The sequence below is a fragment of the Mycobacterium sp. 23 genome (genome assembly GCF_048287075.1).
In the GTDB taxonomy this organism is placed as follows: Bacteria; Actinomycetota; Actinomycetes; order Mycobacteriales; family Mycobacteriaceae; genus Mycobacterium; species Mycobacterium gordonae_B.
The window spans coordinates 507,251-564,921 of record NZ_JBLVUX010000005.1 but is presented as its reverse complement, the minus strand read 5'-3'; the positions used below and the strand labels follow the sequence as shown (position 1 = coordinate 564,921).

The following is a 57,671-nucleotide window of genomic DNA, read 5'->3' as shown; positions in this document are numbered from 1 at the left end:
AACGGTGTCGGCAAGCGCTACCGGATCGGGAAACCTCGTCTCGCTCGCTACCGCCATCGGAGACCAGAACACAGCCACCGTCGAGGTGACCGGGCTGGGCAACGTGCCGGTTGCCTCGACGGTGATCGGCGACGGCAACTCGATGAAGGTCAGCGCCTTCGGCGTGGAGAACATCGCCACCCTGGGCACGGTGTGCGGCGACGGCAACTCCGGCGGCATGGTCGAATCTGGTGGGGCGGGCGGGAATATCGCAACGCTAGCCACCGTATTCGGTGACAACAACACCGCGGCGGTGGCGCGGGCGGTGGGCATCGGCGGGAACATCGCCACCCTCGCCACCGCCATCACCGACGGCAACGCCGTCTCGGCGACCGCCAACGGCGCCGGCAACATCGCGACGGCTGCGACCGCGTTCATCGGTGGTGGTAACACGGCCACCGCGTCAGCGACAGGTGTGCAGAACTACGCGACTCTGGCCACCGCGGCCGGAGCGGGCAACGAAACCTCAGCCACCGCATCGGGTGTCGGCGCGAACATCGGCACCTTCGGCACGGCGATCGGGGACGGCAACACGGAGGTCGCGGCCACGGCAGGCGGTGCGGGCGGCAACATCGCCGTTGCCGCCACGGCGGTCGGTAACGACAACACGGTCGCGGCCAGCGTTGCCGGGCTGAGCGTTGGTGGTGTCGCCACCGCCGTCGGCGACGGAAACACCGGTGTCACAGTCCGTGGGCATCAGCCGGCCAATTTCGGGATACTGTCCACCGTTGTCGGCTCAGGCAATCAGCTGGTCGAGGCCAGCGGCCACGGCCCAGTGAACTTTGCCAACATCGCCACCGTCGTGGGCGACGGCAACCATGACGTCTGGGCCGGTGGCGCCGGCGTTCTGAACATCGCGGTGACCGCCGGCGGTAACAACTTCGCGCTGGCCGGCGATCAGTCGGGGGGCCTGGCGGGCGGCAACTTTGCCATAGTCACCGCCAACGGCGCCGGCGCGAAGGCGTTCAACGGCGTCATCAACCTCGCGGTCGCCGCCGGGGACCAACTGTTCGCGATCGCGGGCCCCGGCAGCTTCCATGTGAACATCCGGCCGTTGCTGGGGTAGCTAGGCTTATCGACCTCGCCGGCGAGCTGGGTGTCCAGCTTCACGTCGGCGTCGCCGGGTCCCTTCGACCCACAGCCGCTGACGTCGATCACGACATTGCTGCGCACGGTCAGGGCCCGCTGGCAGGCCTCGACCGACGCGGGTGCCATTACCCGGCGTGCTCAACGAGATCGTGGTGGTCACGCCGGTCACGCAAGCGGCGCCCTGAGCATACTGCCGGTTCGCGCCGGGGGAACAGGCTGGCTAACGCCCGCTACTCTTCGCGCTGGGTCTGCTCCAGCAACACCACCGCGCGTCCCTCGACCGTGATCTTGCCCTGTGGTGGCAGCGCGTCAGCGTTCTCGACCTGTCCGGTGCCGGCTGCGGTGTCCAGCACCGGCAGCCAGCCGGGCCCGAATTCGTCTGGGGGAAGTACGAATTCGATCGGCTCGTGGTGAGCGTTGAAGCACAGCACGAACGAGTCATCGGTGATGCGCTGACCCCGGGTATCCGTGCCCGGAATGCCCAGACCGTTCAAAAAGACCGCTACCGACTTGCCGAAGCCGGAATCCCAGTCCTCGTCGCTCATCTCCGAACCGTCGGGCCGGAACCACGAGATGTCGGGTAAGCCCTCCGAACCCCGGATGCGCACCGGGGCCCCGGTGAAGAAGCGGCGCCGACGGAAGACGGGGTGTGCGGCCCGGACGGCCGCCACCGCCCGGGTGAACTCGATGAGGTCGCTGTCGGCGTTGTCCCAGTTGATCCAGGTGAGCTCGCTGTCCTGGCAGAAACCGTTGTTGTTGCCGTTCTGGGTGCGGCCCAGTTCATCGCCATGACAGATCATCGGAACTCCCTGCGACAAAATGGTTGTCGCCAGGAAGTTGCGCTCTGCCGGGCGCGCAGCGCATTGATCTCCGGGTCGTCCGTGGGGCCCTCGGCGCCGCAGTTCCAGGATCGGTTGTGCGACTCGCCGTCGTTGTTGTCTTCGCCGTTGGCTTCGTTGTGCTTCTCGTTGTAGGACACCAGGTCCCGCAACGTGAATCCGTCATGGGCGGTGACGAAGTTGATGGACGCCACCGGCCGGCGCGCGGTGTGCTCGTAGAGGTCCGCAGATCCGCTGATGCGCGAGGCGAATTCGCTGAGGATGGCGTCCTCGCCGCGCCAGAAGTCGCGGATGGAGTCGCGGTATTTCCCGTTCCACTCGGTCCACTGCGGGGGGAAATTGCCCACCTGGTACCCACCCGGCCCGACGTCCCACGGTTCGGCGATCAGCTTCACCTGGCTGACGATCGGATCCTGTTGCACCAGTTCGAAAAACGCCGAGAGCCGATCGACGTCGTAGAACTCGCGCGCCAGGGTGGATGCCAGGTCGAAGCGAAATCCGTCGACGTGCATCTCGGTGACCCAGTACCGCAGCGAATCCATGATCAGCTGCAGGGTGTGCGGGTGGCCGACGTTGAGGCTGTTGCCGGTGCCGGTGTAGTCCATGTAGTACTGCTTGTCGTCGTCGACCAACCGGTAGTAGGCGGCGTTGTCGATGCCGCGCATCGACAGCGTCGGGCCCATGTGGTTCCCCTCGGCGGTGTGGTTGTAGACGACGTCGAGGATCACCTCGATGTTGGCCTCGTGCAGCGCGCGCACCATGGCCTTGAACTCCTGGACCTGACCACCAGGGGTGTTGCTGGCGGTGTACTTGAAATCGGGTGCGAAGAACCCGATGGTGTTGTAACCCCAGTAGTTTGACAACCCCTTCTCGATCAGCGTCGAGTCGTTGGCGAAGTGGTGCACCGGCATCAGCTCGATCGCCGTCACGCCCAGGGTGGTCAAGTGGTCGATGATCGCCGGGTGCGCGATCGCCGAATAGGTGCCGCGGATCCGCTCGGGGATCGCGGGATGGGTCTGGGTGAGACCTTTGACGTGCGCCTCGTAGATGACGCTGTCGGCGTATTCGTGGCCGGGCGGGCGGTCCACACCCCAGTCGAAGTAGGGGTTGATGACCACCGACTTGGGCATATTGGCCGCGGAGTCCTCGTCATTGCGGCTGTCCGGGTCGCCGAAGTTGTAGCTGAACAACGACTGATCCCACTGAAACGAACCGTCGATCGCTTTCGAGTACGGGTCCACCAGCAACTTGTTCGGGTTGCACCGGTGGCCGTTGGCGGGGTCGTAGGGTCCGTGTACCCGAAAGCCGTAACGCTGACCGGGCTGGACGCTGGGCAGGAACGCATGCCAGACGAATCCGTCCACTTCCGGCAGCGCGATCCTGGTCTCCGTGCCGTCGTCGTCGAACAGGCACAGCTCGACCCGCTCGGCCACCTCGCTGAAAACGGCGAAGTTCGTGCCGGACCCGTCGTAGCTCGATCCCAGCGGATAGGCCTTGCCCGGCCACACCTCCGGCCGGTCCTCGGGGTGGCCCGATCCGGCCGCGACCCCCGGCGTCGCGCTCTGCTCCGCGCTGACATTAACCACCGTGCCTCCTGACGTTGACGGATTGACCGAACTGGAACACCGGCGGTCGGCCTCTGTATATCCGTTGCCGGGCCGGGCTAAGCATGAGATCGCTCTCAGTCTGGGCAGTGTGCGGCGATGGGCCGAAAAAGGCTCCGTGAAAGTTGGTTTCGCAGTTCGGGGAAGGGTTGCGACACGGTCACGGACACATACCTATTGACTGCTCAGCGGTCACAACAACCTCATTGCTCACTATCGTCACATCAACCCATGCGGACGTCAATTCGCGTCCGGCCAATGGAAAGGTGTGAAATGTCGGCGATTCCTCGCTTCGTTTCGGTATCGCTGGCAGCGACGGCCGCTGTCGGACTTATCCTTCCGATCGGCCTGGTGCCCGGCGCCGCCCCGCAGGCGCATGCGTTGCCCTGTAGCGCGCCCGAAGCGAACGTCCCACCGCCGGCGAACGCGGTGGTGACCAATCCCGGCGGCAAGGTACTGGGCCCGATGAACAAGCGCCCCCGGGGCGCCAACGACCGCGCCCCGCTGCCGCGGCTGGGTCCGCTGCAGCGCACGCAACAACCGGGACAGCGCTACTCCGCGCCGATGCAACAGCAGGCGCTGGTCCCGGGCGCCAACCCCGCGCCCCCGGTTCCCGCTCCACCCGCCGCGGGGCAGCAGCCCGCGGCGGACCAGTTGGCGCCCGCTCCGGAGGGGGCCGTTCCGCCTAACCCGGCTCCGGCGCCGGCGCCGGCGCCGCCGGCCGGGGCGCCGGAAGCCGACGGCGCCCTCGGCGGCTCCAACACCTCGCTGGTCGAATGGGTGACCGGCCCGGACGGCCCTAACAAGACCCTCGAACGGTTCGGCATCTCCGGAACCGACCTCGGAATCCTCTGGGACAACGGCGATCCCGCCAATCACCAGGTACTCATGGCCTTCGGTGACACGTTCGGCTACTGCGCCGTCAAGGGTGACCAGTGGCGCTACAACGTGTTGTTCCGCAGCAACGACCAAGACCTGTCGCACGGCCTGCACGTGGCCGCCGGCGACCCCAGCAACAGGTACGCCGGTTCGCCCACCCAGCAGCCGGGCTTCTCCCGCCAGGTCATCAACAGCATCAAGTACGCCAGGAAGAAACCGGGATCATCCCGACCGCCGCCATCTCGGTCGGCAAGACCCAGTACATCAACTTCATGTCCATCAAGGACTGGGGTCGTGACGGCGAATGGTGGACGAACTACTCCGGCGTCGCGATGTCCACCGACAACGGCCAGACCTGGTCGGTATACCCGGGCACGATCCGCGCCAACGGGCCCGATGCCGCGCGGGTTCCGTACGTCGAGGGCAACGAGAACTTCCAGATGGGGGCCTATCTGAAGGGAAGCGACGGCTACCTTTACTCGTTCGGAACCCCGAACGGGCGGGGCGGCGCCGCCCACCTGTCGCGTGTGCAGCCGCGGTTCATCCCGGACCTCACCAAATACGAGTATTGGAACGGCGATTCGAATTCCTGGGTGCCGAACAAGCCGTCGGCGGCGACTCCGGTCATCCCGGGCCCGGTCGCGGAGATGTCGGCCCAGTACAACACCTATCTCAAGCAGTACCTGGTGATGTACACCAACGGCGCCAACGACGTGGTCGCCAGGACAGCGCCTACCCCGCAGGGCCCGTACGGCCCGGAGCACCTGCTGGTGTCGAATTTCCAGATGCCGGGCGGCGTCTACGCGCCGATGATGCACCCGTGGACGACGGGCAAGGACGTGTACTTCAACCTGTCGCTGTGGTCGGCATACGACGTGATGCTGATGCACACCTCTCTTGGTTAGAGGTCTTGGTTAGAGGTCTTGGTTAGAGGGCTCGATCAGGGGTCGACAGGGCGGTTGGTCCAGTCTCGGCCGGCGCGCCGGGTGGACCGGAACCATCCGCCCGCGGCGCCGGTCCCGCCGTCGGTCGGGATGGTGTGGCCGGTGACAAAGGACGAGAGGTCCGAGGCCAGGAACAGGATGACCCGGGCCTGGTCCTCCGGCAGACCCATCCGCCCGACCGGCACCCATTGCGGCCACTGGCTCTGCTCGTCGGGGGAGAGCCACTGCGAGTAGGGCACCTGCAGGGATTCGGTGACGTCGGGACCGATCGCGTTGACCCGCACACCGTCCCGTCCGACCTGCACCGCCAGGCTGCGGGTGAACGCGATGACGGCCGCCTTGAACGCGGCATAGACCGGGTCCTCCGGGTAGCCGCGCAGGCCCTCCACGGACGAGACGTTGACGATCGCCCCGGTCTGCCGGTCGACCATCATCGGCAGAAAAGCACGGGTCACCAGAAAGACGTGGTGCAGGTTCACCCGGTAGAGCTCGTCCCACATCTCGGGGCCGGTGCCGGCGAAGTTACCGGGATGCCGCACCCAGTGCCCGACATTGTTCACCAGCACGTCGATCCCGCCGTACCCATCTCGCACCGTCGCCGCCAGCGCCGCGACCTGATCGGACTCCCGCACGTCGGTCACCACCGCCAGAGCCGGGTCGCCGATCTGGGCCGCCGTCCGCTGCGCGCGCTCACCGTCGATGTCGGCGATGATCACCCGAGCGCCGTGCGCGGCGAACAGCCGCGACGTCGCCGCGCCGATGCCGCCTGCCCCACCGGTGACCACCGCGACACGACCGGTCAGCAATCCACTTCCGTGCGCCATGGTTCTATCTTCTGCCGGAGCTGACAGGATGCTCCAGGTGACCCGACCCAACTTTCTGGTGATTGTGGCCGACGACCTCGGCTTCTCCGACATCGGCGCTTTCGGCGGTGAGATCAAGACGCCGAATCTGGACCGGCTGGCCTATCAGGGCGTCCGGTTCACCGACTTCCACTCGGCGCCGGCCTGCTCGCCGACCCGGGCAATGCTGCTCACCGGGACCGACCATCACGTCGCGGGCATCGGCACCATGCTGGAGGTGTCCGTTCCCGGCTTCCAGGGCGCGCCGGGCTATGAAGGCTACTTGAACGACCGCGTGGTCGCGCTACCCGAACTGCTGCGTGACGCCGGCTATCTGACGCTGATGTCGGGCAAGTGGCATCTCGGTGCCACCATCGAAAGATCGCCGTGGGCCCGCGGTTTTGAGCGTTCGTTCGCGCTGTTGCCGGCAGGCGCCAGCCATTACGGAGGTGGCGGAGGCGGATTCCTCTCTGTACCAACGCTATACACCGAGGACGACCACTTCGTCTCCGTTGGTGAGGACTTCTACTCGTCGGACTACTACACCGACACGCTGCTGCGCTATCTGCGTGAACGTTCCCCCGAAGACGAGCGACCGTTCTTCGCCTATCTGCCGTTCCAGGCCCCGCACTGGCCGCTGCAGGCACCCGACGAATCCATCGCGGCCTACCGCGGCCGCTATGACGCCGGCCCGGACGTGCTGCGCGAGCAGCGGCTGGACGCACTGAAGCGCTTGGGCCTGTGCCCACCCGATGTCGAGGCGCATCCCGTGGTTGCCGACGGAGCCCCGGAGTGGGACGACATGACCGACGACGAACGGGCGCGCTCGGCGCGCAGCATGGAGGTCTATGCCGGGATGGTGGACCGGATGGACTGGAACATCGGCCGCGTCGTCGACTACCTTTCCGAGACCGGTGAATTGGATAACACCGTGGTGATCTTCCTGTCGGACAACGGTGCTGAGGGCGCCATCGTCGAGGCGATGCCGCTGCGCGGCCCGCAGATCGCCGCGCAGATCGAAAAGTACTGCGACAACAGCCTGGACAACCTCGGCCGCCCCAGCTCGTACATTTGGTACGGCCCGCGCTGGGCCCAAGCCGCCACCGCGCCGTCGCGGCTGCACAAGGCGTTCACCACCGAGGGCGGCATCCGGGTGGTCGGCTTCGCCACCTGGCCAGGCTTCGAGCGGCAAGCCGAGATCGGCACCGCGTTCACGACCGCGATGGACATCGCACCGACCGTGCTGGAACTGGCCGGCATCGAACACCCCGGCAGCAGCTATCGTGGCCGCGAAATCGAGCCGATGCGGGGCCGCTCACTGGTGGAATATCTGTCGGGCGCCGTGGACAGTGTGCACGACGCCGAGACCGGCACCGGGTGGGAGCTGTTCGGCCGCCGCGCCATTCGGCAGGGCGACTGGAAGGCGTTGCACCTGCCCGCGCCGTATGGCCCCGGAGCCTGGCAGCTCTACGACCTGTCGGCGGACCCGGGCGAGATCCATGACCTGGCCGCCGCTCATCCGGACAAGCTCGCCGAACTGGTCGAACTGTGGGATCGCTACGTCGAGGACAACGGCGTCATCGTCGAGCCGATATCGGTTTTCGACGCCGATCCGTCGCTGTTCGGGTGACGACTCAGTCCTTGCCGCGTGGCGGCGGCTGCACCTCCACGCCGCTGGAGGCGTGCTCGGGCCCAGCGTCGGGGTGTTCGGCAGGAACCCGATCGCGATATTTCGTCGCCTCGCTGGATCTGGTGTCAGGGCCCGTCGCCTTCGCGCTACGGTACGGACCGGGCTTCGGCCGCGGCTTTCCTCCGGGGAACGCCAATCGGAAGATGGTGCGGTGCACCATGAACCACTGCTTTGAAAACCGCCCGGTGTTGTAGGGCAGCTCGTAGCGCTCGCAGATGTCCTTGATCTTGGGTGCGATCTCGGAGTACCGGCTGGCCGGCATATCGGGATACAGGTGGTGTTCTACCTGATAGCCGAGGTTCCCGCTGATCACATGAAACAGCGGGCTGCCGTCGATGTTGGCAGCGCCGACCAACTGACGCAGGTACCATTCCCCGCGCGTCTCGTCCTCGACTTCTTCCTGACTGAACGTGTAGGTCTGGTCCGGGAAATGGCCGCAGAAGATGATGGCGTGCGCCCACACATTGCGGATCACGTTGGCCAGCGCGTCGGCGGCCAGAGTGCGCAGATAAGTGCTCTCCGCGCCGGGCAGCACTTTATCGAAAAATGTTGCCGTGGCACCGATTCGGCCCTTATCCGAAACCCGGCGAAGCCGCCGGCCGAGGCGGGATCTGGCCGGCTGTTCGAGGCGGCCACCTGAGGCCAGTTGCACCAGCGTAAACGCCCCGGCGCTGATCAGCGGCCAGCCGATGTAGTCCTTGATGATCTGCGAGCGCGCCTTGACGCCGATCCCCTTCAGGTCCTTCCACACCTCTGACCAGGGCTTCTCGCGGGCCCGGATGGCGTCGATGTCCATGTCGTGCACAGCCACGCCCCACTCGAACAGCACCGTGAGCAGTGCGTTGTAGAAAAATTGCCCCAGATACCGCGGGTGCCAGGTCTGGTTCGGGTCGATCCGCATGATCTCGTAGCCGAGGTCTTTGTCTTTTCCGCGGATGTTCGTATAGGTGTGATGAATGAAATTGTGCGAGTGTCGCCACGACTCGGCGGTTGAGGCGGTGTCCCAATCCCACTTCGAAGAATGGATATCGGGATCGTTCATCCAATCCCACTGACCGTGCATCACATTGTGGCCGATCTCCATGTTTTCCAGGATCTTGGCCATACCCAGGCACGCGGTACCCAGGACCCACGAGGTCCTCGATCGAGAGGCCAGCAGCAGCACCCGGCCGACGACCACGATCTGCCGCTGCGCCGCAATGACCGCTTTGATGTAGTGGCGGTCCCGCTCGCCGAGATCGGCGAACACCTCGTCGTGAATGGCGTCGAGTTCTTTTCCGATTTTCTCCCGTTCCTGCTCGCCCAAGTGGGCGAACGGGCTTTCCTGGCGTTGCATGGTAGAAGTCATTGCTTTCCTTCCGGTCAAAGCTCTAGTTCGACGTCGCCTTCGGCGGCGTTGATGCAGATCCGGACCTCTTGTCCAGTCGGCTCGGTCACGTCCCCGGAGCGCAGATCGCGGAGCTTGCCGGATTTGAGCGTCCCCGTGCAGGTGTGGCAGATACCGATCCGGCACCCGAACGCGAGTTCCAGCCCGGCGTTCTCGCCTGCCTCCAGAATCGATGTGCCGCCGTCACATTCGGCTGTCTTGTCACTCTTGAGGAAGCGGACTTCGCCGCCCTCGCCGTCCCCGGCGTCACCACCGATCTTCGGCTGAAACCGTTCATAGTGCAGACGATCGGGGTCGCCGTTGTTCTCCCAATGCTCGATCAGCGCGTCGAGCATTTCCTCTGGTCCCGAGCAGAACGCTTCACGATCACGCCAATCCGGACACACTTCGTCGAGATCGCTCGGCTTGAGCCGGCCGCGATCTCCCGTGAGCCGCAGGTCCAGCTTCATTCCCTCGTGACGTTTGTCGAGCCCTTCGAGGACATCCAAGAACATGACCTGCTCGCGGGTACGAGCCGAGTGAATGTGCAGGACGTCTCGCATCTCGTTGCGACGATCGAGACTGCGCAGCATGCTCATGATCGGGGTGATGCCACTGCCGGCGCTGATGAACAGCATTTTGTCGGGCAACGGCTCCGGCAGTGTGAAGACGCCTTCGATCTCGCCGAGCCGGACCAACTCCCCGGGCTGGATTTTCTCGACCAGGTACGGCGAGACGACGCCGCTGTCGACTTTTTTGGGCGTCACGCTGATCAGGCCGTCCGCGGGTTCCGGGTCCGAGGTCAGTGAGTAGGCGCGCCAGTGATACACGCCGTCGATCACCAGACCCAGCCGCACGTACTGCCCGGGCTTGTGACCCGGCCACTCGTAACCGGGGCGAATCAGGACACTCGATGCTTCGGATCCCTGCGCCTCGACCCGCTCGACCTTCCCCCGGAGCTCTTTGGTCGTCCAGAGCGGGTTGATCATCTCGAGGTAGTCGTCGGGTTCCAGCGGCTTGAACAGATTCCGGATAGCTCGCAGAAAGAGTCTGCGGCCGCGGGGGACTTGGGGCTGAGCGCCGCGTTCTGCCATGCACAAAAAGTACACACTCGTACACTGAAATAAACCTGCAGACCCAAAATTGCTGTAAGCAATCCGCTGAGTACTGGGCAGCCACCTAAAGTTAGTTGAACAGATGTTCACCGAGCCGCTGGGTGGGCGGACGGTCCGAGCCGTTTGTGACGAGGATTACCCCTTGAAACCGGTTTAAACGTCGCACCAGCGAAAAGGGCCGAATGTGGAGCCGCCGACGCCCGACCCGCGTGTCGCGTCGTCAGATCCACAGTCGACCGCTAAGAAATGGCCATGACGCCGATTCGGCTCGCCGGGGCCGCCGTGGCCATCACGGGGGGCGCGCGCGGCATCGGCAGGGCCACCGCACAGGCGTTTGCGGCCAGGGGGTCCCGGGTGTTCATCGGCGATCTCGACGCCGACCTGGCTGCCGCAACCGCCGCCGAAATCGGCGGGCACGGTCTGGGACTGGACGTGCGGTCCCGGGAGTCCTTCGCCGCGTTCCTTGATGCGGTCGAGAAAGCAGGCGCCCCGCTGGCGGTATTGGTGAACAACGCGGGCATCATGCCCGCAGGGCGATTCGCCGACGAGGACGACGCGATCACCGACGCGATCCTCGACATCAACACCGGGGGAGTCCTGATCGGCACCAAGCTTGCGTTACCCGGCATGCTCGCGCGGGGCGCCGGTCATATCGTCAACGTCAGTTCGTATCTGGGCAAGGTGCCCGCAGCCGGACTGGCGACCTACTGTGCAAGCAAGTATGCGGTCGTCGGATTCAGCGAAGCGTTGCGCGACGAGCTCGCCGGGTCCGGAGTGACGGTCTCGGTCGTCCTGCCCTGCGCCGTGCGCACAGAACTGACCGCCGGAGTCAGGCTCGGCGGAGTGCTGCCTACCGTCAACCCCGAAGACATTGCGGATGCCGTGGTGACGGCGTGCGCCCACCGTCGCGCCGTCGTCGCGGTGCCGGCATGGATGCGGGCCTATGAGGCCACCGCCGCCGCGCTGCCGGACCGCCTGGTTGCCGCCGTTCGTGGCCGTCTCACCCGCAACCGGGTATTGCGGACGCTGGATACGGTCGCGCGTGCCGGCTACGAGGGCCGGGTGCGCGACACCACCCGCTAGAGGTCATCAACCATTCTGCGGTGCAACAGTTTTCAGAAAGTCACTGTACGCCCCAGGTTACTGTGAATGCGCTCGGAGAAGCCTGCCAATCGGGTGTGCGCCGGCAGATAGCCGAAATGTGTTCCAAATAACCGTAATCCGATGAACTAATCGGCCATTCGTGGCCGTGCCCTAGCTATGACCTTAACAACGTATTCCGGGTCGGCTCATCATGCCGGCCGACACTATGACGAGTCACCCCGAATCGCCGGTACCGCAGTGGCTTTCCCGCCGCACCGGCACAATCAGGAGGAAGTCGCACGCGAACTCACCCGGGTGACCGGGCCGGAGTTCATGCGCTTTGCCCGCACGGCCGGCGTCGACGAACGAAACCTCGCCCTGCCGCTGTCGCGGTACCCGGAGCTCAGCGGTTTCACCGAAGCCAACAATGCCTACATCGAGGTAGCCACCGATATCGGTGAGCGAGCGATACTTTCGGCCCTGGCTACAGCAGATATCGAACCAAGCGAGGTGGATGCCATCATCGTTGTCTCCAGTACCGGGATGGCGGTGCCGACACTGGACGCGCGACTGATCCCGCGGGTGGGACTGCGCCCGGATGTCAAGCGAATCCCGTTGTTCGGGCTGGGCTGCGTGGCGGGTGCTGCGGGAATGGCCCGCTTACATGACTATCTCCGCGGGTTTCCCGGCGACGTGGCGGTGCTGCTGTCGGTGGAGCTGTGTTCACTGACGTTGCAGCGTGACGACGTCTCCATCCCGGCGCTGATCGGAGTGTGCTTGTTCGGAGACGGCGCCGCGGCTGTCGTAGCTACCGGAGCCGGTCGTAATATGCTTGGCGACAGCATGATTCGCGATCCGCGGATCTTGGCGACGCGGAGCCGGGTGATTCCGGACACCATCGGCGTGATGGGTTGGGATATCACCTCCAACGGATTTGGGCTGGTGATGGGCCGCGAGGTCCCGCAAATGGCCGACGACTACCTGCGTGGCGAGGTTGACGACTTCCTCTCCGAGAATGGTTTGTCGATCGACGACATCTCGGCATGGGTGTGCCATCCCGGCGGCCCCAAAGTGCTCGACTCCATCGAGAAGGCACTGGCGCTACCTCCGGAGGCGGTAGGGCACAGCCGTGACTCCATGCGAGAGAACGGGAACATCTCCTCGGCGTCGGTTCTCGACGTCCTGTGCCGGACGGTTGCCGACCCACCATCCGCGGGTTGCTACGGAGTGCTGATGGCGATGGGTCCCGGTTTCAGCTTCGAGCTGCTGCTGCTGCGCTGGTGAGGGGTAGGTCGTGTATTACTACTTGTTCATCTTCGCGGTCGGCTTGGAACGGCTGGTCGAGCTCATGGTCGCCCGGCGCAACGCCGCATGGTCAGTCGCCCGGGGAGGCCGGGAGTTCGGCCGCGGTCACTACCCGGCAATGGTCAGCATGCACGCGTTGCTGCTCATCTCGTGCATCGTCGAGGTGGCGGCACTACATCGCCCGTTCATCCCATGGCTGGGTTGGCCGATGGTTGCGGTCGTGGGGCTCAGCACCGTCGTTCGCTGGCGCTGCGTCGCGACGCTCGGTAAGCACTGGAACCCAAGGCTGATCGTGATTCCCGGGGCCCCGCTGGTGACGGGTGGGATCTACCGCTGGGTTCGGCACCCGAATTACACCGCCGTCGCGGCGGAGGTGGCAGCGCTCCCGCTGGTGCACTCGGCCTATCTGACGGCGTTGGTGTTCACCATCGCCAATGCCGCGGTGCTCAAGGTCCGGATCCACGCGGAGAACGCCGCTCTGGGCTATGCATAGCCCTTCCGATACCCGTAGTAGCGGAATACAGTGAGAGGGTGACCAGCCCTGTAGACGGCAGGTACCTGCATACCTGCCCGTTGTGTGAAGCCATGTGCGGCTTGGAGATTCGCGTCCAGGACGGCAAAGTCGCGGGCATCCGCGGCAATCGGGACGACGTCTGGAGCCACGGGCACATCTGTCCCAAGGGAGCTGCCCTGGCCGGCTTGCACGACGACCCGGACCGGATTCGGCAACCGCTTGTCAAAATCGAGGGGCGCTGGCAGGAGGTCAGTTGGGATGCGGCGTTTCGGCGCTGCACCGAACTGCTGACGCCGGTGATCCGCAAGTACGGGATCGGCGCGGTCACGGCATACACCGGTAACCCGCTGGCCCACTCCTTCTCCCTGGCCCGCTACGCGGGGGTGCTGCTGGGCATGTCAGGCATACCGGTCACGTATTCGCCCGGCACGGTCGACCAGTGGCCGAAAAATCTGTCGTCGCACCTGATGTACGGCGGCTGGTGGAACTTCCCGGTACCCGACATCGAACGCACCGACCTGTTGGTCATCATGGGCGCCAACCCGGCGGCATCGCAGGGCTCGCTGCTCGCGGCGCCGAACGTGATGGGTCTGATCGACGCGATCGGGAAGCGCGGCAAGGTGATCGTGATCGATCCGGTTCGCACCCGTACCGCCGACCATGCCGACGAGTGGTTGCCGATCGTGCCCGGCACCGACGCCGCCCTGCTGTTGGCGGTCACCCATACCCTGTTCGCCGAAGACCTGGTGGCACCCGGGCCGCACGTCACAGGCGTGGACACGATGCGCCGGGTCGCGGCAGAGTGGCCGCCGAGCCGGGTGAGTGCGGTCACCGGCATCGACGAAGATCGCATTCGAACATTGGCCCGTGAATTGGCCGGCACCCAGAAATCGGTGGTGTACGGCCGCATCGGCCTGTGCAATCAGGAGTTCGGCAGTCTGGCCAGCTGGCTGGTCGACGTCGTCAACATTCTGCTCGGGCACTTCGACACTCCCGGCGGCGCGATGTTCCCGCGGCCGGCTGCCTGGTCGATCACCACGCAGCCCCTGCCCGGGCTGGAGGACGGCGCACCGGAGTTCGGTCGATGGCAGACGCGGGTCCGGGGGGCCAAAGAAGTGCTCGGCCAGGTTCCGGTGTCCTGCATGGTCGAAGAGATCGCGACCCCGGGGGAGGGACAACTCAAGGCGCTGATCACCATCGCCGGCAATCCGGTGCTCTCCTCGCCCGGCGGCGACAAGCTCGACGAGGCGCTGCCGATGCTGGAAGCGATGATCTCCGTTGACAATTGGCTCAACGAAACCACTCGCCACGCCGATGTGATCCTGCCCGGCCTGTCACCCCTCGAGCAACCGCACCACGATGACCTGGTGCTGCAGTTCGCGATTCGCAGCTTTGCCAACTATTCGGCACCGGTGTTCGACCCGGGTGAGCGGCCGCATGAATGGGAGATCCTGATCCGCCTCACCGGATTGTGCACCGGCACACCGGCGGAGGACGTCGACGTCGGCGCGATCGACGACGGCTTCTTCGACTATCTCGCATTCACTCAGGGCCTCGACGGTGCGGTCATCCGCCGGCGCTACCAGCAGGGCGGCCCGGAGCGGATGCTGGACCTGACCCTGCGCACCGGTCCTTTCGGTGATCGCTACGGCGAGAACCCGGGCGGGCTCACACTGGACCTTCTGAAGGCCAATCCGAACGGGATCGACTTCGGGCCGATGGTGCCGCAACTGCCCGGCATTCTCGGCACCGCCGACAAGAAGATCCGGCTTGCCCCGCAATACCTGCTCGACGACCTTTCCCGACTGGCCGCCCGGCTGGATCGCCCTGCCGAACCGCTGGTCCTGGTCAACCGGCGGCATCTTCGGTCAAACAATTCGTGGCTGCACAACGTGCCCGCGCTGATGAAGGGCAGGGATCGCTGCACCTTGCTGATGCATCCCGCGGACGCGGCCCGGTGCCGGGTCAACGACGAGGACATCGTCACGGTGAAGTCGGAGTCCGGCGAGATCAAGGTGCCGGTCGAGATCACCGAGGCGATCAAGCCCGGTGTGGTGTCGATGCCGCACGGCTGGGGTCACGACAAGCCGGGGACCCGGTTGTCGGTGGCCAGCGGTGCGCCCGGCGCCAACACCAATGTGCTCTCACCGCCCACCTGGATCGACGCGCCCTCAGGCAACGGCGTCCTCAACGGGATTCCGGTGACGGTCAGCTGAACGCCGGCGCCCGGGACTACCCCGGGCTCACCGACGACTGGCTACGCCCCTCTGCTGATCACCTGATCGGCCGCGGCACGCATCTGGTCGGACAACCGGAGCAGATCGTGCTCACCGATCCCGTTCGGCAGGGTGTAGGCCACTTGACGCAACTCGACGGCGTAGTTGCGAAGCTGCTGGCGGAGTCGCGTCTCGATTGTCGGCATGACGCTTCCTAACGGTGGGGACTGGCCCGGGCGCCCCTCTGATCGACCGGCCTTCTCGAATCTATGCCCGGTGGAGCGTCGTCCGCGAGGGCGCCGCAGTGGTATTTACGAGAGATTGACGGGCCATTTACAGTCCGTACCCTTCAGCCGCGCCTCGATGACACCCTTGGTGAAGCGATTTCGTGAAGCGCTTCATTAGCTGACGGCCCGCACCGCGCTCCGCGGCCGCAACTCAGTCGGAGTCCTCCGGTTCGTCGTCGATCACCACGGTTTCCTGCTGTTCCTGCCAGTCCGCAGCGCTCGCTTCGAGCGGCAACTCGGCCGGTCCACCCTCGTATTCGTCGTCATCGGAGAGGTCCGTCGTGGGCCGCAGCTGTTCAGCGGCGTCGGCGATCGGCACGTCGTCGGGGAAAGTGTTGTCGCGCTCGGACATGGACGCCAAACTACTCCGTGCGGGCCGACGAAAACGCGGGCTATGCCGATGCGGGGCCCCATCGTCGGTTTCCGCGATCGTCCTGCGGGCTACTATGCGGCCATGGCGCTCGACGAAGGATCGACGTTTGCCGGGTACACCGTCATCAAGCGGCTGGGATCCGGCGGCATGGGTGAGGTCTATCTGGCCAAGCACCCCCGGCTGCCGCGCCAGGACGCACTGAAGGTTCTCAAAGCCGACGTGTCGGCCGACAGCGAATACCGGGAACGGTTCCACCGCGAAGCCGACACCGCGGCCACGTTGTGGCATCCGCACATCGTTGCGGTGCACGACCGCGGCGAGTCCGACGGCCAGCTCTGGATCGACATGGACTACGTCGACGGCACCGACGCGGGGGAGTTGTTGGAGGAGCGTTACCCCCAGGGGATGCCGGGCCCGGAAGTGGTCGAAATCGTGACCGCGGTCGCCGAGGCGCTCGACTACGCCCACCTGAACAAGCTGCTGCACCGCGACGTCAAGCCCGCGAACATCCTGATCGCTCAACCGGATTCGCACGACCGGCGAATTCTGTTGGCAGATTTCGGGATTGCCGGTCTGGTGGGTGAATCGACGGGGCTGACCGCGACCAACATGACGGTGGGCACCGTGGCCTATGCGGCGCCCGAGCAGCTGATGGGCAACGACCTCGACGGGCGGGCCGACCAGTATGCGCTGGCCGCCTCGGCATACCAGCTGCTCACCGGTGCGCCTCCGTTTCAGCACTCCAATCCGGCGGTGGTGATCAGCCAGCACCTCAGCGCCTCACCCCCGGCTATCAGTGAGCGCAGCCCGGAACTGTCGAATCTGGACCCGGTTTTCGCCAAGGCGCTGGCCAAGGACCCGAAGGATCGCTACCTGCGGTGTATCGATTTCGCGCGGGCGCTGAGCCATAACCTGGGCGGTGCCGGGGATCCCGACGAGACCAGCCTGTCCCTGCCCGCCGTGGCCGCCTCCGGACCCAAACGCTCCCTGCTGCGACCTGCCGTCGTCGTTCCGGCGCTGCTGGGGATCCTGCTGGTCATCGCGGTCGTCTTCGCTCTGCAGGAGTACCTGCGCGCGGACAAGGAAGAACGCGCGACGCCCGCTCCGCAGCCGCCGGCGAGCACGTCTCTGCCCGCATCCACCACCGGAGCGGGGGGCCCCTCGGTGACCCCGGCGCCGGAGATCCCGGTTGTGGCCATCGGCGCCGACTGTTTCCCGCTCGGCAGCCTCGGCACCACGAAGACCGGGGCAACGGCGTATTGCTCGATGATCCAGGGCAGCAACACCAGCATCTGGTCGCTGACCGAGGGCACCGCGGCGAGCCCGACCGTCAGTGCCACGCTGGAACCGAACGAGACCCCGCCGCCCAGCGAGCAGGAGACACCGGTCCGGGTGTGTATGGAACAGACCGGGCAGACCAGGCTGCAGTGCCTGCAGGAAATCCGCCGCGGCAACGGCCGGCCCTGAACCTAGACGCACCCGCTCACGGTGATGCGCCGTCCCACGTTCGCGCAGACGTTGATGTTCGGTGGCGGCGGCGGGGGAGGCGGGTAGTCCTCCGGCAACGGCGCATAGTCCGCCGGCGGCGGGACGTAGGGGGCGACGGCGTCGGCGATATTGGTGCAACCGCTGACCGAAATGCGTCGTCCGGCGTTGACGCACACGTCGGCCATCGTGGTGCCGGGCGGCCGGCCGATGTCGAACACCTCGGGCGCGGCGGTCAGCGCCAGCGCCGCAACGGCGATCGCCCCGCCGCTTCGCTTCCATGGACCCAGCTTCTGACCCATGTCGATCTCCTTCCGGTGGGCGTTCATCATATTCGCGAGCGGCGCGTCAAACCCGGCGAACGGGCGGTGGCGACCAACCGCCCGCGATGACCTCCGGCCGAGGCGCGTAGAGCCGCATCGTCACTCCGACCGGGCCGCGCGGCGCGGGTAACCAATTGTCCCTGCGCGCCGGGCCGGGGTCCTCGTGCTGAATGTAGATATCGAGCGAGCCGTCGTCGTTGTAGTGCAGATGATCCCGGTCGCCGATCGCGAACCGGTTCAATTCGTTGGCGACCTGGAATCCTTCCGCGTCGTACATGGTGATCGACCAGAACGCGTCCACCGGCGGCAACTTGTCGGCGTCGAAATGGACGACGTATGGGTTGTCACCGCTGACCGGGTTCCCGTCGGCGTCGGACGCGAGCAGCGGATAGACCGCGTCCTCGGGAGGGTTGGCACCCAGACCGATCAATGCCACTACCGCGCGCCGGAAGTAGTTGTTGCCGTAGACCCCCATGCCCTCACCGAGGCTGATCCAGCCGTCGACACTGGCCGCGAGCCTGGGTCCGGCCGCCAGCATGTCGGCGAGCGCATCGTCCTTGCCCTGCTCGATCTGGGCGACCTGTTCCGCGCTGAACCGGCTCGCGTCGAACGGCTTGCCCCGTTGGACGCCGAGCAGCGCGAGGCGGGCCAGGATGGAGAAGTCGGTCGCATGCGGGGGGTTGACCCGCAGCAGTTCGGCGGCATAGGAGAGGTAGTCGACCGCGGTCATCCCATTGACGACCTTGAGCGGCTCGGTGGTCACGTCGTACTCCGGGTCAGCCTCGAATTCGGCTTTCGGCCCGAGCTCGGTGATGCGGAATCCGTCCTGGACCTTGTATACCGCCGGGTAGTCGTCAGGGCCGTTGGTCTGCGTCCGACCGATGAGCCAGACATACGGAGTCGGCGAGGGGACGACCGTCGTCCCCGCGGGCAGATCTCCGGTGTCACCAGGTCCGGTGATCACCAGATCCAGTGGTCCGGTGCCGGTGGTTCGTTTGCCGGGATTGGCGAACACATCGGACCACATGTCCAGCATCGGCAACATGTAGAAGCGATCGTCGGTGTCGTCGGCATGAAGCCGGACGGGACCATTACTCAGATCGAGCCACGCGATCGAGTAGAGCGTGTCGAAGTTCGGCCGCACCACCGACCGGAACTCCGCCGGCGGAAACTCCCGCAGATGGGAGAACTGGTTGGGCGGGCCGAAACCGGGCCGTGATCCGGGCGCCGAGTTGAACGCCTGCAGCCTGGTGACGTCCATCGTCACGAGCGGATAAAAGTAGACGAACGCTTCATAGCTCAGGGTGCGCAGATCGTCGGATAAGGTGGTCAAGTTCTCTCCTTGGGGCCCGAATTCGCCAGAGGCTTGAAGGATAGAGCTCAACGAATCGAAATGTCGGCGTTCGCAGCGGCTTCGGGGGCCACCGCGCGCGTCTGACCAGGCCCGCCCGGTTACTTACCCGGTTACAAACGACGTCCTGCTTCTTTAGTTGGCGTCCATGCCGATAAAGTTGGTTGCGATGACCCAGACAGCCGCTCCACCTGTCCTGACCGTGCGGTATGACGGTGCCGAGCGCACCTTCGCAGCGGGCCACGACGTAGTCATTGGCCGTGATCTGCGCGCCGATGTCCGCGTGGCGCACCCCCTGATATCCCGCGTGCACCTGTTGCTGCGCTTCGACCAGGGTCGATGGGTCGCCATCGACAACGGCAGCCTCAACGGTTTGTACGTCAACAACCGCCGGGTGCCGGTCGTCGACATCCAGGACGGCCAGCGCGTCAACATCGGCAACCCGGACGGACCGGCGCTCGACTTCGAAGTCGGCAGGCGCAACCAGGGCTCGGTCGGCCGCCCACCGGCGACCACCGCGATGGCGATTCCGTCGCGGCCCAGCGGCCCAATCCCCGCCCAGGGCGGGCCGCCGAGCGGCGCTAACTGGGGTGCCCCGCCGCAACAGCATCCGTCCACAGCGCGGATGCCCGCAGCGCCCCCCGGCCAGCCGCCGTCGGGACCGCAGCCGCGTTACCCGTCGGGTCCGCAGCCGATGCAGCAGCCGTCGCCACAGATCTACCGGTCCTCGGCGCAACAGCAACCGCCTCCGGTGATCGGCCGGACCGCCGAGGCCGGCAGCAGGACCTCGATGATGAAGATCCTGCGGCCCGGCAAGGCGGGCGACCTGCCGGCGGGCGCGGTCAAGATCGGTCGCGCCGACGACAACGACATCGTCATCCCCGAGGTGCTGGCCTCGCGGCACCACGCGACCCTGATCCCATCTCCCGGCGGTACGGAGATCCGGGACAACCGCAGCATCAACGGCACGTTCGTCAACGGCACCCGCGTCGAATCGGCGATTCTGCGTGACGGCGATGTGGTCACCATCGGCAACATCGACCTCGTCTTCGCCAATGGGGCGCTGTCGCGGCGCGAAGAAAGCCTGTTGGAGACCCGCACCGGCGGCCTCGACGTGCGCGGCGTGACCTGGACGATCGAGGGCAACAAGACGCTGCTGGACAACATCTCGTTGACGGCGCGTCCGGGCATGCTCACGGCCGTCATCGGTCCGTCGGGTGCGGGCAAGTCGACTTTCGCGAAGCTGGTCGCCGGGTACACCCATCCGACCAGCGGCACGGTGTCGTTCGAGGGGCACAACGTGCACTCCGAGTACGCCTCGCTGCGGAGCAGGATCGGCATGGTGCCGCAGGACGATGTCGTGCACGGGCAGCTGACGGTGAAGCAGGCACTGATGTACGCCGCCGAGTTGCGGTTGCCGCCGGACACCACCAAAGAAGACCGCGAGCAGGTGGTGGCCCGCGTCCTCGAGGAACTCGAGATGACCAAGCACCTGGAGACGCGGGTGGACAAGCTGTCCGGCGGTCAGCGCAAGCGCGCCTCGGTCGCGCTGGAACTGCTCACCGGGCCGTCGCTGCTGATCCTCGACGAACCCACCTCCGGCCTGGACCCGGCGCTGGACCGCCAGGTCATGACCATGCTGCGGCAGTTGGCCGACGCCGGTCGTGTGGTGCTGGTGGTCACGCACTCACTGACCTACCTGGACGTGTGCGACCAGGTGCTACTGCTGGCACCCGGCGGCAAGACGGCGTTCTGCGGACCGCCCAGCCAGATCGGCCCGTCGATGGGCACCACGAACTGGGCCGACATCTTCAGTTCGGTGGCCGAGGACCCGGACGGCGCCAAGGCCCGCTACCTGGCACAGACCGGCCCGCCTCCGCCGGTACCGCCGACGGAGAAACCCGCCGAGCTAGGGGAGGCCGCACACACCAGCCTCGTCCGGCAGTTCTCCACTATCGCCCGGCGGCAGTTGCGGCTGATCATCTCCGACCGCGGCTACTTCATCTTCCTGGCGATCCTGCCGTTCATCATGGGCTCGCTGTCCATGTCGGTGCCCGGTGATGTCGGCTTCAACGCCCCGCCACTGACCAGTGACGCGCCCACCGAGCCGGCCCAGATCCTGGTGCTGCTCAACGTCGGCGCGGTCTTCATGGGGACGGCGCTGACCATCCGAGACCTCATCGGTGAGCGGGCCATCTTCCTGCGCGAACAGGCGGTGGGGCTGTCCACCACGGCCTATCTGCTGGCCAAGGTCTGCGTCTACACCATCCTGGCGCTGGTCCAGTCGGCGATCGTGACCGTGATCGCGCTGCTGGGCAAGCCCGGTCCGAAGGCGAGCGCAGTGGTGCTGGGAAGCCCCGCCCTCGAGCTCTACGCCGACATCGCTGCGACGACCGTCGCCTCGGCCATGCTCGGGTTGGTGCTGTCATCGCTGGCCAAGACCAGCGAGCAGATCATGCCGCTGCTGGTGGTGGCGGTCATGTCGCAGCTGGTGTTCTCCGGCGGCATGATTCCCGTCACCAACCGGTTGGGGCTGGACCAGATGTCGTGGGTGACCCCGGCGAGATGGGGTTTCGCCACTTCGGCCTCGACGATCGACCTGACCCGATTGTGTCCGGTTCCACAGGTCCCGAAGGACTCACACTGGAAGCACACGGCCGGGGCGTGGACGTTCGACATGGCGATGCTGGTGGTGCTGAGCATCTTCTACCTGGGCTTCGTGCGCTGGAAGATTCGCCTCAAGAGCGGCTGACCGACGCTGATCGTCTTGGTCTCCCATCCGGCGCCAACGTTCGCCAGCATCAGCGCGAACAGCACGCCGATCGCGGTGATCGGCAGTCCGAGGTAGAGCATCCAGTCCACCGGCAGGCCGGCCCGGCTCAGCATCACGTAGTGCAGCAGCAGCACCACCGCGACGGCCCAGCCGGTCAGCAGCACGACGACCTTGGTCTTCATCGCGTATGCACTCATCTGGGCCACGGGGCGGGCGCGGGCCACTGCGGGGCCGCCACCGGCTGCCTGGGCCGGAAGAACAGAGCACCCGCGACCGCGCGATTGCGCAGCGCCGACGCGCGCCACGTGTTCACCGGGTGTGACGCCAGCGCGTTGGCCAGCCACACGAAGAACCCGGTCTCGGCGCCAGCCCGGTCCGCCATGCCGTCGAAATCGACCCAGCGCAGCAGGTACTTGCCGGCGCTCAGCACGCCGATGGCGCGACGGGCCCCTTCCGGGCGGAACGCGTAACCGTAGTTGTCGGCCGTGTACTCCATGGAACGCGACAGCGCCTGCCCGAGGAACGGAATCTTCATGGCCAGCTGGCTGAGCTGGCGCCAGTACGACGCGTGCCCGGCTGCGATGTGGCCGACCTCGTGTCCGATGACGAAGGCCAGCGCCTCGGGATCGCGGGCCTGGCCGCCGATCTCGAACAGGTCGCTGTAGACCACGACATAGCGGCGGAAGCCGTGACCGCTGGCGAAGGCGTTGATCTGCCCGTTGCCCAGCACGACGTACGCGTCCGGCACCTCGGCGAGACCGAAACGCTGCGCCGCCTCCACGACCAGCCAGTAACCCTCGGGAAACTGCGTGGGCGACATCTTCACGCCGTTGGCGCGCTGGCGGCCGTAGTTCAGCCCCCGGCCGAGGAACAGCAGAACCGGCGTGGCGAGCACCGACAGCCACAACAGGCTGACCTTGCCGGACAGCACCAGCGCGCATGCGATCAGGTACAGCACGACGCTGGACGCGATGACCAGCACGAGCAGGCCGATCTCCCACGGGTGGCGCCGGGGTTGCTCACGGAAGCCAGTCGGTGGGTGCGGGTGATGGTGTGTCGGTGAATCGACGATGGCCATGGCGGTCCCTGGACTCCTGACGTCGGTCTGTGCCCGCGGATTTTGGGCGATACCAGGTTGCGTGCCGGCCCTTGGAAGGTTCTTGGGGGATTCTTGGAGTGCTGGTCAGCGCGGTGGGCCTCGGACGGCCGGTGACCTGCCTCACTGTCAGCTTTCCTATCATTCGGTTATGACCGCCGGCGCGCTGAGCATCATGCGGTCGCCGGCATTCGCGGCCGGGGACGCCGCGGCGTTCCGTGCCGCCGGATGGTGGACCGACTCGACACTGTCCGACGCAGTTCGCCGCAACGCCGAACGGTCACCGGACCGGGTGGCCTACATCGACTATCCCGGCGGCGCCCTGACGTGGGCCGAATTCGACGCCGCGGCGACCGCGCTGGCCGGGCAGCTGGCCGGCTCAGGGGTCGGCCGCGGTGATCGGGTCGCGGTGTGGCACGGCGACACCGCCGCCATCCATGTTCTGTTCGTGGCCGTCGAGCGCTGCGGCGCCGTCGTCGTCGGCATCGGTGCCCGCGCCGGCACCCGCGAAGTCGCCCATCTGCTGGGTGTCACCGAACCTCGAGTCCTGATCAGCGACCAGCAACGTGGCGCCGCCGCGGCGGCGGTGGCGGCGGAGCTCCGGATGGCGGTGCAGGTACTGGGCAGTGACGGCATGGCGCCGCTGCTCGAGGTCGACGCGCCGGCCGCGGCGCCGGGCATCGAGGCACAACTCGGCCCCGACGACGTCTTCCTGATCAACTCCACCTCTGGGACCACCGGGTTGCCCAAGTGCGTCGTACATACCCAGAATCGTTGGCACTACTTTCATCAGAAGGCCGTCGCCAACGGGCTGTTGACACCCGAAGACATCTTTTTGCCGGTCATCCCGATGCCCTTCGGCTTTGGAATCTGGACCAGCCATACCACCCCGATCCACCTGGGAGCCACCACCGTGCTGCTGCAGCGGTTCTCCACCGCAGCCGCGTGCGAGGCGATAGCCCGGCACAAAGTCACCGTAATGTGTTGTGTCAGTACCCAATTGACCATGCTGATGGCCGACCCTAGGGTGCGCGAGGCCGACCTGAGCTCGCTTCGGGTGGTGTTCACCGGTGGCGAAGCGCTGCCGTACCGGCCGGCCGCGGAGTTCGAGGAACTTACCGGCGCCAAAATTCTGCAGTTCTACGGCTCCAACGAGACGGGCCTGCTCAGCGGTACGACCCTGGATGACACCCTGCACCACCGGCTGCGTACCGGTGGCCGGATCGTCCCGGAGATGAAAGTCCGCCTCTACGACGGCGACCGCGACGTCACCGGGACCGGCCACGGCCAGCCGGCCTGCCGGGGTCCGGCAACCAGCCTGGGCTATCTCGATGGGATCGACCACGAACGGCTGTTCACCTCGGACGGGTGGATGCGGATGGGCGACATCTGCGAGATCGACGGGGACGGTTATCTCAGCGTCACCGGCCGCACGTCCGACTTCATCGTGCGGGGCGGCAAGAACATCAGCGCCGCACAGGTCGAAGACTCCACCATGACCCATCCCGCGATCGCAGTGGCGGCCGCGGTGGCGATGCCCGACCCGGTGTTCGGCGAAAAGGTCTGCCTTTATGCCGAACTCGTCGAGTCCCGCACCCTGGACCTGCCAGAGCTCGTCGAACATCTTCTGGCGCTGGGTGTTTCCAAGGAGCTGCTGCCCGAACGGCTCATCGTGGTCGACGAGCTGCCCCGGTCATCGGGCGGCAAGATCGCCAAAGGTGAACTGCGGGAGAACCTTCGAGCCAGGATGGAGGCGGGCGTTATGGACGGTCCTCGGGTACGGCGTGGCGGGCTGGAGGTGTGGGCGCCGTCGGTGGTGCCACCGATCGGGGTGAAGCTGTCCGACGAGCAGGCGCTCGCCGTCGCCTTCCGCCATCTCGCCTCGATCGGTTTCGCCGAGAACATGGCCGGGCACATCACCTGGCAACGGGACGGCCAGACCGACATGCTGGTCAACCCCTGGGGGCTGTGGTGGCAGGAGCTCACCGCGTCGGACATCTGCGAGGTGGACGCCGATGCCCGGGTCGTGCGTGGACGGTGGGATGTCACGCCGGCCATCCACATCCACACCGAACTGCACCGCGTCCGCGAGGACGCCCGGGTGGTCATCCACAATCACCCCTACTACGTGTGTGTGCTGGCCGCGCTCGGCAGGCTGCCCGAGCTGGTTCATCAGACCGGATCGCTGTTCCTGGACGACATGTGTCTGGTCGAAGCCTATGAGGGGGAGATCGATACCCCCTCGCGCGCAGCAGATCTGGTGGCCCATATCGGGAGTGCCAACCTGACGGTGCTGGCCAACCACGGCGTCATCGCCACCGGCCGCAACCTGCCCGAGGCCGTGTACCGGGCGGCGTCCATCGAACGGGTGTGCCGGATGGCCTACGACGTCATGCTCACCGGTATCGCACCCTCGGAGATGAAGTGGTCGGACATGGTCGGCATGCGGGCCTCGCTGATCGAGCGCGCCGCGGACGTGTACTGGGCCGGTGCGGCGCGGATGACGATCAAAGCCGATCCCGATGTGCTCACCTAACCCCCGCGAGCAGACACAAAATCGCACGGAATGCCCGAAAATTGTGCGATTTTGTGTCTGCTCGGCGATGAAAGGAGACCGGCATGAAATCGATTGACGAGTTGGCCGCCGACCTGAACTTCACCACCGCCAAGACCGGTGAGCAGCGCACCGTCACGTTGCTGCCGGATCCTCCGAGAGCGCAGCGCCGTTACACCGTCATCTCGGTGGACGACCACATCGTCGAGCCGCCCGACACCTTCACCGGTCGTCTTCCGCGGAAGTTCGCCGACCGGGCACCCACCGTGGTGGACACCCCCGAAGGCGGACAGACCTGGGTGTACGACGGGCAGGTGCTGCCCAACGTCGGCTTCAACGCCGTAGTGGGCCGGCCGGTGTCGGAGTACGGTTTCGAACCGGTCCGATTCGACGAAATGCGCAGGGGCGCCTGGGATATTCATGCGCGAGTCAAGGACATGGATCTCAACGGCATCTACTCCTCACTGAACTTCCCATCGTTCCTGCCTGGATTCGCCGGTCAGCGGCTGCAGCAGGTGACCAAGGACCGGGGCCTCGCGCTGGCTTCGGTGCGGGCATGGAACGACTGGCACCTGGAAGCATGGGCGGGGCCCTACCCCGGCCGGATAATTCCGTGTCAGTTGCCCTGGCTGCTGGATCCCGAGCTGGGCGCCAAGATGATCTACGAGAACGCCGAGCGCGGTTTCCACGCAATGACTTTCAGCGAGAACCCGGCGATGCTGGGATTCCCGAGCATTCACTCGGGCCACTGGGAGCCGATGATGGCGGCGTGCGCCGAGACCGGCACCGTGGTGAATCTGCACATCGGCTCTTCGGGATCGTCGCCGTCGACGACCGCGGACGCGCCACCGGACGTGCAGGGCGTGCTGTTCTTCGCATACGCGATCTCGGCCGCGGTGGACTGGCTGTACTCCGGGCTGCCGAGCAGATTCCCCGACCTCAAGATCTGCCTGTCCGAGGGCGGGATCGGTTGGGTAGCAGGGCTACTGGACCGTTTGGACCATATGCTGAGCTATCACGAGATGTACGGCACCTGGCGTGATCTCGGTGAAAAACTTACTCCCGCAGAGGTTTTCAAGCGCAACTTCTGGTTCTGCGCCGTGGAGGACAAATCGTCGTTCGTGCAGTATGAGCGCATCGGGGTGGACAACATCATGCTGGAAGCCGACTACCCGCACTGCGATTCGACCTGGCCGCACACCCAGCAGACCATCCACGAGGAGATCGGTGAACTGCCCGACGATGTGATCCGGAAGATCACCTGGGAGAACGCTTCTCGGCTCTACCAGCACCCGGTGCCCGCCGAGGTGCAGCGGGATCCCGACGCGTTCTAACCGAGGTCGAGTTCGGCTCCCGAACAGTAGACGCCGAGAACGTCGCGGGCCGAGACGATACCCAGCAGCGCGCCGTCACGTTCGACCAGGATGTGGCGGATGTAACGGTCCATCATCCGGGTGGCGACTTCGTCGACGGTCGCGTCAGCGTCACACCACACCAACTTGGTGCTGGCCACATCGATCGCCCGGACGGACTCGAGGTCCATTCCCGCGGCCACCGCGCGCACGATGTCACGTTCGCTCACCAACGCGCCCGGATTGTCGTCGTCGCCGACGACCATCGCGCCGACGTTCTCGGTCACCAACGCACGCGCGGCGTCGGCCAGACTCGCGTCGGCGGCGACACGCGCCACCGGGTCGCCGGTCACAGTGGAAATCGGCAGGTTCCCCACGGAAGAAAAGGCAGTCACGCCACCATGTTCGTCAGAGCGTGCCGCTCGTCTCTAGTGACTTCAGTCCCTAAATCTGGTGGCCTTGGTTATCGACGACCGACCCTGGTGCACGGGTCAACGATTATCTGCGAATGTATGGTCAGTAGCGATGAGTAACCAGTATCCGGCCGACGCGTTCACCTCTCGGCATGCGGTTGACCCGGGACTCCGTTCCATCGCCAGATTTCTGCCCCGGGGATACGGGCTGCACCGCGGCCTGAGGGTTCCCCGCGCCCTGATGGGGCTCGCCGGCGTGACCGGGCGCGAGCGCGACGTGCCGGTTGTCGCGGTCGATGGGAATGTCACCGTCCGGATACACCGGCCGGCCGAATTGGCGCTACCGGCCCCGGCGTTGCTGTGGATCCACGGCGGTGGAACCGTCATGGGAAGCGCGGCTCAGGAGGACCGCTACTGTCGCAAGCTGTCCCACCTGTCCGGTGTTGCGGTGGTCGCGGTGGAGCACCGCCTGGCGCCGGAGCATCCCTATCCGGTTCCGTTGGACGACTGCTACGCGGCGCTGCTGTGGCTGCAGCGCCAATCGTGGGTGGACCCCGACCGAATCGCGGTCGGAGGCGCGAGCGCCGGCGGTTACTTCGCGGCCGCCTTGGCGCAGCTTGCCCACGACCGCGAAGACGTCCGCCCGGTTTTCCAGCTGCTGGTCTACCCGATGCTCGACGACCGAACCGGAGCGAAACCCGATGGGCGCAAACGGATTATGTGGAGCGAGCGGGACAATCAGCTGGCTTGGCAGTGGTATCTGTCCGGAGCGGACCCCGCATCCGCGGTACCGGCGCGGCGCGACGACCTGTCAGGCCTTGCACCGGCCTGGATCGGGGTCGGAACGCTCGACCTGTTCTATCAGGAGTGCGTCTCTTACGCGCAACGCCTGCGCGACGCCGGGGTCGCCGTTCATGAGCAAATCGCCCCGGGTGCGTTCCATGCCTTCGACCTGCTCGCCCCGAATGCACCGATTTCGTTGTCGTTCTTCGCCAGTCAGTGCCGGCATCTGCGTGACGCGCTCAGGTGACCCATTCCGGCTGCTCGGCGGTGTCGACCGCGGAGAAGTCTTTGTGCCCCAGACCGGCCACGCAGCCACCGTCGACCACGAACTCCGAACCGGTTGAGTAGCTGGACTCATCGCTGGCCAGGTAGATCACCAGGTTCGACACTTCCTGAGGTTCGGCGATACGGCCCAGCGCCGTCTGGAAGATGTCCTCGGGCACCCACTCGGTCATCGGTGTCCTGATCAGCCCCGGATGGATGGAGTTGACCCGGATCCCGCTGGGACCCAGCTCCAGAGCGGCCGACTTGGTCAGCCCCCGAACTGCGAATTTCGTTGCCGTGTAACCGTGGCAGGCAATCGTGCCGGCCAGGCCCTCGATCGAGGAGATGTTGATGATCGACCCGCGGCCGGCGGTCTTCATCGGTTTGACCACGGCCCGGATGCCGAGAAAGACACCGGTGAGGTTGATGTCGAGAATCCGCTGCCATTCGGAAAGCTGGTAGTCCTCGAAGGTTCCGATATTGATGATGCCGGCGTTGTTCACCAGAATGTCGAGGCGGCCGAACTCGGACAGGGTGGTCTGCACCGCGGCGTCCCACTGGTCCGGGTCGGTGACGTCCAGATGCACGTAACGTGCGGCCTCGCCGACGTCGGCGGCGACGGAATTGCCCTCGTCGTCAAGGATGTCGCCAAACACCACCCTGGCCCCTTCGGCGACCAGAGCCCGAACATGGGACGCACCCATGCCACGGGCCCCGCCACTGATCAAAGCGACTTTGTCGGTCAATCGGTTCGGCATTGAATCTCCTGACGGTTGGGCGCCCTGTCATGGTGGCACACCACGATTCCCGCAAGAACGCCGCATCACCATACATAAACCGTCTGTCCGTATGGCGGCTTCACACTTCTCGAGCGCAGGCGCGCCCCGGGCTTCGAAGACCTGGACCCAGCGCTACGGGCTGCCCGTTGACGCGGTCGGGTCGTGAACGGAGCCGTTCGACTACCGTCATCGCAATGGAGTTAAGCGGCAAGACAGTTCTGCTCACCGGCGCAACCGGCGGGCTGGGAAGAGCGATCGCCAAGGCGCTCGCACAGCGCGGAGCGCGGCTGATCGTCAGTTCGCGCAAGGCGCAGGAACTCGACGAGCTGGCGGCATCACTGTCGGGCAGCGGGCACCGGACGATTGTCAGCGATCTCGCACAGCCCGGCGCCGCCGCGGCGCTGCTGGCCGAGGCGGGTCCCATCGACGTGCTGGTCGCCAATGCGGCGCTGCCGGCCTCGGGCAAGCTCGACAGCTTCACCGCCGAGCAGGTGGACCGGGCGCTGCGGGTCAATCTCGAGGTCCCGGTGCAGATGACCCGGGAGCTGATCCCGGCATTCACCGCGCGGGGTTCGGGGCACTTCGTCTACATCTCGTCGATCTCCGGCAAGACCGCGACGGCACGCGCCTCGCTGTATGCGGCGACCAAGTTCGGTCTGCGCGGGTTCGCGCTGTGTCTGCGCGACGACCTGCGGCCAGCCGGTGTCGGCGTCTCGGTCGTCAGCCCAGGAGCGATCGGCGGCGCCGGGATGTTCGCCGACTCGGGGGCTTCGGCACCTCCGCTCATCGGCACCGGGACACCCGAGCAGGTCGGGGCCGCCGTGGTGACCGCGATCGAGCGAAACCGCGGCGAGGTGACCGTTGCGCCGCTGCGGCAGCGGGCGCTGGCGCGCTTCGCGGCGAACGCTCCCGAGGTCGCCTCCCGCCTGGCCGGGGGAGTCGCGGCCAGGGCGGCCGACCAGATCGCGGCCGGGCAGATCGACAAGCGCTGAAAAACTAGTGGCATCCTGGCGTCGTGGGTGTCCTGTTCCGGTTGGTCGAGTTGCTCCTGCTCGCCTTGCCGCTGATCGGCTTGATCGCGGCGGGCATCAGGGCCGTCTCGGCCATGAACCGGCGAACACGGCAGACCACTGACTCGTCGGACGACAACTCCGCGGCAGCGGCCCGCGCAGCCTCGACCGGAAACCCGGCGGCGCACTGGCAGGCCATCAAACGTGCGATCGAGGCGCACGAGAAAACCGACGCTCGATGGTTGGTGTACGAACTCGATGCCACCCGGCTGCTGGACTTCCCGGTGATGACCGACATGCGCGACCCGCTGACCACCGGATTCCACCGGGCCAAACTGCGCGCAGACCTGCACAAGCCGCTGCGGGCGGAGGATCTTTTCGACGACCGCGATGCCGCGCGCGAGTATCTCGACGCGGTCGAAGACTACGTGACCGCTTTCAACGCCGCGGAAGCCGAAGCGATGCGCCGTCGCAGCAGCGACTTCTCCAAAGAGGAGAGACAGCGGCTGGCGCGGGCGCAGAGCCTGCTGCGGATCGCCGCGGACACCGCTGCCACCACCCAGGAACGCCAGCACGCGTATCAGCTGGCGCGCACCGAACTCGACGGCCTGATCGTGCTGCCCGACAACACGCGGACCAGCATTGAGCGCGGCATCCTCGGCGAGATCGACCGCTAATTCTTCAGGCGCACCATACGCGTGGTGGTGCTTTCGTCGAGCTCGACGAGATCGGTGCGCGAGCGCAGGAAGTCGCTGAAAGACTTGAACCCCAATGACTTCTCGCTGAACGACGGGTTCATCCGCTTCATCTGCGCTTTGACTACCGAATTGTGCAGCCAGTCCACGTCGTCCTTCTCCTGGCCGATCCGCAGCGCGCGTTCGAGCAGGCCGGTGGCCGCCAGCTGCGGGTCCGGAGCGGGCGGCTCGTCGTCCGGTTCGCCGGAGCTCGCGCGGCGTGCGCGTTTCTTGGGCGGGCTGGCAGTGATGGGCGAAATCCCGGGCAGCGCGTCGTAAGTGACGAATTCGTCGCAGGCCGCGGCCAGCGACTGGCTGCTCGCGCCTGCCACGCCGATACCGACGACGTAGCGCCCCAGGCGTTTACACCGCTGCGCCAACGCGATGTAGTCCGAGTCGCCGCCGACGATCACCACATGTGTCAGATCAGGTAGCCGGAACATGTCCTCGACCGCGTCCACGGCCAGCCGGATATCGGCGCCGTTCTTGCCGTAGGCGGCCGCCGGGAACAACTGCACCAGGTCGACGGCGCGGCCGACCAGTTGACCGTGGTAGGCCGCGTTGACCTCGGCCGACCAGTCTGCGTACGCGCGGGTCAGCACCAGCGTGCCGAACGAGGACGCGAAATCCATGATCGCGCCCAGGTCGACCGTCGCCGCCCGCAGTTTCTCCTTGTCCAGGCCCTTGGACTTGTCCCGCTGGAAGGTGTTGCGGCCGTGCACCTGGTCGTAACGCGAGATCACGATGTTGTCGAAGTCGAAGTACACGGCCACCCTGGTCGCGCCGGAAGCGCTGGAGTCGGTCATGCGGACATCGTCCGGCATTCGGTCGTTGACGCCAACTTCCGCGCCGTCAACGGCCGGCGTGGGACTGGATCTGGTAGGCGGTGCCACGTTCCTCGCGCACCCACAATTCCTCGTCCGCCCCGACGGTGGTTCCCTGGGCAATCAGCTGGCGCTTGAGCACTTTGTGCGTTGCGGTGCTGGGCAGATCCGTGGCGATCCGGACGTATCGAGGTCGCGCCTTGGGGGAGAGGTCCGGCTGCGCGTCCAGGAACGACTCCAGCGATCGCGGGTCGAATGAGTGTCCCTGGTGCAGGACCACAGCCGCCACGATCTGGTCGCCCACCCGTTCGTCGGCGACGGCATATACGGCCACTCGGTTGATTGCCTTGTGGCGCAGGAGAATCCGCTCGATGGGAGCCGCCGCGAGGTTTTCGCCGTCGACCCGCATCCAATCAGCGGTGCGCCCGGCAAGATAGATCCAGCCCTGGGAGTCCTTGTATGCCAGATCGCCGGACCAGTACATGCCGTGCCGCATGCGTTCGGCGTTGGCCTGCGGGTCGTTGTAGTAACCGGTGAACAGACCCGATCCCGTGGTGTTCACCAGTTCACCGACGGCGTCGTCGGCGTTGATGAGCGCACCGTGTTCATCGAACCGGGCGACGTCGCACTCGGTGACTGTCTCGCTGTTGTAGACGGCAACCCCGACCGCCCCCTTGCCGATCGAGCCGAGAGGCGTGCCTGGTTCGCGTATCACCATGACGGCGTTCTCGGTGGAGCCGAAGCCGTCCTCGACCTGTACGCCGAAGCGGCGCGCGAACTCATCGATGTCTTTCTCGTTGGCCTCGTTGCCGAACGCCACCCGCAGCGTGTTGTCCGCGTCGTCCTCGCGCCGGGGCGTCGCCAGGATGTAGGCGAGCGGCTTGCCGACGTAATTCATATAGGTGACCTGATACCGGCGGACATCGGAGAGAAAATTGCTGGCCGAGAACTTCGCCGGCACGATCGATGCCCCGGAGACCACCGCCGGCGCCCAACCGGCGACGACCGCGTTGGAGTGGAACAGCGGCATCGACACATAGCAGGTGTCGCGCTCAGTCAGGGCGAACCGCTCGGCGAGGTTCAGCCCGGCGAAAGCCGGCATCAGGTGCGCCACCCGCACCGCCTTGGGGTTCCCGCTCGTGCCGGAGGTGAAGATCATCATGAACGGGTCCATCATCTCGACCTCCCGATGGGGGACGAGTTCGCCGGCGTCGGCGACCAGGGCGGCCCATTGCGATGTCGAGGTGTCGATGATTCGAATACCGGGCAGGTTCAACCCGTCCAGCAGCGCGCGGTGTTCCGCATCGGTCACCACGATCTGGCAGTCTGCGCGCACGATGTCGGCGGCCAGCGCTTCGCCGCGCCGGGTGGTGTTCAGCCCGCACAGGACGTACCCACCCAGGCCCGCCGCCGCCATCTGCGTCAGCATGTCGGGTGTGTTTCCCAACAGCGATCCGACGTGCATCGGACGGTCATGGTCGGCGGCGGCGAGCAGGGCCGCCGCCTGAGCGCCGGCGTCCGCCAGGTATTTACTCCAAGTCCATTGCAAATCGCCATATTTCACGGCGAGGCCGGAATCCGTCAGCCGTCGGCGCAGCAGCGCCTGCACAGTTTCGGTCACGAATCCGACGCTCCCGCCCGGTCGAGGTAGCTGCTGACGATATCGACGAGCAGCCGGCGCTCCCTGCCGGTGTCGACGGGCCGTTGCATCACCAGCTGGTTGGCGATCATGCCCCGCAGTGTGGTCAGCAGCAGCTCACCGATGGCGGCGTTCTGGGTCGGGCTCAGATCCCGGTCGATAGCGTCGATCAGCGTGTTGAACGTCTTGCCGAGTCTTCGGATGCGGTTGGTGGTGGGCTCGCCGCGGGTGGCACGAGTGCCGATCAGGATTTCGGTGGCCGCGCGCCCGGTAGGGCTCGACATCGCATGCCAGGCCGCCGTCACGGCCGCCTCGACTTTTCGGTGCGTCGTGGTGTCGGCAGTCGCCGCGGGCAGCGAATTCAGCGCGTCCAGCAGTTCCTCGAACCCCTGGTCCACCACTGCCATCAGCAGCCCGTCACGGTCACCGAAGTGATACTGGATCACCCCCCAGGTGACCCCCGCCGTGTCCGCGATGTGCCGGCCGCTGGCCGCGGCAATGCCTTCGCTGAGCACGATCTGGACCGTCACATCGATCACCTGGGCGCGCGTCCGCTCGGCGCGGACCTGATTGCCGTGGGCGGGCCGCGTCGGAGCAACTCGTCCGGACATCATCACGAAATCACCTGTCACTCATCCAGGACGACGGGCCGTCGCCGGCGAAACATTGCAACCGCTAGGTTATGCCATCCGTGCCGACGCGGTACGGCAGCCCGGCGGGCATGGTCAACGCGGTCAATGAACCAATCACCGCCGGCGTCCCGATCTGTCGGCGCTGGTCGCCTGATCGCGGACGCGGGACCCTATGCTTGACCGCAAATGGCGGACAAGACAACGTGCGCGATCATCGGGGGCGGCCCGGCCGGCATGGTTCTCGGGCTGTTACTGGCCCGCGCCGGGGTAGAGGTCACCCTGCTGGAAAAGCACGGTGACTTCCTGCGCGATTTCCGCGGCGACACCGTGCACTGCTCCACCATGCGATTACTCGACGAGCTGGGTCTGTGGGAGCGCTTCTCCCGGTTGCCCTTCAACGAGGTACGCAAAGCGGCATTCGAATCGAATGGGCACTCGGTTACCTACATCGATTTCGAGCGACTCAATCAACCGCATCCTTTCATCGCAATGGTGCCCCAGTGGGATCTGCTCAACCTCCTGGCCGAAGCCGCTACTGCCGAGCCAACTTTCACCCTGCGGATGAACATTGAGGTCACCGGCCTGCTCACCGAGGACGGCCGGGTCACCGGGGTTCACTACCAAGACGCCGACGGCCCGGGGGAACTGCGCGCCGAGCTCACCGTCGCCTGCGACGGCCGATGGTCGATCGCCCGCCAGGCCGCCGGCCTGCGCACCCGCGACTATCCGGTGAAGTTCGACGTCTGGTGGTTCAAGTTGCCGAACGACGACGATGCGGAGTTCTCCTTCGCGCCCCGCACCGGTCCGGGCAAGGCGCTGGCCGTGATCCCGCGCAAAGGGTATTTCCAGATCGCCTACATCGGCATGAAAGGAACCGACGCGCAGTTGCGCGCTCAGGGCATCGAGGCATTCCGGCGTGACATCGCCGCACTGGTACCCGAAGCCGCCGGGTCGGTAACCGCGCTGGATTCCATGGACGACGTCAAGCACCTCGACGTCAAGGTGAACCGCTTGCGTCGGTGGCACTCCGACGGCCTGCTCTGCATCGGTGACGCCGCACACGCCATGTCGCCGTTGGGCGGCGTCGGCATCAACTTGGCGGTTCAGGACGCCGTCGCAGCGGCGACCATATTGGCAGAACCCCTGCGACGCCACCACGTTACCGGCCGTGATTTGGCAGCAGTGCGCCGTCGGCGCGTATTTCCCACCGCGGTAACGCAATTCGTCCAACGTGTACTGCACCGGGGGCTGCTCGGTCCGCTGCTGCGGGGACGGGACCCCGCCCCGCCGGCAGCCCTGCTGCGGATGCTCGAGCGGATGCCGTGGCTTTCGCTGGTGCCTGCGTACTTCATCGGAGTCGGTGTGTTGCCCGAGCACGCGCCCGAGTTCGCCCGCCGCGGTTAACGTCACGCGATGTCGGATCAACGGGCACCGCTGCGCATCGGCATCCTGGGGGCGGCCCGCATCGCACCGTCGGCACTCATCAACCCCGCCAAGCAGACTGACGCGATCGTGGTCGCCGCGGTCGCGGCCCGCGATGTGTCCCGCGGACAGGCGTTCGCGGTTGACCACGGCATCGCCCGCGTGCACAACAGCTACCAGGATCTGGTCGCCGACCCGGAGATCGACGCCGTCTACAACCCATTGCCCAACAGCCTGCACGGCCGGTGGACGCGCGCCGCACTGGACGCGGGCAAGCACGTGCTATGCGAGAAACCGTTCACCGCAAATGCCGCGGAAGCACGCGAAATCGCCGATCTGGCAGCGCACTCGGATCGCGTCGTGATGGAGGCCTTTCACTACCGCTACCATCCGCTGGCGTTGCGCGTCGAGCAGATAATCGCCTCGGGCGAACTCGGCCGGCTGCAACACGTCGAGGCCGCGATGTGCTTCCCACTGCCGAAGTTCGCCGATATCCGCTACGACTACGCGCTGGCCGGTGGGGCGACGATGGACGCCGGCTGCTACGCCGTGCACATGGTGCGCACCTTCGGTGGTGCCACCCCGGAGGTGGTTTCGGCGCGCGCCAAACTGCGCGATCCCCGGATAGACCGGGCCATGACGGCCGAGTTGCGCTTCCCCGGTGGGCACACGGGACGGATTCGCACTTCGATGTGGTCGACGGACCTGTTGCGGATGAGCGTGACGATCATCGGCAGCGAAGGACGGCTGCGGGTGCTCAATCCTGTTGTGCCACAGATATTTCACCGGATGTCCGTCAGATCGGCCAACGGCCGCAGGGTGGAGCGTTTCGGCCGCCGCGCCTCCTATGCGTACCAACTCGACGCGTTCCTGGCCGCGGTAGTGCACGGGGAACCGGTCAAGACAGCCCCGCAGGACGCCGTCGAGAACATGACCGTGATCGACGGGATCTACCGCGCCGCGGGCCTGCCGCTGCGTCAGCCGAGCTGATATTCAGCCGGCGGCCTCCGACATCACCCGCCGCGCCGCATCCACACACGTTCGCAGGCGGTCGACGGGGCTGACACCGGCCAGCGCCAGCGATCGTTGCGGCACCTCGAGTTCGAAAACCAGGTCGGTCGGTAGCGCACGGATGATGTCGCGCAGCGGTAACTCGCCGTCGCCGGGGGCCAATCGCTCGTACATAGCCTCCTCCATGTATTCAGAGCTACGGGGCCGGCGAGTGCTGTCGTTGAGTTGGACGTAGCCGATGTTTTTGGGATCGATGGCCGCCAGGTCGGCCGGGGTGGACCCGGACCGGGATACATGCATGGTGTCGATCAACAGCCGAAAGTCGGGCCGCCCCACGTGCCGCACCGCGGCCAGCGCGGTGGGCACGTCGGAGACAGCTAGGCCAGGCACCGGCTCCACCACCGTGGTGATGCCGCGCTGCGCGGCCAGCTCAGCCAGCACCGCGAACTCATCGAAAGTGCGGCTCAGGTCGGCGTCGAGGCTGACCACATTGAGCCGCGGAATCCCGAGGTCGCCCATCACGTCGAGATCGTCGGCACACCTGCGTACGTCACCGCCGGGGACCACCAGAAAGCCGTCACCGAGTGTGATGGAGACGCCGTGGTGACCCAGCGCCGCATCGAGATCGGTGCGGAGCGCAGCATCGTTCGGCAAGGAGAATGGCGGATAACCAAGCGGCACGAGCGGGCGTCCCCGGAGAAACATGGAGATGAAACGGCACTTGAGAGCCGCCGCGACCTCGACGAACTCCACTGGCGGCAGCCCGAACACACTGAGGTAGCCGATGCCGAGATGTTCCATGACGTGTCGCACGTTACAAGCCGCGACGATTGATTCCCGGGGAGATCGGGTATTTATCCAAAAGCTGAAATTCCTCAGTCCGTTGTTCAGGGACCGAAGTGGTGCCGTCCGGGCTGAGAAGAGGAGGCGAACATAATGCAGTTCAAGAAAATGATCGGAACGACACTGATGGCCGGCGCTTTGGGGGCAGGCGCGCTCGGGATGGGCGCAGGCCCGGCGCTGGCGAAGCCCGGCCCCCACATTCCGGGTCCCCCGGTACCGCCCGTACCCCGGATCGACGACTCGATCGGCTGGAATCCGGCACCCGGGCAGATCAAGCAGTACTGCCCGTGGCAGTCGCCGCCGGGTCACTGGATCGGCGGTCCGCACGGTATCCCGTGCACCTGATGCGCTGACCGGGGACGCCCTGATCGCTGGCCGTAGTGTTTCAGCTACGGCCGCGAGGGGTGGCCCCGAGCGCAGGGAAGTGGTCCATGCCGACATCTGCCGCATTTCCCCGGCACATTCGAATCGGTGGCGGTGCGCTCGGAGAGCTCGGCGCGATGCTCGACGCGTTGCATTTGCACCGCCCACTGGTGGTCACTGACCCTTACCTGAGTTCCTGCGGAGCCTCGCATCGGGTGATGAGCTTGCTCAGCGCGGCAGGAAAAGCTCCGGCATTGTTCGACCGCACGGTCGCCGATCCCACCACGGCCTCGCTGGACCAGGGTGTCGCGGCGGTCCGCGAACACCGGGCCGACTGCCTCATCGGGTTCGGCGGCGGCAGCCCGATGGACACGGCAAAGGCATTGGGAGTCCTGGCTTTACAGCCGGGTCCCATGCGCAGATACAAGGCGCCGAACAGCTACGCCGGGCCGGCGTTGCCGATCATCGCAATCCCGACTACGGCTGGAAGTGGTTCGGAGGCAACGCAGTTCACGGTAATCAGTGATTCTGAGACGAACGAGAAGATGCTGTGCCCAGGGCTGTCGTTCCTGCCGATAGCCGCGATCGTCGATTTCGAGCTAACGATGACGATGCCCCCTCGGCTCACCGCGGATACCGGCGTCGATGCCCTGACGCACGCCGTCGAGGCGTACGTCAGCCGAAAAGCCAACCCCATCAGCGACGGTCTGGCACTCTCGGCGATCCGGCAGATCGCGACGCACCTGAGGCGCGCATATCTCGACGGCTCTGATGTCCCGGCACGGGCCGCGATGATGGCGGCCGCCACCCAGGCTGGAATGGCGTTCTCGAATTCCAGTGTCGCGCTGGTGCACGGGATGAGCCGGCCGATCGGGGCACACTTTCATGTCGCGCACGGACTATCCAACGCCATGCTGTTCCCGGCGGTCACCGCGTTCTCCGTGAGCGGTGCGCCCGGCCGCTACGCCGACTGTGCCCGGGCCTACGGGGTCGCCGATGCGACGACGAGCGACCGGGCCGCCGCCGGGGCACTCGTCGACGCCCTCACCGCGTTGTGCGCGGACCTCGAGGTCCCCACCCCGCGGTCGTACGGTATCGACAGTGCCGCTTGGCAATCGCTCATTCCGTTGATGGCCGAGCAGGCCGTCGCATCCGGTTCGCCGGCCAACAATCCCGTGATTCCCGAGCCGGCGCAGATCGAGGCGCTTTACGCGCAGGTGTACGGCTGATCGTCACTTCACGCGGCTAGCCGACACTACAAATATAGAGTAATGTCTGCGCCCAGACCCGAGAGGCGTTGCCGATGGACAGACGACGAAAGCCCAACCCCGCTGAACGCCGTCGTGACCTGTGCGATGCGGCAATCCAATTGCTGGCCGACGACGGGGCCAAGGGGTTGAGCCATCTCAAGGTGGACCGGAAGTCCGGTGTGCCCGACGGGACCACCTCCTTCTATTTCCGGACCCGATCGGCACTGCTGCTGGCCGTGGCCGAACGGTTGGCCGAGCTGGACCTGGCAAACCTCCAATCGGTCGCCGACAACGAAAGTCCGGCCGGGACGGGCAAAGGCCGCCGGTCGCCCTCGTTGTTGTCCCAAGTGGTGATCCAATCCGGTTGTGAGCCTGAGCTTTCCCGAACGCGGGCCAGGTACGAGCTGACGATGCAGGCCGCCCGGGACCCGGCGCTGGCCGCCACCCTGGCGCACGGTACGCAGGCGTTCACCAAGCTGCACCGCGAAATCCTGGTCCAGTTGATGCCGCACGGTGCGGAGCTCGAGTCCGCGGTGGTCGAGGACCTCAGCAATATCACCCTGACGTTCATCAACGGCCTGCTGTTGCGGTTCGCCCACGGTGACCGAATCGTCGACAGCGCCGAACAACTCGACAAGATCCTGGCCGCCATTGCCGGCGGAATCTTGAAGAGCCCCAACAAGGGACACCTGACCGGCAACTCCGGCCAGTAGAGAGAGGGTCACATGCCTGAACACGACTACGAGGAAATGAAAAAAGAAGCCGAGCCCTACATCAAATTCGAAAAGGACGTCAAGAACCGGATCGCCTACATCACCTTCGACCGGCCCGACGCGCAGAATTCCACGACTCTGGGGATGCGGCAGAACTATGCCGATCTGATCCATAAGTGCAATGTCGACGACGATGTGAAGGTGGTGGTGATCCGGGGCGAGGGCGAGGATTTCGGCAGCGGTGGAGACCTGCCCGAACAGCGCGGAATGCTGGAGAACCCGGGAATGCCATTGCTGCACGAGCTGGCGATCAATGACGACGATGTCAAGTATCCGCCGGGCGGCTCCTACCGCTACCTGTCCACCGTCACCGACTTCTATGCCAAAGCACCCGCCGGAAACCGTCCGCTGCAGGAACTTCGGAAGATCAGCATCGTCGAGGCCAAGGGTTATTGCTACGGCTGGCACTTCTATCAAGCCGGTGACGCCGACCTGGTGATCTCGTCGGACGACGCCCTGTTCGGGCACCCGGCGTTCCGCTACGTCGGTTGGGGACCACGCTTATGGTGGTGGGCCGAGACCATGGGCCTGCGGAAGTTCTCCGAAATGCTGTTCACCGGGCGGCCTTTCACCGCCAAAGAGATGAACGATTGTGGCTTCATCAACAGTGTGGTGCCGCGCGACAAGCTCGAAGAGGAGACGGCGAAGTACGCACTGGCCTGTGCGCGGTGCCGGCCGACCGATACGGTGGCGGTGCAGAAGACCTTTCTGGAGCTCTACAAGCAGCACAAGGGCGAGTACTTCGGCAGTCTGCTCACCGGGATGGTGGAGGGGATGCTGCCGCTCATCGCCAACGACCAGGACAACGACGTCGACCTCACCGAAGGAACGTTCGGCAAGGGGCTCAACAACGTCGTCAAGGACAACGACCTCAACTTCCCGCCGGAGTGGCGCCTGAGCCGTTCGGGACGCCAGAAACCTTGACCGTCGATCGTGAAAATCCCGACGCCCCACCGGCGTGTCGCGTCGCGAAATTCACACTCGGCGAAGTGAGTAGCGAGACTCAACGGAGCCGCGACAAGCGAGGCAGGACGGCTACCTGAACGTCGTGAGCATCCCGGCGGCCGATCGCTGCCAGGTGAACATCTCGGCCCGGTGCCGTGCACAGACGCGACGGTCGCGCTCCGGTCGGCCGACAAGGTCACGGACGGCGTTCGCGAAGGCTACCGGATGGTTGTCGGCCAGCGCACCGCTGTCCGCGGTGATGATCTCGGACAGGGCCGAGGTCCTTGACACCACCGCCGGAGTGCCGCACGCCAGCGATTCCAGAGCGGCCAGCCCGAATGTCTCGTGCGGACCGGGCGCGAGCGCCACATCCGCGGTCGCCAGCAGGGCCGCGACCGCTTGCCGATCGGCCACGAATCCGGTGAATTCGATTGGCAGACGGCCCGCCTGGCGCTGCAGCCGCGCCCGCAGCGGACCTTCCCCCACAACGACCAGCCGGGCGTCGACGCCGTCGTCGCACAGTGCCGCAAGGGCATCGATGCTGCGATCGGCGCGCTTCTCCACCGACAGGCGCCCGCAATGCACCAGCAGGATCTGATTCGGCGTGGCGAAGCGGCGCCGAAGCTGCACGCTGTGCCGGCGCGGATGAAAGGTCCGCAGGTCCACACCGAGTGGCACCGTGACGGTGTTGGTTGCGCCGATACGGTCGAACTCTTCGCGGGCGAAGTCGGTGGTGCACACGACGGTGTCGTAGTCGGCAGCGGTGCGCCGGTTGGCGACATCGGCGAATCGCTGCGCGGCCCGTCGCGGAAGTAGTTGCCCCGCAAGGCGATCCAGGCGCTCGTGGGAGATCATCACGGTGGTGGCACCGTGCTCGCGACCCCACCGGCCCAGCGAGCGCAGGGTGAGCCGGTCGGAGACCTCCAGCGCGTCCGGGTTCAGCGCGGCCAGCAGCGCCCGCACCGGCGCGGGCATGATCGCCCGGTACCCACCGGTGAACGGCAGCAGCCTGGCCGGCACCGTGATTCGCACGACACCGCTGTCCAGCCGGCTGCGTTCGGCGCGCGGACCCGGGACCACCAGGAAGACCTCGTGCCCGGTGGCGCAGTATTCGGCGCCCAACCGGTCAACCGCCGTACGCAGCCCTCCGGACCGGGGCCCATAGAAATTGGCGACCTGAACCACCCGCATACGGTGAGAGAAGCGGTCGGGAATGTGCGGTCAACGAGCGCGGGCCCACGACCGCCTGAATAGTTCGTGAACCTCGGGGTCAGCTGGGTTTCCTCAGGTGTGGCCCCAGCATCTGCTGCCATGCCCTGGACATGTTCTGAAACTCTTCCTCGCAGTTGCCGGCACGGTCTTCGGGCAGGTCGCCGGAGGTGACGATGACGGCGTTGGCGGCGGTATCGGACCCGTAGACCCAGCACTCCCAGTTGTACATCCGGGTGATGTCCATCGAGTGCCCGTCCCAGAACGGGAGTTCGTTGGCGTCACCGGCCTCTTTGGCGCTCAGCTTCCAGTCCTGGGCGGTGTCCATGGCGATCCGGACGCCATTCGGATAGGGCTTCCCATCTGCCCCGGGGGCCAACAGCTCGAATGCGGACAGCTGGTCGGCAACGTCCTCCTCCCGTCCGGTGAACGCGAGGTCGTAGATGTTGAGTGTCGCGTGACCGAGTTCGTGGTAGAACCCGGAAATCGTCGCATCGACCGCGGCTTGCGTCGGGTTGGGATTTCCGGCATTGGCGAACCGCTGCTGGCTCTGCTGAATGTCCTCGTAGCACAGCTGGATTTCGTTGGCGTTGGGATCCCAGTAGTCGTTGGCCTCGCCGCACTGTTTGCCCACGGCCCCGACATCGTGCGGCAGATTCAGCGTGTCGTTGACGTGCGCCGAGACATTCTCCAAAACCTTTGCGTCCGACATCAATTGGCGGCCGGCCTGAGCCTCCGGGGTGGTCGCGTCCTCGTAGCGGAAGATCATCTTTCCCGCTGGCTCGGGCTCGTTCGTCGTCGGGTCGGTGCGCGAGGTCGGCGGGATCCGCTCCGCGGCGCGCGGATGGGCGTCGGAGTGTCCTTTCGATCCGCCACACCCAGTCGCCACCAGCACCGCGGCACACGCCGCGATACCCATCAGTCGCCTGCTCATCCTTGGAGCCCCCTTCGATGGAACCAACCGATGGTCTGCCCAGGACCTGAGAGAACGGTACGACAAGAAGTCAGCTGCCGGGCTACGGGTTGGAGAGCAGCAGCATGACCCGTCCACCGGGAGGCGGTGCGGGGAACGCACCGAGGTCAAAGCCGTAGTACGTGCGCTGGGTGGTGGTGATGTCGTCGATCACTCTTCCGGTGGCCTTGAGAGTGCCGTCCGTGACGTCGGCCATCACACCTTTGAAGTCGGCGACCGACAGCGACTCGGCCAGCAGCAGCGCCTCGCCGCCGGAGCGCAACGTCACCAGAACTCCTGCGCCGGCGTAGTTGTTTCCGCCTCGGCCAGTGCCCCGCGGTGCCCAGTAGGCCGGCCGCGACGCCACCGCCCCCTCCACCCGTCGATATACGCCGGCGGTATCGGCGACGTCGACCAGGGGCAGGGACGCGATGGTGCGCTGTTCTTTCAGCCACATGACACCCAGCGGTATACAGACGATCGAGTACATCAACACCACCAGCACGAGCACTGGTTTCCACGCGATCTCCCAACCCAGGCGTCGCGGCGAAATCGGCAGTCCACGCAACTGCTCGTCGAGTCGGCGGCGACCCAACCTCAGGACATACCAGGACACGACGCGCGCCACTGCCATCCCGGTAAGTAGGACCATGCCGACTATGCCGCAGGCCCGGAAGTAGAAGGTGCTGTCGCCCTGGTTGCGGGTGGCGGCGAACATCACCGCCGGGATCGGCGCCGTCAACAGCAGCAACAGCGCGTACGACGGGTGGCTGGTGAGATAGGGGTAAGTCACGGTCCAGGACCGGTTCGCACCGTAAACGGTCACCGGCCCGACGTCGGCGTGCACCACTGGCGTCCACGATCCCTCGACCACACGCGGACGCACCAGGGATCGCACGAACAGAAACCCGAAGATCAGCGAGACCACCAAAGCTCCCCAGAACACGCCATCGAGCCGCTCATTGGTGCCGGGCACGCCGAATGCGCCACGGATGTCGATCAGTTTCCCGATGAAGAACGTCAATGGCATGACGAAAAACAGCTCGAGCAGCCACACTTGAATGAGCTGCGGGATGCGGGAGCCGATACGGTCGAAGGCCAGCACGCGACGCCAGATGAACCGCAGAACGCCCATGACGGGCGACCATATCCGGTGAGGAATGCAGGTGGGCACGGTTTGACCATCAAGGTCGCGACGAGCGCGGCACGCCGCAAAATCGCTGTCGGTCCGTGGACCGGGATGGTTGAATAGGCCGACTCGGTCGGGGGTTACATCGCGTTGTCAATCGAGAAGGTGATACGCCAGGTGAAGAGGTCGCTGCGTCATACCTGCCGGTTGGCTCAGCTGAGGCTTACGCGTTGATCCCTCGGCTCATCTACCGTTTCGCGCTTCTGATCGTCGGCGTCTGGGCGTTCGCCGCCGTCGCCGGGAACAGTCTGGCGCCGCCACTCGAGCGGGTCGTCGCAGACCTGGACCAGCCATTCCTGCCAGTCGGCACCGCGACTTCGCTGGCGGTGCAGCGCTCGGCGGCCGCCTTCGCGCAAACGCCGACCGACAACATCGGTTACCTGGTGCTCGCACGCGACGGCCGGCTCACCGAACAGGACCGGACCTACTACGACCAACTCATCACGGCCTTGCGTGCTGACACCAAACATGTGTACGAGGTGACGGACTGGTGGCGGATGCCGGCGGCCGCGGACACGGCGGTCAGCCGGGACGGCCATGTGGTGACCGCCACCCTGACCCTTGACGGGGTGACGGGATCGACTGAAGCCGTCGACTCGATCACCCAGGCACGCACCATCGTGGCGGGGCTGCATGCTCCGGACGGTCTGCACGTCTACATCACCGGGGCCGGCGCGACCATCATGGATGAGTTCGATGCGATCGACCGGCAGACTCAGGTCATCACCGCGGTGACACTGGGAGTGCTGCTGATCTTCCTGGTCATCATGTACCGGTCGCTGATCACTGCCCTGGTGCCGCTGGTATCGGTCCTGTCGGGGTTGACCGTCGCCAAGCCGATCATCTCCGACCTCGCCTCCCGCATGGTGATCAGTGTGTCGTTGTTCTCGCTGTCCATCGCCGTTGCGGTGGCGGTCGGAGCGGGTACCGGCTTTGCGATCTTCCTGCTCGGCCGCTACCACGAACAGCGCAGGAACGGCTTCGCACCCGCCGAGGCGCTGGCGGACGCATACCGCAACGTCGCGCCGGCGATCATCGGCTCGGTTCTGATCGTGGTCGCACCGCTCGGCGCGGTCGGGTGGCTGAGTCTGGCGCGGATCAGCATGTTCGCCACGACGGGAATCCTGTGCGCGATCGGTGTGCTCGCGGTCGGGCTCGCCAGCCTGACACTGACGCCGGCCCTGATCGCGCTCGCCAGTCGTGCCGGCCTGGTGAAGCCGCCGCAGCGCGAGCGCCTGCGCCGGGGCTGGCGCCGCATCGGCACCCGCGTCGCGCGCTGGCCGGCGCCGATCCTGGTGGCCAGCAGCGTCTTCGTGCTCATCATGCTGCTCGCTCTGCCTGGCGTGCCGATCGGTTGGGACGAAACCGCGTCCACCTCACCCGATACCGAGGCCAACCGCGGTTACCGCGTCGTCAACCAGCATTTCGACGCCAATCACGTGCAACCCGATGTCGTCACGATCGAGGCCGACGAGGACCTGCGCAACCCGGACGCGCTGGCCGTCATCGGTCGGGTCACCGGCGCGATCATGGGGATCTCCGGGGTGCGCATGGTGCAGTCGGCGAGCCACCCCGGGGGGATGGTCTCCAAGCAGGCCTCCCTGTCTGCCACCGGCGGCAACGTCGGTGACCGGCTCGACCAGTTCTCCGACCGGCTCGCCGCCAAGGACGCGACGTTCACCGACCTCGAAGCCGCTCTGCGTGAGCTGGGTTCGGGACTTGATCTGATCCAGGCCGGAGCGCAAGCAGGCAGCTACGCCATTGGTGGCGTCAGTCTGGCGGTACGCCTGACGCAGCAGGCCACGGACAAGATCCGGGCTCGTTCGGCAGACGTCAACGAGATCTTCGATCCGCTGCGCAAGTTTGTCGGAGCGATCAGGGACTGCCGGAGCACCCAGGTCTGTTCCGCAGCCCAGGAGGCGGTCGATTGGGCCAACGCGGTCGTCGGCGGTTGCAGCAAACTGGGTGAAGCGGCCGACCAGCTGGCGAAAGCGGCAGTGGACGCGGCCTCGGCACCGGGTGTGCCCCTGCCTGCGGTGGTGGCCAGCGTGAGCACCGAGATGGCGCAGGTCCGCGGGCTGGCGGCGCAGGTCAGAGAATCGCTGGCCAATGCCCGTCCGGTGCCGGCCCAGGAACTTCCCGACTATCTGCACCAGTTGGCCGCCGCTTCCCAGGGCAGCCCCGGCGGAAGTCTCTACGCGTCGCGCCGCATCCTGGCCGATCCGGGTATGCGGCCCACGCTGGACCAGTTTTTTTCCGCCAACGGGCACGCCACCCGGGTATTCGTGTATGGCCAGGGTTTCGAGTGGGGTGACGAGGGCGCGGCCCGGGCCCGTTCGATCGAAGCTGCGGTGACCGACACGCTCAGAGGCAGTTCCCTGAAAGTCACGGCTGTCGATCTCACCGGTGTCGGACCGGCCACTCGTGACCTGCAGGACATCGTGGGTGGTGACCTGGCCTTGATGGTGGTCATCACGCTCGGCGTCATCCTCGTCATCGCCGCGCTGCTGCTGCGAAGCCCGATCGCGGGTTTCGTCGTGCTCGCGACGATTCTCGCGTCCTATGTCTGCGCACTCGGTGCCAGTGTGCTGCTGTTTCACCGGCTCCTGCACCACGACCTGCACTGGTCGGTGCCACCCATCGCGTTCGTATCGATGGTCGGCATAGCGTCCGGCGGCAACCTGCTGTTCGCGCTGCGCATCCGGGAGGAACTGTCTCCGGGGCTGCGCACCAGCATCATCCGGGCCTCCGCCGCGACCGGAATGGTCGTCACCGCCGGTGGCGTCGTGGTCGGCCTGGCGATGCTCGCGCTGGGCATCAGCAGCGTGCTGAGCGTGGCGCAGATCGGGGTCACCGTCGGGATCGGGCTGGTGCTCAACGCGCTGGTGGTACGTGCCTTTGTGCTGCCGGCGACGATGGTGGTGCTCGACCGCTGGCTGTGGTGGCCGCGGCGCTCGGAGGCCGATGACGAGGAACTCGAACCGGCGACCGCGACCAGATGAGCACACCTGACCTGCTTGCCGGGCGCGGTGCGGTCGTCGTCGGCGGCACCCGCGGGATCGGGCGCGCGGTCAGTGAACTGTTCTGCACGATGGGCGCGTGCGTCGTGGTCAACGGCCGTGACGCCGACGCGGTCCGGCAGAGTGTCGAATCACTGACGGCCTCGGGCGGCGACGCGGTTGGGGTGGCGGGCGCGGCGGACGACGCAAACGTCGCCGCGGGGCTGATCGAGGCGTGCACACAGTCTTTCGGACGGTTGGACATTCTGGTCAACTGCGCCGGAATCGCCGAGCCGGCAGGCTCTTCGATCCTGCACATCACAGCGGGGGAGTTCGACACCCTGATCGGCGCGCACCTCGGGACGGTGTTCCACACCTGTCGGGTCGCGGCGCCGATCATGGCCGCCCAGGGTCACGGCACCATCATCAACACCGGATCGGTGGCGTTCCTCGGCGACTATGGCGGCACTGGCTATCCCGCGGGTAAAGCCGCCGTCAACGGCTTGACGATGGCCATCGCGGCCGAACTGAAAAGCGTTGGGGTCCGCGCCAATGTGGTGTGTCCCGGGGCCAAGACCCGGTTGTCCACCGGTCCCGGGTACGAGGAGCACATCGGCGACCTTCATCGCCGCGGATTGCTTGACGAGATGACCATGCGCGCGTCCCTGGACGCCGCCCCACCCGCATTCGTGGCCCCGCTCTACGCGTACCTCGCCAGTGATCTGGCTCGCGAGGTCACCGGCCAGATCTTGGTTGGCGCAGGTGGTTTCGTGGGCCGCTTCGAGCGGCCGACGCCTGCCTTGCTCGGTTATCGCGATCACCACGACAGCGACCCGTGGTCCGTTGCCGAACTGCACGCCATGATCGCCCGCTGATCACCCGACCCGGCCGAACACCAGCAGCAACAGCGCGTAACCGGCCAGCACCACCGCCGAGCCGGCCAGGCTGGTGCGTGTCGATGCGCCGTCGATCGGGTCGAGCCAGCGGCGGAAGGGCCGCGACGCCGCCGGGACGAGGACCCATTGCAGCAGAGCGACACTGATCACGTTGCCGATGAAAATTGCTGCCGCCGAGCCTATTCCGACTCGACTCAACGCGGGGGACAGCGACTTGGAGAGCAGGATCACGGTCGGGTACAGGCACAGCACGACGAGCATCGCGGACTTCCACCCCGGGGTGATCCTGGTTTGGCCGTCGGCAACGCGGACCGTCGAACCGAACGGCGCGCTGCGTGGCAGTTCGGCGAAATCGTGCGTCAACTCTTCTCGCAGGCGGGGCAGCGCTTCCTGGCGCTCCGCGGACCGAATCCAGTCGGCCAGTCGCGCGGCGGTGCGGAAACGCAGCACTGACATCCACTGCCCGCTGCGATCTGCCGGAAACAGCGCCGTCCCTTCGTATCCGGGAAAGGTAGCGGTAACAAGCGCGAGATCACGTTGTGCACCAACGAATTCCGCGCCCTTTCCGGGAGCCACGGGGTGCAGGAACACGCCCACGTTGCCGGGTGGCAGGTCGCCCGCGGTCAGGATGGTATCCGAGGCGCAACGTCCGAATCCCTGCGCCGCCCCGCCGGCGAGGACCGCTCGTCGCTGCGCGCTGTCGAGCCAGGTGTCGAGGGTCTCGGCATCGTCGAAGGACACCTCCACGGCCCAATCCAGCTGTTCGCCGGCGGGAACCGATTGGCGCGCAGCGGCATATCCGGGTGCCTGCCGGGCCACCGCGAGGTACTCCTCGAGCCAGCCGCCGAACCGATCCGGATCCCGGGGTGGATGGAAGATCGAGATCGCGGCAGCGCCAACAGTCATGCCAGTTGTCTACCATCCGTGGCTCGACGCCATACGAATCAGTTCGGCTCGTGACGAGAGCCCGAGCTTCATGAAGATTTTGCGTAGGTGATAGTCGACGGTGCGCGGGCTCAGGAACATCAGCGCCGCAATCGACCGGTTGGTCTCACCAACGCTGACGAAACGCGCAATCTGCAACTCCTGCGGCGTCAGCTGATCGACGGCACCGGCTTCCCGCTTCCTGGTGGTTTCGCCGGTGGCCAGCAATTCGGCACGGGCTTGTTCGGCCCACGACGCGGCACCCAGCCGTTGGAAGGTCTCGTGCGCGGATCGCAGGTACTTACGCGCCTGGGCGCGCCGGCGGCGGCGCCGCAGGCTCTCGCCGTACCGCAGTTGGGTTCGGGCCGTGTCGAAGGGGCGGTCGCCGCCGGCATGCAGGCTCAGCGCCTCCTCGAAGTACCTGTCCTGCTCACCGTCGTCGGCGAGCAGGCCGCGGCACCGGGCCACCAGGGCCTGCGCCCACGGCGCGCCGGTGTCGCGCGCCCACGTTTCCAACGCGAGCAGGCGCGCGGCCGCGGCTTCGTTGCGCTGAATGCGCACCGAGGCTTCGACGAAATCCGGGGTGGCCATCAACATCACCATCTGGTTGCCCTCGCCGGGTGCCGCGCCGGCCAGCGACTCAAGCCGGTCGCAGGCATTTTCGGAACGGCCGGCCCCGAGATCGCACACGGCTAACGCCCAGGACGCAATGGCCGCGTGCGGCCCCAGCCGAAACGAAATCGCCTGGGCGAGAGCGGCTTCCGCGTGCTCGCGGCAATCCTGGGCGCGCCCCTGGATACCCGCGAGCAGCGCCAGCACAGCGTGCAGGTGGGCTGCGGGATTGTGCTGGCCGGTCTCTTCAGCCAGCCGCAGCCCCTCGGTCGCATCGGCCAGTGCCGTCGGGTAGCGGCCGGTCAGCGTCTCCACCATGGCCAGTGGGCCGAGCAGTAGCGGCATTGTCGCGACGTCGGCAGCCACTCGTGTTCTGGCCACGGCCGTGCAGAACAGATCGATGGCACGGGAATCTTCGCCCAGGAACATCGCCCCCGCCGCCGCGCCCATCAAGACCCGCGGTTGCCGGCTTGCGGTGGCCAGTTCCACGGCCGCGCGCAATTTGGCCGCCGTAGCCGTGGTGTCACCGCGCAACAGTCCGGAGAGGCCGGTGATCACATGCGCGGCAACGAATTCCGGGCGGTCTCCGGCCGGCAGCGCGGCGAGCCGGTCGGCGACCGCAGTCAACCGTGCCAGGTCGCCGCCGGCCCACGCCAGCTGCCCCGCCTCGCCGAGCATCACGGCGGCCCGCCCCGGTTCGGTTGCGGCGATGAGCTCCGAGGCCCCGACGAGGATCGCGTACGCGGCCGACGGAGTGCCGCAGTGCGCTTCGATCGATCCGCGCAGGTGCGCGATACGGGCCCGCAGCGCTGCCGCGCCGCTGAGCGGCAGGGCCCGGTCGAGGAACCCCTGGGCCCGTTGGGATTGTCCGGCCGACCACGCGGCCGCAGCCGCATCGGCCAGCCTGGCCGCGCGCAGTTCTGCGGCGGCGGTCAGCGAAGCGGCGCGCTCGAACGCGGCGGCAGCCGCATCGTGGCCGCCGCGCGCCGCAGCGCGTAACGCGGCTGCGTGCAGTGAGTCGGCCGCGCCGGCGTCGTGCCCGGCCGCGGCGTTGGCGAGGTGCCACGCCTTGCGATCGGCATCGGCATCGGAGTCGAGGCAGGACGCCAGGGCGAGCTCAACCTGCCGGCGCCGCTGCGATGTCGCGCCCTGATAGACCGCCGAGCGCGCCAGTGGGTGCACGAACGAGACGAACGCCGATTCCACTTTCACCCATCCGGCGCGCTCTGCGGCATCGAGCGCCTCCGGTTCGGCGCCCAGGGTCTGCGCCGCGCGTAACACCACGTCGAGTTGCCCGGTGTCGTGCGCGGCCACCACGAGCAGCATCGCCCGGGCTTGCGGGGGCAACCGGCCGACGCGGTCCAGGTACAGACGCTCCAGATCGGTGCCGACCGGCAACTGGGCCGGCAGGGCGGATCGGCCCGCAAGCTGCTCCGCGGACAACAACCGCCCCAATTCGGCGATTGCCAGCGGGTTGCCCAGGGTGTCGGCAACCAACCGGTCCCGCACCGTCGCGACGATCGGCGTGCCGGTGCGTTCGGTCACCATGCGCGCGGCGGCATCCGCACTGAGCCCGGTCAGCCTCAGCTCGGGCAGTCCCCGTGCGTCAAAGGGCCGTTCGTCCCGCGCGGCGAAAAGGACGGCTATGCCCTCGGCCTGTATCCGCCTGGCGGCGAATGTCAGAGCGTCGGCCGACGGTCCGTCCAGCCATTGCGCGTCGTCGACCAGGCACACCAGCGGAACCGTTTCCGCCGCTTCGGCCAGCAGGCTCAGCGCCGCAAGGGAGATCAGAAACCGGTCATCGGCGGATGCCGGACCCAGTCCGAAAGCACCGAGCAGTGCTGCACGCTGCCGGTCTGGGATGGCATCACACCGATGCAGAACGGGCCGCAGCAGGGTGTGGAGGCCGGCGAAGGGCAGCTGCGATTCGGTCGGAACGCCCGTGGTTCGCAGGACCTGCATGTCGCCGGCCTGCGCCGCCGCGTAGTCGAGCAGCGCCGACTTGCCGATACCGGCTTCGCCGTGCAGCACCAACACACCGCTGTGCTTGGACCGCGCGGCCCCCAGCAGGCCGTCCACCTGCGCGCATTCCCGCTCACGGCCGTGCAGCACAGCACGATCGTAGGACCCGCACCGGTGGCCGAACTGGTGACTTCACTGATTCGGCGCCTCCTGGGAGACGCGACGCTGAAGGGACGCGGAAAAGGAGCTGAGATGACCACTTTCGAGACGGATATCGATGTCGCCGTGATCGGCGCCGGTCCCACCGGGCTGATGTTGGCGGGGGAGCTGGCGATGCGCGGGGTTCGCGTGCAGGTAGTGGAACGTCGCGCCGAGGAGCCGAACATCACGCGGGCGTTCGCCGTGCACGCGCGGACGCTGGAATTGCTCGACGCCCGTGGCCTGATCGACGAAATCCTGACGCGCGGCTTTCGCGTCGGCGAGGTAGCTCCGATTCCGGGAGCCACGGTGTCGCTGGCCGACGAACTGCAGACTCGCTACCCGTTCATCCTGATGGTCCCGCAGAGCGGGACCGAGCGGGTGCTGGCTGCCCACGCGCAGCGCCTCGGGGTGCCGATCCTGCGTGGCGCCGAACTGGCCGACCTGGCCCAGGACGGCGACGGCGTCACCCTCACCCTGGCCGGTGGCGACACCCTGCGTGCGCGTCACGTGGTCGGGTGCGACGGAGCCCATAGTGCGGTGCGCCGGCTGCTGGGCGTGGATTTCGTCGGCAAGCAGTACCAGACACACATCATGCTGGCCGACGTGCGGCTGACCAGACCCCCTGCCGAGGCGATGTTCGCCAGGACGAATGCCGAGGGGGTGGTGTTGGTCCTGCCGTTCGGCGACGGCTGGTATCGCGCCATCGCCTGGGACCGTCGACGTGAACACGAACCGTTGAGCGAGCCGGTGACCGCGGCACAGATCCGGGATGCCATCGGCCGGATCGCCGGGGAGGATTTCGGTTTGAGCGAGATGCGTTGGAGTTCGAGGTTTCTCAGCGAACGCCGACAGGCGCGTCACTACCGGGTGGGTCGGGTGTTCCTGGCGGGGGACGCCGCCCACGTCCATTCCCCCATCGGCGGGCAGGGCATGAACACCGGCATCGGCGACGCGATGAACCTGGGCTGGAAGCTGGCCTTCTCTGTCGGCGGGGTGCTGGACGGTCGGGCGCGTGAGTCCCTGCTCGACAGTTACGCATTCGAGCGGCACCCCGTCGGCGCCGAGGTGCTGGCGATGACCGACATGCTCAACCAGCTCGTGCTCGGGCGCTCCGCTTTACGCCGAGTGTTGCAACGCTTTGCGATTCGCACCATCCTGCGCTTCCCGCGAAGCCGTCGTGTGGCGGCGCGGCGGCTCAGCGGCATCGGCATCGCCTATGCCCGCCCTTCCCGAGCCGGCAGTCCCCTGGTGGGGCACCGGATGCCGGACATCGACTGCGACGGCGGCCGGCTCTACGAAGTGCTGCGCAGCGGCCGTTTCGTCCTGCTCACCCGCGGCGGTGTCACGGTCGACTGGCCCGGCGTCGACCGGGTGCAACATAGCGACGAGACGCAACCGGCCGTGGTACTGGTTCGGCCGGACGGATATGTCGCGTGGGCATCCCGCCGGGTGCCCACACCCGCCGAAATCACCGAAACTCTCACCCGGTGGTGCGGCGAGAAAAAGGCTGGTTTAAGCGGAGAGCAACCGGGGTACGCGGTGCGGAACCTCGGTGCTCGGGAGGAGTCCAGGGGTTCTTACTGATAAATGTGCACGTGACTAGTCGGGTGGGCGGCTATGGAACGACTAAGCGGTCTTGATGCTTTCTTTCTCTACATGGAGACACCGGCGCAGCCGTTGAACGTGTGCTGCGTGCTGGAACTCGATACCTCGACGATGCCGGGCGGCTATTCGTACGCCCGGCTTCGTGCGGCGCTGGCCAAGCACGTGTGCGCGGTGCCGGAATTTCGGATGAAACTTGCTGACACGCAATTCAATCCGGACCACCCGGTGTGGGTGGACGACGACGGCTTCGCGCTACGGCGCCACCTGCACCGGGTGGCGGTGCCGGCCCCCGGAGGCCGCCGCGAGCTGTCCGAGATCTGTGGACACATCGCCGGTCTGCCGCTGGACCGGGACCGCCCGCTGTGGGAGATGTGGGTGGTCGAGGGCGGTGCCCGCGAGAACGGGCTGACGGTGGTGCTCAAGGTGCACCATGCCGTCGTCGACGGCGTGGCCGGGGCGAACCTGTTGGCGCAGCTGTGCAGCCTGGTGCCGGACGCCCCGGAGCCAGAACCCATTGCGGGTGCCGGACGTGCCAGCGCATTGCAGATCGCCGCGAGTGGACTGCTGAACGTCGCCAAGCGGCCGTTGCGGTTGGCAACAGTGGTACCGGCAACCGTGATCACCCTCGCTCAGACGGTGCTGCGGGCGCGCGAAGGCCGCACCATGGCCGCACCGTTCACGGCGCCGCCCACTCCGTTCAACGGGGCGCTGACACACCACCGCAATGTCGCCTTCACCCAGCTCGACATGCGCGACGTCAAGAGGGTCAAGGACCGGTTCGGGGTGACCGTCAACGACGTCGTGGTGGCGTTGTGCGCCGGGGTGATGCGGCGGTTCCTGCTCGAGCACGACGCACTGCCCGATGTTCCGTTGGTCGCCACCGTCCCGGTCTCGGTGCGCGACAAGTCGCAGCGGCCCGGTCGCAACCAGACCACGTGGATGTTCTGCCGGATGCAGACCCAGCTCGCCGATCCCGCGGAGCGCATCCGCGCCATCGCCGCGGGCAACAGAGCGGCGAAAGAACACACCGCGGCGATGGGACCCTCCTTGCTGCACGACTGGACCGAGTTCGGCGGGCAGACGATGTTCGGCGCGGCGATGCGGATCCTGCCCCGAATCCCGTTGACTACCAGCCCCGTCTACAACATGATCCTGTCGAATGTGCCCGGTCCGCAGGACCAGCTGTACTTCCTGGGCTGCGGCATCGAATCGATGTATCCGCTGGGGCCGCTCCTCGGTGGTGCGGGACTCAACGTCACCGTCATGTCCCTCAATGGAGCACTGGGTATCGGCATCATCTCGTGTCCGGATCTGGTCGCGGACCTGTGGGGGATGGCCGACGCATTTCCCGATGCGCTCAAGGAGTTGCTGGTCTGCCGCGATTCGTCGACCGCGGGAAGCCCGCCGGAGGACTGATCGGCCTGTCTGCTGCGTTGCGGACGCGGGTTTGTGGCACGTTATAGCCGTGCAACGCTCGCATGACGGCGCGCGGACGTGACATTGACCGGTCGCCGGAAGTTTCCGGTGCCGTGGACGACGCGCGCCCAGCTGGTTCTGGCGGCGCTGTTTCCGAACGTGCTGGGCGCCGCGGTGATCGGCGTGACGACTTTCTGGGCCCTGCCCACCGGTCACGCACTGAGCCAGCGCCATGTCCTGCAGCTCAACGTGGTGGTGATGGCGGTCTACGTGGGTGCCGCCGCGATGACCGCCATCGTGTGCGGACTTGTGGCGACCACCTACCGCAGTGGCGGTGACGAGAGGCAGGCGCGAAAACGCGTGCTGATGGCAATCCCGTTGCGCACGGCCACCATTCACGGTGCGGTGTGGGTGACCGCCGGTGTGATTCTGGTGGTGATCAATCTCGACGCGCCGTGGTTGGCCACGACGCTGGGGGTCTCGGTGCTGCTCGGCAGCTTCGTCACCACTGCGGTTGCCTACTGGCTGTGCACACGAATTCTGCGGCCGTTCGTCGCCGAGGTGCTCACCGACAGCCCGCCGACCGCCGCGCGTGGGCCCGGCCTGCGGCTGCGCGCGGTGTCCGCATGGACACTGGGCACCGGCGTACCCCTGCTGCAGTTGCTTCTGGTCGGGGCCAGCGCACTGGTCATCGACTACTCGGGACGCCGGCTGGCGATCGTCGTGTTGGTGCTGGGTGGGTGTGCGGCCGTCAGCGGGCTAGCGATCACCGCGTTCACCGGTGCGGTGAGCGCGGACCCCATCGATGAGGTCCGGCGCGGGATGCGGCTCGTCGAACGTGGCGACTTCGACGTGACAGTGCCGGTCTTCGACGCGTCCGAACTGGGGCTGCTGCAGGCAGGGTTCAACACCATGGCGGGGGGCTTGCGCGAACGCGAGCGGTTGCGGGACCTGTTCGGCCGGCACGTCGGACGCGATGTCGCCCGCCTTGCCGAACAGGGCGCGTCCGAGAATGGCGCTCAGGTGACTCTGGGTGGCGCCAGCTGCGAGGCGGCGGCCCTGTTCGTCGACCTGGTCGGTTCGTCGCGGCTGGCCGAGCGGATGACTCCCGAAGCTCTCGTCGCGATGCTCAACGAGTTCTTCGCGGTGGTGGTTGATGTGGTCGAGCGTCACCGGGGGCTGGTCAACAAGTTCGAAGGCGACGCCGCACTGGCGATATTCGGCGCGCCGGTCGAGTTGGCCGACTGCGCGGGTGCTGCTCTGGCCGCGGCGCGCGAACTCGGGCGGCAGCTGAACCACTCAGAGATCAGGGCCGGCATCGGGGTGTCCGCGGGAACCGTTGTCGCGGGCAACATCGGCGAGTCACGACGCTACGAGTACACCGTCATCGGCGACCCGGTGAACGAGGCGGCCCGACTCACCGAGGTGGCCAAGCAGCAGGGCGGCGTCGCGGCGTCCGGTGCGGCGCTGACCCGCGCTTCGGACGGCGAGGCGCAGCACTGGCGCACCCTGACCACCGCCGTCCTGCGCGGCCGGGACAGCTCCACCGACATCGTCGTACCTTGCGAGGACAGTGAATGACATTGTAGCGCAGGATATCTCAGTACGGATAGCCAGTGCTCGTGCCCAGCACGTCGACGGCCGCATTGATATTCGGGACCACCGTCGCGCCGTACCGGGTCACGATCTGATGCAGCGAGCGGGTGATGTGCGGTCCGACCGCGTCGGCCGCCAGCACGTCTTCGGCGATCACGATGCCGTTGACCACGTGCCCGGCAAGCAGTCGTCCGTCACGCGCGATCTCGTAACGCCAGTCGCCGATCTGCACGCGCTCCGGGCTGGAAGAGAAGAATCCGCGCCGGGCCGGTGTGTGGATCACCCCGGGCAGCCCGGCGAACACCTTCACCACCATGGCGACGCCGCCGGGGCCGGCGAGTGCACCGGCGATGGTGCGACTGACCCGCTCGGCGTCGAACTCGTACATCAGTTATCCATCGGAAGGACGAACGTGGGTTTGATGGTTTCCCCGCTTCCGGTGCGCCGCACCGCGGTTCCCGCTGTATAGAACTCGACCGTGTGGTGTCCCCACGCGTAGTTCGAGATGGCGAAGTGCACGCCCACCACCCCGTTGGCGCCGTCGCGCTCGGCCTCGGTCTGCATGCGCGACATCGCCAGCTCACGTGCCTGGTAGTTGCCTTGCGTCCACTGCGGCATTTCCATGTTGCGACCGATCTGCTTCAGGGTCTGCATGAACCCCTGCACGGCGATATGGAACACACAGTTGCCCATCACAAAGGCCACCGGTGTGTAGCCGGAGCGCAGCAGCGTCACCATGTCCTGCCCGGAAAGGTGGCTGGAGAAGGCCTGTCCGTTGGGGCGCCGGAACGCACCCGGCTTCTCGGTATAACGGACCGCGGTACCCACCGCCATGAACTCGAGGTGTTCGCCACCCTCACCGTGGTGGCGCCAGGTGAGGCGAACCCCGACGATGCCGTCGGCGTGCAGCGCATCGGCCTCGGCCTGCATGCGCGCCATGGCGTTCCACCGCGCCCGGTAGGTCGCCTCGGTCAGGACGCCGAGTTCCTGCTGCTGCCGCAGGCCGGTCCCGGAGAACTGGAATCCCACGTGATACACCGAGACGCCCATCACCAGCTCGATCGGTTCGAACCCGGCGCCATGCAGCAGTGCGAACTCGTTGATCGACAGATCGGACGTCCACGACTTGGCGGCGTGAGACAACCGTTCGTTTGCTACCGGATCGAGCGAGCCTGGTTCCATGCGCGGGCGTCCCTTCTGTCGTTTGCGACAGCGTACCTATCAGGGGGCCGCTCATGGAGTAAGCGTGATCGCCTCTTCCGGGCAGTTCTGAGCACCGACCCGCGCCTGCTCCTCGAGGTCGCCG

The 57,671-nt window shown here is 66.4% G+C and carries 46 protein-coding genes and 3 pseudogenes (1 of these 49 cut by a window edge); 25 read left to right on the top strand and 24 right to left on the bottom strand.

The genetic code is table 11. From position 1 onward, the window contains the following. Positions 1-1,358 precede the first annotated feature (1,358 nt). Positions 1,359-3,475, bottom strand: a pseudogene (gene glgX / locus ACNQS7_RS04040) (glycogen debranching protein GlgX). 369 nt (positions 3,476-3,844) lie between these two features. Between glgX and ACNQS7_RS04035 the strand changes: the two are divergent. Beyond that, positions 3,845-5,355, top strand: a pseudogene (locus tag ACNQS7_RS04035) (DUF4185 domain-containing protein). Positions 5,356-5,390: 35 nt separating this feature from the next. Here ACNQS7_RS04035 and ACNQS7_RS04030 read toward each other — a convergent pair. After that, entirely contained in the window at positions 5,391-6,218 is an 828-nt protein-coding gene (locus ACNQS7_RS04030; RefSeq protein ID WP_418011530.1) for an SDR family NAD(P)-dependent oxidoreductase, read from the bottom strand. Between the two features lie 37 nt (positions 6,219-6,255). Between ACNQS7_RS04030 and ACNQS7_RS04025 the strand changes: the two genes are divergently transcribed. Further along, positions 6,256-7,866 (top strand): arylsulfatase, encoded by a 1,611-nt coding sequence (locus ACNQS7_RS04025; RefSeq protein ID WP_418011529.1) that lies wholly within the window; start codon positions 6,256-6,258, stop codon positions 7,864-7,866. Positions 7,867-7,870: 4 nt separating this feature from the next. Here ACNQS7_RS04025 and ACNQS7_RS04020 read toward each other — a convergent pair whose 3' ends face one another. Next, positions 7,871-9,274 (bottom strand): fatty acid desaturase family protein, encoded by a 1,404-nt coding sequence (locus ACNQS7_RS04020; protein WP_418011528.1) that lies wholly within the window; start codon positions 9,272-9,274, stop codon positions 7,871-7,873. 14 nt (positions 9,275-9,288) lie between these two features. Continuing rightward, the gene (locus tag ACNQS7_RS04015; protein WP_310786467.1) at positions 9,289-10,386 is read right to left on the bottom strand and encodes a ferredoxin reductase; all 1,098 of its coding nucleotides are present in this window, start codon (positions 10,384-10,386) and stop codon (positions 9,289-9,291) included. A gap of 273 nt (positions 10,387-10,659) precedes the next feature. Here ACNQS7_RS04015 and ACNQS7_RS04010 point away from each other — a divergent pair, with 273 nt between their 5' ends. The 4 genes from ACNQS7_RS04010 (at position 10,660) to ACNQS7_RS03995 (ending at position 15,525) form a co-directional block, all read left to right on the top strand. Continuing rightward, entirely contained in the window at positions 10,660-11,490 is an 831-nt protein-coding gene (locus ACNQS7_RS04010; RefSeq protein WP_418011527.1) for an SDR family oxidoreductase, read from the top strand. Positions 11,491-11,667: 177 nt separating this feature from the next. Further along, positions 11,668-12,774 (top strand): type III polyketide synthase, encoded by a 1,107-nt coding sequence (locus ACNQS7_RS04005; RefSeq protein WP_418011526.1) that lies wholly within the window; start codon positions 11,668-11,670, stop codon positions 12,772-12,774. Between the two features lie 64 nt (positions 12,775-12,838). Beyond that, positions 12,839-13,288: an isoprenylcysteine carboxyl methyltransferase family protein gene (locus ACNQS7_RS04000; RefSeq protein ID WP_418015871.1), complete on the top strand. Its 450-nt coding sequence runs from the start codon at positions 12,839-12,841 to the stop codon at positions 13,286-13,288. A 38-nt stretch (positions 13,289-13,326) separates the two neighbouring features. Continuing rightward, positions 13,327-15,525: a molybdopterin-dependent oxidoreductase gene (locus tag ACNQS7_RS03995; RefSeq protein WP_418011525.1), complete on the top strand. Its 2,199-nt coding sequence runs from the start codon at positions 13,327-13,329 to the stop codon at positions 15,523-15,525. 41 nt (positions 15,526-15,566) lie between these two features. On the opposite strand, the gene ACNQS7_RS03990 is transcribed toward ACNQS7_RS03995, so the two are convergent. Both ACNQS7_RS03990 and ACNQS7_RS03985 read right to left on the bottom strand, forming a co-directional pair. Then, on the bottom strand, positions 15,567-15,731 hold the full coding sequence (locus ACNQS7_RS03990) for a hypothetical protein (RefSeq protein WP_197419933.1): 165 nt from the start codon (positions 15,729-15,731) through the stop codon (positions 15,567-15,569). A gap of 232 nt (positions 15,732-15,963) precedes the next feature. Next, positions 15,964-16,164: a hypothetical protein gene (locus tag ACNQS7_RS03985; protein WP_418011524.1), complete on the bottom strand. Its 201-nt coding sequence runs from the start codon at positions 16,162-16,164 to the stop codon at positions 15,964-15,966. Between the two features lie 102 nt (positions 16,165-16,266). Here ACNQS7_RS03985 and ACNQS7_RS03980 point away from each other — a divergent pair, with 102 nt between their 5' ends. Further along, positions 16,267-17,652, top strand: a complete 1,386-nt coding sequence (locus tag ACNQS7_RS03980) for a serine/threonine-protein kinase (RefSeq protein ID WP_418011523.1) — start codon at positions 16,267-16,269, stop codon at positions 17,650-17,652. 2 nt (positions 17,653-17,654) lie between these two features. Here the strand turns inward: ACNQS7_RS03980 and ACNQS7_RS03975 are convergent, their stop codons facing one another. Both ACNQS7_RS03975 and ACNQS7_RS03970 read right to left on the bottom strand, forming a co-directional pair. Then, positions 17,655-17,972 (bottom strand): hypothetical protein, encoded by a 318-nt coding sequence (locus ACNQS7_RS03975; protein ID WP_055580119.1) that lies wholly within the window; start codon positions 17,970-17,972, stop codon positions 17,655-17,657. A gap of 46 nt (positions 17,973-18,018) precedes the next feature. Beyond that, entirely contained in the window at positions 18,019-19,326 is a 1,308-nt protein-coding gene (locus ACNQS7_RS03970; protein ID WP_418011522.1) for a DUF1254 domain-containing protein, read from the bottom strand. A 187-nt stretch (positions 19,327-19,513) separates the two neighbouring features. On the opposite strand from ACNQS7_RS03970, the gene ACNQS7_RS03965 reads away from it, so the two are divergent. Next, the gene (locus ACNQS7_RS03965; protein WP_418011521.1) at positions 19,514-22,096 is read left to right on the top strand and encodes an FHA domain-containing protein; all 2,583 of its coding nucleotides are present in this window, start codon (positions 19,514-19,516) and stop codon (positions 22,094-22,096) included. On the opposite strand, the gene ACNQS7_RS03960 is transcribed toward ACNQS7_RS03965, so the two are convergent. Continuing rightward, positions 22,051-22,314, bottom strand: coding sequence for a hypothetical protein (locus ACNQS7_RS03960; RefSeq protein WP_418011520.1), 264 nt, complete (start codon positions 22,312-22,314; stop codon positions 22,051-22,053). The genes ACNQS7_RS03965 and ACNQS7_RS03960 overlap by 46 nt on opposite strands. Next, positions 22,311-23,195, bottom strand: a complete 885-nt coding sequence (locus ACNQS7_RS03955) for a M48 family metallopeptidase (RefSeq protein WP_418011519.1) — start codon at positions 23,193-23,195, stop codon at positions 22,311-22,313. Before ACNQS7_RS03955 ends, ACNQS7_RS03960 begins: the two co-directional genes overlap by 4 nt. Positions 23,196-23,364: 169 nt before the next feature. On the opposite strand from ACNQS7_RS03955, the pseudogene ACNQS7_RS03950 reads away from it, so the two are divergent. From ACNQS7_RS03950 to ACNQS7_RS03940, 3 genes and pseudogenes are all read left to right on the top strand, one after another. Beyond that, positions 23,365-24,972: pseudogene (locus ACNQS7_RS03950) on the top strand (class I adenylate-forming enzyme family protein); the annotation flags it as partial. 3 nt (positions 24,973-24,975) lie between these two features. Continuing rightward, a complete protein-coding gene (locus ACNQS7_RS03945) occupies positions 24,976-25,749 on the top strand; it encodes a class II aldolase/adducin family protein (protein ID WP_418015870.1) in 774 nt (257 codons plus the stop codon). Positions 25,750-25,832: 83 nt separating this feature from the next. After that, entirely contained in the window at positions 25,833-27,101 is a 1,269-nt protein-coding gene (locus ACNQS7_RS03940; protein WP_418011518.1) for an amidohydrolase family protein, read from the top strand. On the opposite strand, the gene ACNQS7_RS03935 is transcribed toward ACNQS7_RS03940, so the two are convergent. Beyond that, the gene (locus ACNQS7_RS03935; RefSeq protein WP_418011517.1) at positions 27,098-27,514 is read right to left on the bottom strand and encodes a CBS domain-containing protein; all 417 of its coding nucleotides are present in this window, start codon (positions 27,512-27,514) and stop codon (positions 27,098-27,100) included. The two genes, ACNQS7_RS03940 and ACNQS7_RS03935, sit on opposite strands and share 4 nt — an antisense overlap. A 130-nt stretch (positions 27,515-27,644) precedes the next feature. On the opposite strand from ACNQS7_RS03935, the gene ACNQS7_RS03930 reads away from it, so the two are divergent. Beyond that, positions 27,645-28,562, top strand: a complete 918-nt coding sequence (locus tag ACNQS7_RS03930) for an alpha/beta hydrolase (protein WP_418011516.1) — start codon at positions 27,645-27,647, stop codon at positions 28,560-28,562. Here ACNQS7_RS03930 and ACNQS7_RS03925 read toward each other — a convergent pair. Continuing rightward, positions 28,555-29,337, bottom strand: a complete 783-nt coding sequence (locus ACNQS7_RS03925; RefSeq protein WP_418011515.1) for an SDR family oxidoreductase — start codon at positions 29,335-29,337, stop codon at positions 28,555-28,557. The two genes, ACNQS7_RS03930 and ACNQS7_RS03925, sit on opposite strands and share 8 nt — an antisense overlap. Before the next feature lie 215 nt (positions 29,338-29,552). On the opposite strand from ACNQS7_RS03925, the gene ACNQS7_RS03920 reads away from it, so the two are divergent. Both ACNQS7_RS03920 and ACNQS7_RS03915 read left to right on the top strand, forming a co-directional pair. Then, positions 29,553-30,350 carry an SDR family NAD(P)-dependent oxidoreductase gene (locus tag ACNQS7_RS03920; protein WP_418011514.1) on the top strand — a complete coding sequence of 266 codons (798 nt, stop codon included), beginning with the start codon at positions 29,553-29,555 and terminating at the stop codon, positions 30,348-30,350. Between the two features lie 23 nt (positions 30,351-30,373). Further along, the gene (locus tag ACNQS7_RS03915; protein ID WP_418011513.1) at positions 30,374-31,045 is read left to right on the top strand and encodes a hypothetical protein; all 672 of its coding nucleotides are present in this window, start codon (positions 30,374-30,376) and stop codon (positions 31,043-31,045) included. Here ACNQS7_RS03915 and ACNQS7_RS03910 read toward each other — a convergent pair. The 3 genes from ACNQS7_RS03910 to ACNQS7_RS03900 are packed head-to-tail and all read right to left on the bottom strand — an operon-like array spanning position 31,042 to position 34,197. Beyond that, entirely contained in the window at positions 31,042-31,908 is an 867-nt protein-coding gene (locus tag ACNQS7_RS03910) for an NYN domain-containing protein (RefSeq protein ID WP_418011512.1), read from the bottom strand. The two genes, ACNQS7_RS03915 and ACNQS7_RS03910, sit on opposite strands and share 4 nt — an antisense overlap. Before the next feature lie 46 nt (positions 31,909-31,954). Continuing rightward, positions 31,955-33,547: a fatty-acid--CoA ligase FadD1 gene (gene fadD1 / locus ACNQS7_RS03905; protein WP_418011511.1), complete on the bottom strand. Its 1,593-nt coding sequence runs from the start codon at positions 33,545-33,547 to the stop codon at positions 31,955-31,957. Then, positions 33,544-34,197 carry a TetR/AcrR family transcriptional regulator gene (locus ACNQS7_RS03900; RefSeq protein ID WP_418011510.1) on the bottom strand — a complete coding sequence of 218 codons (654 nt, stop codon included), beginning with the start codon at positions 34,195-34,197 and terminating at the stop codon, positions 33,544-33,546. The genes fadD1 and ACNQS7_RS03900 overlap by 4 nt, the downstream gene beginning before the upstream one ends. A 186-nt stretch (positions 34,198-34,383) precedes the next feature. On the opposite strand from ACNQS7_RS03900, the gene ACNQS7_RS03895 reads away from it, so the two are divergent. Continuing rightward, a complete protein-coding gene (locus tag ACNQS7_RS03895; protein ID WP_418011509.1) occupies positions 34,384-35,601 on the top strand; it encodes an FAD-dependent oxidoreductase in 1,218 nt (405 codons plus the stop codon). Between the two features lie 9 nt (positions 35,602-35,610). Then, complete coding sequence (locus ACNQS7_RS03890; RefSeq protein WP_418011508.1) at positions 35,611-36,609, top strand: Gfo/Idh/MocA family protein; 999 nt, start codon at positions 35,611-35,613, stop codon at positions 36,607-36,609. A 3-nt stretch (positions 36,610-36,612) separates the two neighbouring features. Here the strand turns inward: ACNQS7_RS03890 and ACNQS7_RS03885 are convergent, their stop codons facing one another. Then, complete coding sequence (locus ACNQS7_RS03885; RefSeq protein ID WP_418011507.1) at positions 36,613-37,431, bottom strand: sugar phosphate isomerase/epimerase family protein; 819 nt, start codon at positions 37,429-37,431, stop codon at positions 36,613-36,615. Positions 37,432-37,566: 135 nt separating this feature from the next. Here ACNQS7_RS03885 and ACNQS7_RS03880 point away from each other — a divergent pair, with 135 nt between their 5' ends. The 4 genes from ACNQS7_RS03880 to ACNQS7_RS03865 all read left to right on the top strand — a co-directional run bounded on the left by ACNQS7_RS03880 (position 37,567) and on the right by ACNQS7_RS03865 (position 40,783). Continuing rightward, positions 37,567-37,818, top strand: coding sequence for a hypothetical protein (locus ACNQS7_RS03880; protein WP_418011506.1), 252 nt, complete (start codon positions 37,567-37,569; stop codon positions 37,816-37,818). A gap of 86 nt (positions 37,819-37,904) precedes the next feature. Then, positions 37,905-39,065, top strand: a complete 1,161-nt coding sequence (locus ACNQS7_RS03875; protein WP_418011505.1) for an iron-containing alcohol dehydrogenase — start codon at positions 37,905-37,907, stop codon at positions 39,063-39,065. A gap of 74 nt (positions 39,066-39,139) precedes the next feature. Then, positions 39,140-39,799, top strand: coding sequence for a TetR/AcrR family transcriptional regulator (locus ACNQS7_RS03870; RefSeq protein WP_418011504.1), 660 nt, complete (start codon positions 39,140-39,142; stop codon positions 39,797-39,799). A 12-nt stretch (positions 39,800-39,811) separates the two neighbouring features. After that, positions 39,812-40,783, top strand: coding sequence for an enoyl-CoA hydratase/isomerase family protein (locus tag ACNQS7_RS03865; protein WP_418011503.1), 972 nt, complete (start codon positions 39,812-39,814; stop codon positions 40,781-40,783). 111 nt (positions 40,784-40,894) lie between these two features. Here ACNQS7_RS03865 and ACNQS7_RS03860 read toward each other — a convergent pair whose 3' ends face one another. From ACNQS7_RS03860 to ACNQS7_RS03850, 3 genes are all read right to left on the bottom strand, one after another. Continuing rightward, complete coding sequence (locus ACNQS7_RS03860) at positions 40,895-41,995, bottom strand: glycosyltransferase (RefSeq protein WP_418011502.1); 1,101 nt, start codon at positions 41,993-41,995, stop codon at positions 40,895-40,897. 79 nt (positions 41,996-42,074) lie between these two features. Beyond that, positions 42,075-42,782, bottom strand: a complete 708-nt coding sequence (locus ACNQS7_RS03855; RefSeq protein ID WP_418015869.1) for a DUF4344 domain-containing metallopeptidase — start codon at positions 42,780-42,782, stop codon at positions 42,075-42,077. A 247-nt stretch (positions 42,783-43,029) separates the two neighbouring features. Then, positions 43,030-44,100, bottom strand: a complete 1,071-nt coding sequence (locus ACNQS7_RS03850) for a hypothetical protein (protein WP_418011501.1) — start codon at positions 44,098-44,100, stop codon at positions 43,030-43,032. Between the two features lie 224 nt (positions 44,101-44,324). On the opposite strand from ACNQS7_RS03850, the gene ACNQS7_RS03845 reads away from it, so the two are divergent. Next, the gene (locus ACNQS7_RS03845) at positions 44,325-47,156 is read left to right on the top strand and encodes an RND family transporter (protein WP_418011500.1); all 2,832 of its coding nucleotides are present in this window, start codon (positions 44,325-44,327) and stop codon (positions 47,154-47,156) included. Beyond that, positions 47,153-48,028, top strand: a complete 876-nt coding sequence (locus tag ACNQS7_RS03840; RefSeq protein WP_418011499.1) for an SDR family NAD(P)-dependent oxidoreductase — start codon at positions 47,153-47,155, stop codon at positions 48,026-48,028. Before ACNQS7_RS03845 ends, ACNQS7_RS03840 begins: the two co-directional genes overlap by 4 nt. Here the strand turns inward: ACNQS7_RS03840 and ACNQS7_RS03835 are convergent, their stop codons facing one another. Beyond that, the gene (locus ACNQS7_RS03835) at positions 48,029-48,955 is read right to left on the bottom strand and encodes an antibiotic biosynthesis monooxygenase (protein WP_418011498.1); all 927 of its coding nucleotides are present in this window, start codon (positions 48,953-48,955) and stop codon (positions 48,029-48,031) included. 9 nt (positions 48,956-48,964) lie between these two features. Then, entirely contained in the window at positions 48,965-51,697 is a 2,733-nt protein-coding gene (locus tag ACNQS7_RS03830; RefSeq protein ID WP_418011497.1) for an AAA family ATPase, read from the bottom strand. 102 nt (positions 51,698-51,799) lie between these two features. Between ACNQS7_RS03830 and ACNQS7_RS03825 the strand changes: the two genes are divergently transcribed. From ACNQS7_RS03825 to ACNQS7_RS03815, 3 genes are all read left to right on the top strand, one after another. Then, a complete protein-coding gene (locus ACNQS7_RS03825; protein ID WP_418011496.1) occupies positions 51,800-53,332 on the top strand; it encodes an FAD-dependent monooxygenase in 1,533 nt (510 codons plus the stop codon). A gap of 33 nt (positions 53,333-53,365) precedes the next feature. After that, on the top strand, positions 53,366-54,769 hold the full coding sequence (locus ACNQS7_RS03820) for a WS/DGAT/MGAT family O-acyltransferase (protein ID WP_418011495.1): 1,404 nt from the start codon (positions 53,366-53,368) through the stop codon (positions 54,767-54,769). A gap of 78 nt (positions 54,770-54,847) precedes the next feature. Further along, complete coding sequence (locus ACNQS7_RS03815) at positions 54,848-56,350, top strand: adenylate/guanylate cyclase domain-containing protein (RefSeq protein WP_418011494.1); 1,503 nt, start codon at positions 54,848-54,850, stop codon at positions 56,348-56,350. A gap of 19 nt (positions 56,351-56,369) precedes the next feature. Here the strand turns inward: ACNQS7_RS03815 and ACNQS7_RS03810 are convergent, their stop codons facing one another. The 3 genes in view from ACNQS7_RS03810 to ACNQS7_RS03800 are tightly spaced (at most 51 nt apart) and all read right to left on the bottom strand, a layout consistent with a single transcriptional unit that may run on beyond the window. Beyond that, on the bottom strand, positions 56,370-56,753 hold the full coding sequence (locus ACNQS7_RS03810; RefSeq protein WP_055580020.1) for a DUF5073 family protein: 384 nt from the start codon (positions 56,751-56,753) through the stop codon (positions 56,370-56,372). Then, positions 56,753-57,547, bottom strand: a complete 795-nt coding sequence (locus ACNQS7_RS03805; RefSeq protein WP_310766299.1) for a heavy metal-binding domain-containing protein — start codon at positions 57,545-57,547, stop codon at positions 56,753-56,755. The genes ACNQS7_RS03810 and ACNQS7_RS03805 overlap by 1 nt, the downstream gene beginning before the upstream one ends. Positions 57,548-57,598: 51 nt before the next feature. Beyond that, positions 57,599-57,671: the 3' portion of a ferredoxin gene (locus ACNQS7_RS03800; protein ID WP_310766301.1), read on the bottom strand. The gene runs 122 nt beyond the window's last position; 73 of the gene's 195 nt are visible here — the last part of the coding sequence; the start codon falls outside the window, past its right edge; its stop codon occupies positions 57,599-57,601.

Coding starts and splice junctions, on each gene's coding strand:
- ACNQS7_RS03810 (WP_055580020.1), bottom strand. CDS start 56,753: ATGTACGAGTTCGACGCCGAGCGGGTCAGTCGCACCATCGCCGGTGCA.
- ACNQS7_RS03930 (WP_418011516.1), top strand. CDS start 27,645: ATGAGTAACCAGTATCCGGCCGACGCGTTCACCTCTCGGCATGCGGTT.
- ACNQS7_RS03920 (WP_418011514.1), top strand. CDS start 29,553: ATGGAGTTAAGCGGCAAGACAGTTCTGCTCACCGGCGCAACCGGCGGG.
- ACNQS7_RS03895 (WP_418011509.1), top strand. CDS start 34,384: ATGGCGGACAAGACAACGTGCGCGATCATCGGGGGCGGCCCGGCCGGC.
- ACNQS7_RS04030 (WP_418011530.1), bottom strand. CDS start 6,218: ATGGCGCACGGAAGTGGATTGCTGACCGGTCGTGTCGCGGTGGTCACC.
- ACNQS7_RS03840 (WP_418011499.1), top strand. CDS start 47,153: ATGAGCACACCTGACCTGCTTGCCGGGCGCGGTGCGGTCGTCGTCGGC.
- ACNQS7_RS03980 (WP_418011523.1), top strand. CDS start 16,267: ATGGCGCTCGACGAAGGATCGACGTTTGCCGGGTACACCGTCATCAAG.
- ACNQS7_RS03885 (WP_418011507.1), bottom strand. CDS start 37,431: ATGGAACATCTCGGCATCGGCTACCTCAGTGTGTTCGGGCTGCCGCCA.
- ACNQS7_RS03890 (WP_418011508.1), top strand. CDS start 35,611: ATGTCGGATCAACGGGCACCGCTGCGCATCGGCATCCTGGGGGCGGCC.
- ACNQS7_RS04000 (WP_418015871.1), top strand. CDS start 12,839: ATGGTCGCCCGGCGCAACGCCGCATGGTCAGTCGCCCGGGGAGGCCGG.
- ACNQS7_RS03945 (WP_418015870.1), top strand. CDS start 24,976: ATGGACGGTCCTCGGGTACGGCGTGGCGGGCTGGAGGTGTGGGCGCCG.
- ACNQS7_RS04020 (WP_418011528.1), bottom strand. CDS start 9,274: ATGACTTCTACCATGCAACGCCAGGAAAGCCCGTTCGCCCACTTGGGC.
- ACNQS7_RS03990 (WP_197419933.1), bottom strand. CDS start 15,731: ATGCCGACAATCGAGACGCGACTCCGCCAGCAGCTTCGCAACTACGCC.
- ACNQS7_RS03925 (WP_418011515.1), bottom strand. CDS start 29,337: ATGCCGAACCGATTGACCGACAAAGTCGCTTTGATCAGTGGCGGGGCC.
- ACNQS7_RS03820 (WP_418011495.1), top strand. CDS start 53,366: ATGGAACGACTAAGCGGTCTTGATGCTTTCTTTCTCTACATGGAGACA.
- ACNQS7_RS03860 (WP_418011502.1), bottom strand. CDS start 41,995: ATGCGGGTGGTTCAGGTCGCCAATTTCTATGGGCCCCGGTCCGGAGGG.
- ACNQS7_RS03960 (WP_418011520.1), bottom strand. CDS start 22,314: ATGAGTGCATACGCGATGAAGACCAAGGTCGTCGTGCTGCTGACCGGC.
- ACNQS7_RS03805 (WP_310766299.1), bottom strand. CDS start 57,547: ATGGAACCAGGCTCGCTCGATCCGGTAGCAAACGAACGGTTGTCTCAC.
- ACNQS7_RS03985 (WP_418011524.1), bottom strand. CDS start 16,164: ATGTCCGAGCGCGACAACACTTTCCCCGACGACGTGCCGATCGCCGAC.
- ACNQS7_RS03975 (WP_055580119.1), bottom strand. CDS start 17,972: ATGGGTCAGAAGCTGGGTCCATGGAAGCGAAGCGGCGGGGCGATCGCC.
- ACNQS7_RS03865 (WP_418011503.1), top strand. CDS start 39,812: ATGCCTGAACACGACTACGAGGAAATGAAAAAAGAAGCCGAGCCCTAC.
- ACNQS7_RS03940 (WP_418011518.1), top strand. CDS start 25,833: ATGAAATCGATTGACGAGTTGGCCGCCGACCTGAACTTCACCACCGCC.
- ACNQS7_RS03835 (WP_418011498.1), bottom strand. CDS start 48,955: ATGACTGTTGGCGCTGCCGCGATCTCGATCTTCCATCCACCCCGGGAT.
- ACNQS7_RS03910 (WP_418011512.1), bottom strand. CDS start 31,908: ATGACCGACTCCAGCGCTTCCGGCGCGACCAGGGTGGCCGTGTACTTC.
- ACNQS7_RS03955 (WP_418011519.1), bottom strand. CDS start 23,195: ATGGCCATCGTCGATTCACCGACACACCATCACCCGCACCCACCGACT.
- ACNQS7_RS04015 (WP_310786467.1), bottom strand. CDS start 10,386: ATGGCAGAACGCGGCGCTCAGCCCCAAGTCCCCCGCGGCCGCAGACTC.
- ACNQS7_RS03870 (WP_418011504.1), top strand. CDS start 39,140: ATGGACAGACGACGAAAGCCCAACCCCGCTGAACGCCGTCGTGACCTG.
- ACNQS7_RS03875 (WP_418011505.1), top strand. CDS start 37,905: ATGCCGACATCTGCCGCATTTCCCCGGCACATTCGAATCGGTGGCGGT.
- ACNQS7_RS03850 (WP_418011501.1), bottom strand. CDS start 44,100: ATGGGCGTTCTGCGGTTCATCTGGCGTCGCGTGCTGGCCTTCGACCGT.
- ACNQS7_RS04005 (WP_418011526.1), top strand. CDS start 11,668: ATGACCTTAACAACGTATTCCGGGTCGGCTCATCATGCCGGCCGACAC.
- ACNQS7_RS03855 (WP_418015869.1), bottom strand. CDS start 42,782: ATGATCTTCCGCTACGAGGACGCGACCACCCCGGAGGCTCAGGCCGGC.
- ACNQS7_RS03965 (WP_418011521.1), top strand. CDS start 19,514: ATGACCCAGACAGCCGCTCCACCTGTCCTGACCGTGCGGTATGACGGT.
- ACNQS7_RS03825 (WP_418011496.1), top strand. CDS start 51,800: ATGACCACTTTCGAGACGGATATCGATGTCGCCGTGATCGGCGCCGGT.
- ACNQS7_RS04010 (WP_418011527.1), top strand. CDS start 10,660: ATGACGCCGATTCGGCTCGCCGGGGCCGCCGTGGCCATCACGGGGGGC.
- ACNQS7_RS03880 (WP_418011506.1), top strand. CDS start 37,567: ATGCAGTTCAAGAAAATGATCGGAACGACACTGATGGCCGGCGCTTTG.